At 58.4% G+C, this 57,055-nt stretch carries 51 protein-coding genes, 2 pseudogenes and 1 riboswitch (1 of these 54 only partly in view); of the genes and pseudogenes, 35 read left to right on the forward strand and 18 right to left on the reverse strand.

Annotated elements, in window-relative coordinates; translation table 11 throughout:
- Positions 1-12: 12 nt before the first annotated feature.
- Positions 13-498: a siphovirus Gp157 family protein gene (locus LG371_RS08520; protein WP_225748259.1), complete on the reverse strand. Its 486-nt coding sequence runs from the start codon at positions 496-498 to the stop codon at positions 13-15.
- 71 nt (positions 499-569) lie between these two features.
- Complete coding sequence (locus tag LG371_RS08525; protein WP_225748260.1) at positions 570-1,133, reverse strand: hypothetical protein; 564 nt, start codon at positions 1,131-1,133, stop codon at positions 570-572.
- Between the two features lie 81 nt (positions 1,134-1,214).
- Here LG371_RS08525 and LG371_RS08530 point away from each other — a divergent pair, with 81 nt between their 5' ends.
- From LG371_RS08530 to LG371_RS08540, 3 genes are all read left to right on the forward strand, one after another.
- Entirely contained in the window at positions 1,215-2,624 is a 1,410-nt protein-coding gene (locus LG371_RS08530) for a hypothetical protein (protein ID WP_225748261.1), read from the forward strand.
- A complete protein-coding gene (locus LG371_RS08535; protein ID WP_225748262.1) occupies positions 2,554-3,000 on the forward strand; it encodes a hypothetical protein in 447 nt (148 codons plus the stop codon). Before LG371_RS08530 ends, LG371_RS08535 begins: the two co-directional genes overlap by 71 nt.
- Before the next feature lie 68 nt (positions 3,001-3,068).
- Complete coding sequence (locus LG371_RS08540; RefSeq protein WP_067592877.1) at positions 3,069-3,344, forward strand: hypothetical protein; 276 nt, start codon at positions 3,069-3,071, stop codon at positions 3,342-3,344.
- A 151-nt stretch (positions 3,345-3,495) separates the two neighbouring features.
- Here the strand turns inward: LG371_RS08540 and glmS are convergent, their stop codons facing one another.
- Both glmS and LG371_RS08550 read right to left on the reverse strand, forming a co-directional pair.
- A complete protein-coding gene (glmS, locus tag LG371_RS08545; RefSeq protein WP_225748263.1) occupies positions 3,496-5,337 on the reverse strand; it encodes a glutamine--fructose-6-phosphate transaminase (isomerizing) in 1,842 nt (613 codons plus the stop codon).
- Positions 5,338-5,449: 112 nt separating this feature from the next.
- Complete coding sequence (locus tag LG371_RS08550; protein WP_067592873.1) at positions 5,450-5,917, reverse strand: NemA protein; 468 nt, start codon at positions 5,915-5,917, stop codon at positions 5,450-5,452.
- A gap of 101 nt (positions 5,918-6,018) precedes the next feature.
- On the opposite strand from LG371_RS08550, the gene ruvA reads away from it, so the two are divergent.
- Together ruvA and nadD are read left to right on the forward strand one after the other, a co-directional pair.
- Positions 6,019-6,600, forward strand: a complete 582-nt coding sequence (gene ruvA / locus LG371_RS08555; RefSeq protein ID WP_067592870.1) for a Holliday junction branch migration protein RuvA — start codon at positions 6,019-6,021, stop codon at positions 6,598-6,600.
- A gap of 225 nt (positions 6,601-6,825) precedes the next feature.
- Positions 6,826-7,441: pseudogene (gene nadD / locus LG371_RS08560) on the forward strand (nicotinate-nucleotide adenylyltransferase).
- A 141-nt stretch (positions 7,442-7,582) separates the two neighbouring features.
- On the opposite strand, the gene LG371_RS08565 reads toward nadD, so the two are convergent.
- Entirely contained in the window at positions 7,583-8,410 is an 828-nt protein-coding gene (locus tag LG371_RS08565; protein ID WP_225748264.1) for a formate/nitrite transporter family protein, read from the reverse strand.
- 302 nt (positions 8,411-8,712) lie between these two features.
- Here LG371_RS08565 and LG371_RS08570 point away from each other — a divergent pair, with 302 nt between their 5' ends.
- From LG371_RS08570 to LG371_RS08595, 6 genes are all read left to right on the forward strand, one after another.
- A complete protein-coding gene (locus tag LG371_RS08570; protein WP_225748265.1) occupies positions 8,713-9,906 on the forward strand; it encodes an amino acid aminotransferase in 1,194 nt (397 codons plus the stop codon).
- Between the two features lie 96 nt (positions 9,907-10,002).
- Complete coding sequence (locus tag LG371_RS08575; RefSeq protein ID WP_225748266.1) at positions 10,003-10,431, forward strand: hypothetical protein; 429 nt, start codon at positions 10,003-10,005, stop codon at positions 10,429-10,431.
- 102 nt (positions 10,432-10,533) lie between these two features.
- The gene (locus tag LG371_RS08580; RefSeq protein WP_067592859.1) at positions 10,534-10,923 is read left to right on the forward strand and encodes a DUF488 domain-containing protein; all 390 of its coding nucleotides are present in this window, start codon (positions 10,534-10,536) and stop codon (positions 10,921-10,923) included.
- A 270-nt stretch (positions 10,924-11,193) separates the two neighbouring features.
- The gene (rfbC, locus tag LG371_RS08585) at positions 11,194-11,736 is read left to right on the forward strand and encodes a dTDP-4-dehydrorhamnose 3,5-epimerase (RefSeq protein WP_225748267.1); all 543 of its coding nucleotides are present in this window, start codon (positions 11,194-11,196) and stop codon (positions 11,734-11,736) included.
- A 48-nt stretch (positions 11,737-11,784) separates the two neighbouring features.
- A complete protein-coding gene (gene gmhB / locus LG371_RS08590; protein WP_067592853.1) occupies positions 11,785-12,342 on the forward strand; it encodes a D-glycero-beta-D-manno-heptose 1,7-bisphosphate 7-phosphatase in 558 nt (185 codons plus the stop codon).
- Positions 12,342-13,109: a 1-acyl-sn-glycerol-3-phosphate acyltransferase gene (locus LG371_RS08595; protein WP_225748268.1), complete on the forward strand. Its 768-nt coding sequence runs from the start codon at positions 12,342-12,344 to the stop codon at positions 13,107-13,109. Before gmhB ends, LG371_RS08595 begins: the two co-directional genes overlap by 1 nt.
- Positions 13,110-13,144: 35 nt before the next feature.
- Here the strand turns inward: LG371_RS08595 and LG371_RS08600 are convergent, their stop codons facing one another.
- Entirely contained in the window at positions 13,145-13,324 is a 180-nt protein-coding gene (locus LG371_RS08600; protein WP_156503530.1) for a hypothetical protein, read from the reverse strand.
- A gap of 288 nt (positions 13,325-13,612) precedes the next feature.
- Here LG371_RS08600 and ilvB point away from each other — a divergent pair, with 288 nt between their 5' ends.
- The 4 genes from ilvB to LG371_RS08620 all read left to right on the forward strand — a co-directional run bounded on the left by ilvB (position 13,613) and on the right by LG371_RS08620 (position 18,345).
- Positions 13,613-15,391, forward strand: coding sequence for a biosynthetic-type acetolactate synthase large subunit (ilvB, locus tag LG371_RS08605; protein WP_225748269.1), 1,779 nt, complete (start codon positions 13,613-13,615; stop codon positions 15,389-15,391).
- Positions 15,391-15,882 carry an acetolactate synthase small subunit gene (gene ilvN / locus LG371_RS08610; protein ID WP_067592839.1) on the forward strand — a complete coding sequence of 164 codons (492 nt, stop codon included), beginning with the start codon at positions 15,391-15,393 and terminating at the stop codon, positions 15,880-15,882. Before ilvB ends, ilvN begins: the two co-directional genes overlap by 1 nt.
- A 444-nt stretch (positions 15,883-16,326) precedes the next feature.
- Positions 16,327-17,433 carry a 3-phosphoserine/phosphohydroxythreonine transaminase gene (gene serC / locus LG371_RS08615; protein WP_067592836.1) on the forward strand — a complete coding sequence of 369 codons (1,107 nt, stop codon included), beginning with the start codon at positions 16,327-16,329 and terminating at the stop codon, positions 17,431-17,433.
- 93 nt (positions 17,434-17,526) lie between these two features.
- Positions 17,527-18,345 carry a class I SAM-dependent methyltransferase gene (locus LG371_RS08620; protein ID WP_225748270.1) on the forward strand — a complete coding sequence of 273 codons (819 nt, stop codon included), beginning with the start codon at positions 17,527-17,529 and terminating at the stop codon, positions 18,343-18,345.
- Between the two features lie 92 nt (positions 18,346-18,437).
- Here LG371_RS08620 and dapC read toward each other — a convergent pair whose 3' ends face one another.
- Together dapC and LG371_RS08630 are read right to left on the reverse strand one after the other, a co-directional pair.
- Positions 18,438-19,631, reverse strand: a complete 1,194-nt coding sequence (dapC, locus tag LG371_RS08625; protein ID WP_225748271.1) for a succinyldiaminopimelate transaminase — start codon at positions 19,629-19,631, stop codon at positions 18,438-18,440.
- A 320-nt stretch (positions 19,632-19,951) separates the two neighbouring features.
- Positions 19,952-22,318, reverse strand: coding sequence for a penicillin-binding protein 1A (locus tag LG371_RS08630; RefSeq protein WP_225748272.1), 2,367 nt, complete (start codon positions 22,316-22,318; stop codon positions 19,952-19,954).
- Between the two features lie 131 nt (positions 22,319-22,449).
- Here LG371_RS08630 and pilM point away from each other — a divergent pair, with 131 nt between their 5' ends.
- The 13 genes and pseudogenes from pilM to LG371_RS08695 all read left to right on the forward strand — a co-directional run bounded on the left by pilM (position 22,450) and on the right by LG371_RS08695 (position 36,077).
- Positions 22,450-23,550, forward strand: a complete 1,101-nt coding sequence (gene pilM / locus LG371_RS08635; RefSeq protein ID WP_225748273.1) for a type IV pilus assembly protein PilM — start codon at positions 22,450-22,452, stop codon at positions 23,548-23,550.
- Position 23,551: 1 nt separating this feature from the next.
- Complete coding sequence (locus LG371_RS08640) at positions 23,552-24,235, forward strand: PilN domain-containing protein (protein ID WP_067592825.1); 684 nt, start codon at positions 23,552-23,554, stop codon at positions 24,233-24,235.
- Between the two features lie 15 nt (positions 24,236-24,250).
- The gene (locus LG371_RS08645; RefSeq protein WP_067592821.1) at positions 24,251-24,865 is read left to right on the forward strand and encodes a type 4a pilus biogenesis protein PilO; all 615 of its coding nucleotides are present in this window, start codon (positions 24,251-24,253) and stop codon (positions 24,863-24,865) included.
- A gap of 36 nt (positions 24,866-24,901) precedes the next feature.
- The gene (locus LG371_RS08650; protein ID WP_179945906.1) at positions 24,902-25,432 is read left to right on the forward strand and encodes a pilus assembly protein PilP; all 531 of its coding nucleotides are present in this window, start codon (positions 24,902-24,904) and stop codon (positions 25,430-25,432) included.
- 21 nt (positions 25,433-25,453) lie between these two features.
- Positions 25,454-27,574 carry a type IV pilus secretin PilQ gene (gene pilQ / locus LG371_RS08655; RefSeq protein WP_225748274.1) on the forward strand — a complete coding sequence of 707 codons (2,121 nt, stop codon included), beginning with the start codon at positions 25,454-25,456 and terminating at the stop codon, positions 27,572-27,574.
- Between the two features lie 29 nt (positions 27,575-27,603).
- Positions 27,604-28,152: a shikimate kinase gene (locus tag LG371_RS08660; RefSeq protein WP_067592815.1), complete on the forward strand. Its 549-nt coding sequence runs from the start codon at positions 27,604-27,606 to the stop codon at positions 28,150-28,152.
- Positions 28,152-29,228, forward strand: coding sequence for a 3-dehydroquinate synthase (gene aroB, locus LG371_RS08665; protein ID WP_225748275.1), 1,077 nt, complete (start codon positions 28,152-28,154; stop codon positions 29,226-29,228). The genes LG371_RS08660 and aroB overlap by 1 nt, the downstream gene beginning before the upstream one ends.
- A 384-nt stretch (positions 29,229-29,612) precedes the next feature.
- The gene (locus LG371_RS08670; RefSeq protein WP_225748276.1) at positions 29,613-30,107 is read left to right on the forward strand and encodes a hypothetical protein; all 495 of its coding nucleotides are present in this window, start codon (positions 29,613-29,615) and stop codon (positions 30,105-30,107) included.
- 167 nt (positions 30,108-30,274) lie between these two features.
- Positions 30,275-32,312 (forward strand): annotated as a pseudogene (recG, locus tag LG371_RS08675) (ATP-dependent DNA helicase RecG).
- The gene (locus tag LG371_RS08680) at positions 32,309-32,455 is read left to right on the forward strand and encodes a hypothetical protein (protein ID WP_225748277.1); all 147 of its coding nucleotides are present in this window, start codon (positions 32,309-32,311) and stop codon (positions 32,453-32,455) included. The pseudogene recG and the gene LG371_RS08680 overlap by 4 nt, the downstream one beginning before the upstream one ends.
- 159 nt (positions 32,456-32,614) lie before the next feature.
- A complete protein-coding gene (locus LG371_RS08685; RefSeq protein ID WP_225748278.1) occupies positions 32,615-33,469 on the forward strand; it encodes a BPSS1780 family membrane protein in 855 nt (284 codons plus the stop codon).
- Between the two features lie 63 nt (positions 33,470-33,532).
- Positions 33,533-34,414: an ABC transporter six-transmembrane domain-containing protein gene (locus LG371_RS08690; protein ID WP_225748316.1), complete on the forward strand. Its 882-nt coding sequence runs from the start codon at positions 33,533-33,535 to the stop codon at positions 34,412-34,414.
- A 439-nt stretch (positions 34,415-34,853) separates the two neighbouring features.
- A complete protein-coding gene (locus LG371_RS08695) occupies positions 34,854-36,077 on the forward strand; it encodes an aromatic amino acid transporter (RefSeq protein ID WP_179945907.1) in 1,224 nt (407 codons plus the stop codon).
- Between the two features lie 165 nt (positions 36,078-36,242).
- Here LG371_RS08695 and cytX read toward each other — a convergent pair whose 3' ends face one another.
- Positions 36,243-37,469, reverse strand: a complete 1,227-nt coding sequence (gene cytX / locus LG371_RS08700; RefSeq protein WP_225748279.1) for a putative hydroxymethylpyrimidine transporter CytX — start codon at positions 37,467-37,469, stop codon at positions 36,243-36,245.
- 188 nt (positions 37,470-37,657) lie between these two features.
- Positions 37,658-37,752, reverse strand: a riboswitch (TPP riboswitch).
- A gap of 185 nt (positions 37,753-37,937) precedes the next feature.
- Here cytX and LG371_RS08705 point away from each other — a divergent pair.
- Positions 37,938-38,492, forward strand: coding sequence for a DUF1440 domain-containing protein (locus tag LG371_RS08705; RefSeq protein WP_067592799.1), 555 nt, complete (start codon positions 37,938-37,940; stop codon positions 38,490-38,492).
- A 121-nt stretch (positions 38,493-38,613) separates the two neighbouring features.
- On the opposite strand, the gene dnaE is transcribed toward LG371_RS08705, so the two are convergent.
- The 5 genes from dnaE to LG371_RS08730 all read right to left on the reverse strand — a co-directional run bounded on the left by dnaE (position 38,614) and on the right by LG371_RS08730 (position 46,479).
- Entirely contained in the window at positions 38,614-42,045 is a 3,432-nt protein-coding gene (gene dnaE, locus LG371_RS08710) for a DNA polymerase III subunit alpha (RefSeq protein WP_067592796.1), read from the reverse strand.
- Between the two features lie 248 nt (positions 42,046-42,293).
- Positions 42,294-43,079 (reverse strand): hypothetical protein, encoded by a 786-nt coding sequence (locus LG371_RS08715; protein ID WP_067592793.1) that lies wholly within the window; start codon positions 43,077-43,079, stop codon positions 42,294-42,296.
- 105 nt (positions 43,080-43,184) lie between these two features.
- The gene (locus LG371_RS08720) at positions 43,185-45,407 is read right to left on the reverse strand and encodes a DNA internalization-related competence protein ComEC/Rec2 (RefSeq protein ID WP_225748280.1); all 2,223 of its coding nucleotides are present in this window, start codon (positions 45,405-45,407) and stop codon (positions 43,185-43,187) included.
- A 290-nt stretch (positions 45,408-45,697) separates the two neighbouring features.
- On the reverse strand, positions 45,698-45,979 hold the full coding sequence (locus LG371_RS08725; protein WP_082890754.1) for a hypothetical protein: 282 nt from the start codon (positions 45,977-45,979) through the stop codon (positions 45,698-45,700).
- Positions 45,980-46,065: 86 nt separating this feature from the next.
- The gene (locus tag LG371_RS08730; protein ID WP_225748281.1) at positions 46,066-46,479 is read right to left on the reverse strand and encodes a hypothetical protein; all 414 of its coding nucleotides are present in this window, start codon (positions 46,477-46,479) and stop codon (positions 46,066-46,068) included.
- A 183-nt stretch (positions 46,480-46,662) separates the two neighbouring features.
- Between LG371_RS08730 and tsaD the strand changes: the two genes are divergently transcribed.
- The 4 genes from tsaD to LG371_RS08750 all read left to right on the forward strand — a co-directional run bounded on the left by tsaD (position 46,663) and on the right by LG371_RS08750 (position 51,955).
- Positions 46,663-47,718 carry a tRNA (adenosine(37)-N6)-threonylcarbamoyltransferase complex transferase subunit TsaD gene (gene tsaD / locus LG371_RS08735; protein ID WP_225748282.1) on the forward strand — a complete coding sequence of 352 codons (1,056 nt, stop codon included), beginning with the start codon at positions 46,663-46,665 and terminating at the stop codon, positions 47,716-47,718.
- 401 nt (positions 47,719-48,119) lie between these two features.
- Positions 48,120-49,451, forward strand: a complete 1,332-nt coding sequence (gene glmM, locus LG371_RS08740; RefSeq protein WP_225748283.1) for a phosphoglucosamine mutase — start codon at positions 48,120-48,122, stop codon at positions 49,449-49,451.
- A 27-nt stretch (positions 49,452-49,478) separates the two neighbouring features.
- Positions 49,479-50,171, forward strand: coding sequence for a DedA family protein (locus LG371_RS08745; RefSeq protein ID WP_067592775.1), 693 nt, complete (start codon positions 49,479-49,481; stop codon positions 50,169-50,171).
- Between the two features lie 155 nt (positions 50,172-50,326).
- The gene (locus LG371_RS08750) at positions 50,327-51,955 is read left to right on the forward strand and encodes an FAD-dependent oxidoreductase (protein WP_225748284.1); all 1,629 of its coding nucleotides are present in this window, start codon (positions 50,327-50,329) and stop codon (positions 51,953-51,955) included.
- Between the two features lie 83 nt (positions 51,956-52,038).
- Here LG371_RS08750 and LG371_RS08755 read toward each other — a convergent pair whose 3' ends face one another.
- The 4 genes from LG371_RS08755 to LG371_RS08775 all read right to left on the reverse strand — a co-directional run bounded on the left by LG371_RS08755 (position 52,039) and on the right by LG371_RS08775 (position 56,275).
- On the reverse strand, positions 52,039-52,653 hold the full coding sequence (locus LG371_RS08755; RefSeq protein ID WP_067592770.1) for a phosphoribosylanthranilate isomerase: 615 nt from the start codon (positions 52,651-52,653) through the stop codon (positions 52,039-52,041).
- Between the two features lie 147 nt (positions 52,654-52,800).
- Positions 52,801-53,046, reverse strand: a complete 246-nt coding sequence (locus tag LG371_RS08765) for a glutaredoxin family protein (protein ID WP_067592767.1) — start codon at positions 53,044-53,046, stop codon at positions 52,801-52,803.
- Between the two features lie 30 nt (positions 53,047-53,076).
- Complete coding sequence (gene truA / locus LG371_RS08770) at positions 53,077-53,886, reverse strand: tRNA pseudouridine(38-40) synthase TruA (protein WP_225748317.1); 810 nt, start codon at positions 53,884-53,886, stop codon at positions 53,077-53,079.
- 313 nt (positions 53,887-54,199) lie between these two features.
- Positions 54,200-56,275, reverse strand: a complete 2,076-nt coding sequence (locus LG371_RS08775) for a FimV/HubP family polar landmark protein (RefSeq protein ID WP_225748285.1) — start codon at positions 56,273-56,275, stop codon at positions 54,200-54,202.
- 414 nt (positions 56,276-56,689) lie between these two features.
- On the opposite strand from LG371_RS08775, the gene LG371_RS08780 reads away from it, so the two are divergent.
- Positions 56,690-56,980: a YciI family protein gene (locus LG371_RS08780; RefSeq protein WP_067592761.1), complete on the forward strand. Its 291-nt coding sequence runs from the start codon at positions 56,690-56,692 to the stop codon at positions 56,978-56,980.
- A protein-coding gene (locus LG371_RS08785; protein WP_067592758.1) for a BolA family transcriptional regulator crosses the window boundary here: on the forward strand, positions 56,977-57,055 show its 5' end (the start). The gene runs 188 nt beyond the window's last position; only the first 79 of its 267 coding nucleotides appear in the window; it begins with the start codon at positions 56,977-56,979; its stop codon lies off the right edge, out of view. Before LG371_RS08780 ends, LG371_RS08785 begins: the two co-directional genes overlap by 4 nt.

Below are 57,055 nucleotides of genomic sequence, written 5' to 3' on the forward strand. Positions count from 1 at the left end.
TTTACTCCTTGGTTATTTAATGCGCAGGCTTTCGCTGCTCTCGAGTTTGACGCCGGGGATTTCTTTGCCGCTTTTGATGGCTTCTTTGAGGACGCTCTTACTGATTTCCTTCTTCGCCACCCAATATTCTTCCGGTATCTGCTTTTCATCATAGACGGTAACGGCGGGCGGGTTCTTTTGGAACTTGGAGGTAAAGGTGCCGTCGTCGGCTTTGATTTCGCGGATGCCGCTGCGCTTCATGTTGGCGGCGAGGTAGCTTTTGAGCCGGCCCTGGCGGTTTTGCAGGACTTTCTTTTTCTCCTGCATGGATTTGATGTGCTGGTCGAGCAGGCTGATTTGGGCTTCTTGGTTGAGCCAGTAGGCGGTAACGGCTTGGGCTTTGACTTCGAATTGTCCGATAACGGCTTCTAGGGTGTCGGCGGCTTCGGTTTCGTTGTCGAAGTGGGTATCGAGGACGGCGCGGATGTCGTCGGCGCATTGGTATAGGGTTACTTGCATGGGGTTCTCCAAGTAAAAAGCCCCGTTGGATACGGGGCGGTTTCAGGTAGCCTAGAAAGGCAAGTCGTCGTCTATATCATCCTGCGGCTGGGTGGGGTAGGCTTGACCGAAGGGCTGGGGTTTTGGCTGCGCCGGTTACTGGCAACAAATTCCCTCAACTCGCCCTGGGTCATATAGCGCTTATGGTTGCTATAAAAATCCCGGTTAGCCTGCATGATGTTGTCCATCAGCCAGCCGCGTTTTTGCAAATCTTCTGCTGAAGCATTGATGCCAGTCTTGATATTAAGTTGCCGAGATACCCAGTTCAGCACCTCCGCTTCCACCTTCGGCGCAGATCCGTCGCCATCCCGCTCTTGCCGGCGTTTGCGTTCCAGTAAGTTGTTAGCCTTATCCAAACCGATTACCGGCGACAGGTTCATGATTTGATCTTCACTCATATCCATCAGCTTTTCAGGGTGATAAAGGAAGTCGTAGTAAATCGGGCGCGAGCGGTATTCCATGCGGGATTGTTCGCCCTGTTCCAAGCGGAACTGATACTCGCGCATCGCCTGCATTCCAGACGGGCCGATGGCCTGTTGTATCGCTGCCGGCAGTCGGTCGGGCGAGCCGCCGGAAGCGATAAAGTCTTGCCCCATACGGATGCTGTTTTCCCGCGCTTCCTGCTCGCCTTTCTCATCCCACCCCTTGCGTTCGTTAACTGGAATCTACGCAGCCTGGTGTATAGCGCCACCCGCGTGGAAAGCTGGGCTGAAGCAATGGGCCAAGGCTTTTTGAACTACATCTACCGCCCGATTAAGCAGGGCGCGGAAGCCTACCGCAAGCAGACCAACGAATTTAAACAAGGATTTAAGGAGCTGCTGGAACCCATCCAGCAGGACTTCGACCGCCCGAAAATCCACAGCCACGAGCTCAATTACACCTTTACTTTCAACGAAGTGCTACACGCGATGCTGCACAGCGGCAACGAAAGCAACCTGCGCAAGCTGCTGATTGGGCGCGGCTGGGGCGAAGATACGCCGGACGAGCTGAATACCGCGCGCTGGGAGGCGTTTATCAACCGGATGCAGGAGGAAGGCATTATTCAAGAGCGACATTGGCAGTTTGCGCAAGGAGTGTGGGATTTGCTGGAGCAGAGCAAAGCCAAGGCACAGCAGGCGCACTTCGAGGTGTTCGGCTACTACTTTGACGAGATTGCCGCCAACCCGATTCAAACGCCGTGGGGCGAGTTTCGCGGCGGCTATGTGCCGGCACAGATTGATGCCGATTTGGTGGTGGACGGGCAAATGCGCGAACTGGCCAAGCAAGAAAACGAGAATATGGATTACGCCTTCCCGACCACGGCGAAAGGCTTTACCAAGGCCCGTGTGGAATACAACCGACCGCTGGTGTTGGATTTGGCGCGGCTGATGAGCCACGCCGAACAGGTGGCCTTGTTCTCGAATATGGAAGTGCCGGTGCGCGATGTGCGCCGCCTGCTTTCCGATATTACGCCGGAGCTGAACCGCCACCAGCACAAGGCTTTGGAATCCATGCTGATGCCGTGGCTGAACCGGGCGGCCAAGCAGCGCACCGTAACCAAGATTCAGGAGGACGGCGGTTTCAGCCGCTTTTGGTCGGCGATGCGGCAGCGGGCGGGAATGGCGCTGATGTTCGGCAATATCGTGAACTCCGTGCAGCAGATTACCGGCTTCCTCTTGGCCGGGGTAAAAGTGAAAACCCGCTACATGACGGCGGCTGCGTTGGACTTTGTGGCCAACCGCAAAGCGATGCAGCAGTCGGTGGCCGAGCGTTCGGAATTTATGCGCAGCCGCATGGACAATGAAATCGCGGCGATGGACGACTTTATCCAAGAAACGCTGATTAACCCGAACTGGTATCAGAAGGCGCAGAACTGGACCAACCGCAACGCCTACTTCCTACAACAGGCGATGGCCAACAGCATGGAGCCGGTCATTTGGACGGCGGCATTCCGCCAGTCTTTGGAGCAGGGAATGAGCGAAGCGGATGCGGCAGGGCGGCATCCGGCAAAACAAGCTGGCGGCGGCGCACCTGTTTATGATGGGCTACTTCTTGCCGGCGGCGGGGGCGGAGCTGATTGCCGCCATCGGCTACGGCATGAAGGATGAAGACGGCGACGGCTACGCCGACGAAATCCTGAAAACCGCGCTGGTGGACGGCCAAGTAAAAAACGGCCTGGCAATGATTCCGGGCGTGGGACAGGTAGGCACCTTCCTCTACAACCGCTTCAACGGCAAAGCTTACGGCAGCCGCTTGGGCGGGGCGCCGGCACTGAGTATGGCTGAGGCCGCCCTGCTCTCGCCATGGTCTGTGGTCAAAGCAGTGGAACCGGATGCCAACTACCGGCAGAAACGCAAGGGGGTGTACGACACGGCCACCCTTATCAGCATGACCACCGGCCTGCCGGTGCGCGGCACGCTGCGGGCTGGCGAACAGCTCGACGACTGGAGCGGGCTGGATATGTTCAGCGACGAGCAGAACTAGCCAGGTACACTCGAAAAGCACCCTTCGGCAGTTACCATAAGCACGGTAACTCCGGAGGGTCTTTTTTTATGACGATTGAACGCGAAAGCAGGCGCAGCGACGTGTATCTGGGCGACGGCAGCAGCACCGCCCTACCGTTCGGCTTTAAGGTGTTTCTACCGACCGAGATTGCGGTGGTGCTGAATGAGAACGGCACGGAGCGCGTGTTATCCCACGGGCAGGGCTGCACGGTATCGCTGAATGCGGAACAGGATGTGCAGCCGGGCGGCACGGTACAACTGGATGCGCCTTTGCCTGTTGGCAGCAAAACCAAAAGGCTACCTGAAAACCAAAAGGCTACCTGAAAACCAAAAGGCTACCTGAAAACCAAAAGGCTACCTGAAAACCAAAAGGCTACCTGAAAACCAAAAGGCTACCTGAAAACCAAAACGGCAGTCTGAGAACTTTCCGTTCCCAGACTGCCGTTTGCATTTGGCCAATCCTTGTTTAGCCAGCCTATTCCACCGTTACCGATTTTGCCAGATTGCGCGGCTTGTCCACATCCGTGCCGCGCACCAGCGCCGCGTGGTAGGCCAAAAGCTGCACCGGAATCGTGTGCACAATCGGCGAGAGTACGCCCATGTGGCGCGGGGTGCGGATCACGTGCACACCCGGGCTGGGCTGGAAATTGCTGTCCAAATCAGTAAACACAAACAGCTCGCCGCCGCGCGCGCCCACTTCCTGCATATTAGCCTTCACCTTGTCCAGCAGGCTGTCATTCGGCGCAATCACCACCACCGGCATATCCGCGTCCACCAGCGCCAAGGGGCCGTGTTTGAGCTCGCCGGCCGGGTAGGCTTCGGCGTGGATGTAGGTGATTTCCTTCAGTTTTAGTGCGCCTTCCAAGGCCACCGGATAGTGGATGCCGCGCCCGAGGAACAGCGCGCTGTTTTTCTCGGCAAACTTGGATGCCCAAGCCGTAATCTGCGGTTCAAGATTCAGCGCGTGTTGGATGCTGCCGGGCAGCTGGCGCAGCTCTTCCATATAGGCCTGCGCCTGCCCGTCCGACACCTGGCCGCGCATTTTGCCCAGCGTTACCGCCAAGCCGAACAGCACCACCAGCTGCGTGGTAAACGCCTTGGTGGAGGCCACGCCCACTTCCACGCCGGCACGGGTATACAACACCAGCTCGCTCTCACGCGGCAGCGCCGATTCCATCACGTTGCACACCGACAGGCTGTGCCGCTGCCCCAGCGATTGCGCGTATTTCAGCGCTTCCATGGTGTCAAGCGTTTCGCCCGATTGCGACACGGTAATCACCAGTTGCTCGGGGTCGGCAATCACTTCGCGGTAGCGGTATTCGCTGGCGATTTCCACATCGGTGGGCACCCTGCCGATGGCTTCGAGCCAGTATTTGGCGGTGAGCGCGGCGTAATAGGAAGTGCCGCAGGCCAAAATTTTGATGCTGCGGATTTTTTCAAACACACCGCGCGCTGCAGCACCGAAGTTTTCCGGCTCAAACCCACCGCCAATAAACACTTCCGCCGTATCGGCAATTGCCTTAGGCTGCTCGTGGATTTCCTTCTGCATAAAGTGGCTGTATGGCCCCAGCTCCAGCGAAGCCAGCGACAGCTCCGACACGCGCACTTCGCGCACGGCTGGCTGCCCGCTGCGGTCGATCAGGCGGCGGATGCCTTCGCAGCCCAGCTCGGCGATGTCGCCGTCTTGCAGATAAACGATGCGGCGGGTGAAAGCCACCACGGCGGAAACATCGGAAGCGGCAAAGGTTTCGCCCTCGCCCAACGCCACCAGCAGCGGGCAGCCCATACGCGCCACCACCAGCTCGTCCGGCTTGTCTTGCGCCATCACGGCAATGGCATAGGCGCCGTGGAAGCGCGCGCAGGCGGCCTGCACGGCGGCAAACAGGTGATGCCCGTTGCCGGTGTATTCGTGGTGCACGCTGTGGGCAATTACTTCGGTATCGGTTTGTGATTCAAATACATAGCCCAAAGCCTGCAAGCGAGCGCGCTCTTCTTCGAAGTTTTCGATGATGCCGTTGTGCACCACCGCAATCAGGCTACCTGAAATATGCGGGTGCGCGTTTGGCTCGGTTACGCCGCCGTGGGTGGCCCAGCGGGTGTGGCCGATGCCGATGTGCCCGCAGATGCCGGCCTGCCTGGCCGCGTCTTCCATCAGCTGCACGCGACCCACGCGACGCACGCGCTCAATCCGGCCGTTGGCCGCACACACCGCGATGCCGGAAGAATCGTAGCCGCGATACTCCAGCCGCTTGAGGCCGTCGGTTAGAAAATCCACCACATTCTGCTTGGCGCGCACCGCGCCCACAATACCGCACATTGCTTAGTCCTTACTGTTGTTCATTCGCAGCCGCCGCAGCGGCCAAATCGGGCGGATTATAGCAAACTAGGCTGCCGGTTAGGCAGCCTGTTGCGCTGATTTCAGCCCACGCTCAATACGATGCCGACACCATCTTCCCGTCTCTAAAATTCTGCTGATACAGGATATTGCCGTTGATGGCATAGGTGGTGAGCACGCCGTTTTGCGGGTGGGCGCGGAAATTGTAAAGGGCATCGCGGGCCAGAAGCATGGCATCGCTGCGCTTCTGGCCGGTTTCGTAGAAATCCTGCACCAGATAACCGCCGCCCTGCCGGCTTAAGAGCTGGCGGTAGTAGCCGCCTTTCACCGCCGCGTTGGAAGGCCGACCTTCCGCGTCGAAATAAGTCAGCACCTGCTCTTCGATGATGCGCAGATCGCGCAAATCCTGCACATTTCTGCGGCTGCCCACCGGAATGCTCAAGCCCGTTCCCATGCCGAAATGACGGCCGCCGAAGCCCAAACCCAGCATCACATCGCTGCCGGTGCAGCCCGCAAGCAGCCAAGCCGCGCAAACGCAGGCGGCCAAATGACGTTTTTCCATGATATTTTCCTCCCAAACCGGTTAAAAATTCACGCTGCCGCCATTATAACTTATAGAGAAACCGATATAATGCCGCTTTCCCATTTTTCAGGTAGCCCCACATGATCGGCAGACTTTCCGGCACACTCATCGAAGCCCTCCCCCCGCAAATCCTGATTGACGTAAACGGTGTGGGCTACGAAGTGGACGTATCCATGCAAACCTTCTGCGCCCTGCCCCCCGTGGGCCAGCCCGTATCGCTGCACACCCAGCTCATCGTGCGCGAAGACGCCCACCTCCTCTTCGGCTTCGGCAGCCACAGCGAGCGCAACACCTTCCGCCAGCTCATCAAAGTGAGCGGCATCGGCGCCAAAACCGCGCTCGGCATCCTCTCCGCCATGAGCGCCGACGAGCTCGCCGCCGCCATCGCCGCCGAAGACATCAAACGCCTCTCCTCCGCCCCCGGCATCGGCAAGAAAACCGCCGAACGCATGGTGCTCGAACTGCGCGGCAAGCTCGCCCCCTCCGGTGGCGCCCAAGCCCAGCCCGCCGCCCAAGCCGGCGATACCAGCGAAGACATCGTCAGCACCCTGCTCGCCCTCGGCTACAACGAAAAAGAAGCCCGCAGCGCCACCAAAGGCATCCCCCCCGGCACCGAAGTGGGCGAAGGCGTGCGCCTTGCCCTGAAAAACCTGCTGAAATAAACAGATAAAGGCTACCTGAAAAACCAAGCCTCCGCGAAAACGAAACCAGCGAAGCAAATTTCTGCCCAACCGGCACACCCGCTTCAAGCAAAACCCATCCAAGCAGATCATTTTCAGGTAGCCTCCTTATCCCGCCAAAAGCTACCTGAAAACACCCCAACATTTTTCAGGTAGCCCCAACATCCCAAACCACCCGAACCAAACCCACCCCCACAGGAACCCACCATGCCCAGCATCGGCCTCTTCGGCGGCACCTTCGACCCCATCCACAGCGGCCACCTGCACATCGCCCGCAGCTTTGCCAACGAGCTCCGCCTCAGCAGCGTCATCTTCCTGCCCGCCGGCGACCCCTACCACAAAACCGCCCCGCACCCCCGCCGCCCACCGCCTCGCCATGGTCGAAATCGCTGCCCGCCGACCCCCGCTTCGCCGTGAGCGACTGCGACATCGTCCGCCAAGGCGCCACCTACACCCACGACACCGTGCAAATCTTCCACCAGCACTTTCCCGCTGCTGAAATCTGGCTGCTCATCGGCATGGACAGCCTGCTGCAACTGCACACCTGGCACCGCTGGCAAAACCTCGTGCGCCAATGCCGCATCGCCGCCGCCCCCGCCCCGGCACCAGCCTCGCCCAAGCCCCCGCCCCCTGCAGAGCCTGGCTGGCCGAAGCCCTGCCGCAAGGCCGGCTGCATATCCTGCAAGCCGCCCCCCTGCCCGCTAGCTCCACCCAAATCCGCCAACAGCTCGCCGCCAGCGGCACCAGCCCCGACCTTCCCCCCACCGTGCTCGCCTACATCCGCCAACACCATCTCTACCACATCCCGCCACGCGCCCGATAAATATTTTCAGGTAGCCCCTCCGGCACGAAAGGCTACCTGAAAAAACTTCCCCAACCCGCACCCAACAAAAAAGCAGCCCGCAGGCCGCTTTTTTTCATCACATCCTTTTTAACAGTAGCGGAAGTGCATTTATCCACCACATCAATCCACATACCGCTCCTCATCCTTATTCAAGAAGGCATAAGGCAGGCCGATCAGCAGGCCGCCGCCCACCCAGTTGGCAAAGAAAGCGATGCTGCAATGGCGCAGAATATTCAGCATTTCAAAATGCCCCACCTCGCCGGCAATCGGGTTGAACGCCACCAGCGAGAAAGAAGCGAAGTTTGCCGCCACGTGTTCGTTGGCCAAAAACACAAACATATACACCGCCGCAAACACGCCCACGATTTTCGCCATCTGGTCTTTCAGCAGCAGATAGGCCATCACCGCCACGTTCACATACAGATTGGCCATGATCCCTTCAAACAACACCAGCCGGCTGCCCCGCTCCAGTTTGTGTTCCACCAGGCTGGGCAGGTAATTGTGCACATTCAGCCCGGCAAACGCGCTGGTTTGGTCAAACAGCCAGGCGGCCAGCATCGAGCCGAGCAGGTTGAAAAGCGTGCAATACATCAAAATTGCCAACGCTTTGTGCCATTTGATTTTTTTCAGAAACGTGCCGGCGGTGAGATACATCATATTGGAAGTGGTGAGTTCCGCGTTGAGCGAAAGGATATACACCAGCCCCCAGGCAAACATAAACGGAAAAGCAAAGCGCCCCAGCGCAGGGTGCACCATATTGAGCGTATCCGCCGCCACCACGCCCGCCGCCGTGCCCAGCGTGAGGATCACCCCCGCATACATCGAGCGCACGGCATATTTGGCCTTATTGCCGTCGAACAGCGCCGATTTCTTGCGGCAGTTGTATTCAATGGCGGAAACAAACGTCGAACCCTGCATAAACCCTCCCTTAAATTGCTGCAAATCCATTGTGAATATGTGTTTGATATCGCGCTTCGGCCGCATGGTTTCGGCCGGCACGCAAGGCTACCTGAAAACCATGCAGCTGTGCAAACCGTTTTGCGGATTTATTTGCGCTTTGTTTGATTTAGCATCGTTTCACTCGAAATAATCCGGCACGGCGCGGCAGAATTTTCCTGTCCGATGCGAGAATCTCTGTTGTGCACCGCCGCCGTTTCAGGTAGCCTCTTGATTGCAAACCGGCGTAAAATCGCGCCGTTTCATTCCGCCCGTTTTTCCCCTTTCCCCAACGAATTTCAAGGAAGACCACCATGTTCCAGCACGTTGAGTTCTACCCCGGCGACCCCATCCTCGGCCTGATGGAGAAATACAACCAAGACCCGCGCAGCGAGAAAGTCAATCTCGGCGTAGGCGTTTACTACGACGGCGAAGGCCGCCTGCCCGTGCTCGAGTGCGTGAAAACCGTCGAGCGCGCCCTGGCCGAACCCCCGCGTCCGCGCGGCTACCTGCCGATGGAAGGCACGCCCGCCTACCGCGCCGCCTGCCAAAAACTGCTGTTCGGCGCCGACACCCCCGCCGTGAAAGAAGGCCGCATCGCCACCATCCAATCGCTCGGCGGCTCCGGTGCGCTGCGCGTGGGCGCCGATTTCATCCGCGAATGGTTTCCGCAGGCCAAGTGCTACGTGAGCAACCCCACCTGGGGCAACCACGTGAGCATCTTTGAAGGCGCCGGCTTCGAAGTGGGCAAATACCCCTACTACGACCCGGCCACCATCGGCGTGAAGTTCCAAGAAATGAAAGATTTCTTCCGCACGCTGAACGAAAACGACGTGCTCATCCTGCACCCCTGCTGCCACAACCCCACCGGCGTAGACCTCACCCGCGAGCAGTGGGACGAGCTGCTGGGCATCATCAAAGAGAAAAAACTCATCCCCTTCATGGACATCGCCTACCAAGGCTTCGCCGACGACATGGAAAGCGACGTATATGCCGTGCGCCGCGCCGTGGAGCTCGGCCTGCCCGTGTTTGTGAGCAGCTCCTTCTCCAAAAACCTCTCGCTCTACGGCGAGCGCGTGGGCGGCCTTTCCGTGGCCTGCCCCAGCGCCGAAGAAGCCAAGCTCGTGCTCGGCCAGCTCAAATTCACCGTGCGCCGCATCTATTCCAGCCCGCCCTCGCACGGCAATGCCGTGGTGGACGGCGTGATGAACAACGAAGACCTGTTTAAGCAATGGGAAGGCGAAGTGTATGAAATGCGCGACCGCATCCGCGCCATGCGAAGCCGCCTGCAAGAAGTGCTCAGCGCCAAAGTGCCCGGCCGCGATTTCGGCTACTTCACCAAACAGCGCGGCATGTTCAGCTTCACCGGCCTTTCGCCCGAGCAGGTGGAACGGCTGCAAAAAGAGTTTGCCATTTATATGGTGAGCAACGGCCGCATGTGCGTGGCCGGCCTGAACGAGAAGAATATCGACTACGTGGCCAACGCCTTTGCCGAAGTGTTGAAATAGCCGCAGGCAGGCTGGAATAAGAAGGCCACCTGAAAACGGTGCGAACTGGTTTTCAGGTAGCCTTTTCCCCAAGCGCCCAATCTCACCGAGAAAACCATGAAGAAACCCGCCAGAAGCCATATCAAACTCTTGATCAAGAGTTTGCTGATAACCCTCATCTTGCTGATATTAGCAGGCTATTTCCTGATCACTCTCACCCAAAGCAAGTATTATTCCATCAACCTGCTGCACAACAACCAATCCGGCACCCCATATCTGGAAAAACTCGAAATCAACAATAAACCCTATATCATCAACCAAGACATCCCGCCCAACAGCGACACATATAATTTCAATATGAGCTGCTCATTCCTTGAATTTGAAGAAAAAAGCAAGCTGAATATCACCTTCACCATCCGAAACAAAGAAAACAATCAAACCATCACGCCATCTTGTAGCGTAACCTTTGAAGAAGAATCTTCGGATAACTGTTTCCTCCTGGTACGTTTGGAAAACGATCGAGTGTCCTGCATTTGCGATTTCTAGAGCCAGCTTCACGCCGCCAGTGCCAACTATTTTTCAGGTAGCCCCAAGCCGCGCAAAGGCTACCTGAAAACATCCCGCCGCCCCTCAGCAGAAAGCCCCGCCATGCCCGCCATCCGCCGCATCTACGGCTACATGCCCTCTTCCTCCCCCGCCATCTTCTGCGACCGCCTCTACCCGCGCGGCATCCGCAAAGAAACCTTCGCCGCCGTGCAGTGGCTCAAAGACATCGCCCCCTCCCCCGAACTGCGCCGCTGGTATCACGCCGCGCCGCAAGAGCGTTTCCCCGAATTCGCCGCCCGCTACACCGAAGAGCTGCAACACGGCAGCGCCCATGCCGCCCTGCTCGCGCTCAAGCAGCAGCTCGCCGCCGCGCCGGATACCGTGCTGCTCACCGCCGTGCGCCATCCGCAGCAGAGCCACCTCTCCGTACTGGCGCAAGTGCTCGGCTGGGAAACAGTCGATTGGGGCGGCGATGCGGCAGCACCAGATTGAAGCGTTGCCATTTTTAGCTTGGCAGGCATTCTGCTTTGTGCCGGATATTTTTCAGGTAGCCTTTTGCTGTGAATAGAGGCTACCTGAAAACATCCGCTTCAACACAATTAACAAGAGCCACTCAAATTCCTGCAAAGCTAAAATATCCGCCGTTTTCAGCTTGGCGCAAACCACGCCCCACTTTGGCGAAACCCCATTTTTCAGGTAGCCTCAACCCCCGCATTCTCGGTAAAATAGCGCCTTCACACTAATTCCCCCGCACACACCCGCATGAATATCTTCGACACCGCCCTGCCCGACGTTAAAATCCTCGAGCCGCAAATCCACGGCGACGAACGCGGCTTCTTTATGGAAACCTTCCGCGACAACTGGTTCCGCCAACACATCGGCCACCACACCTTCGTGCAGGAAAACCATTCCCGATCCGAGCACGGCGTATTGCGCGGCCTGCATTATCAAACCGTTCATCCGCAAGGCAAACTCGTGCGCGTCGTGTCTGGAGGCGTGTTCGACGTGGCCGTGGATTTACGCCGCTCCTCGCCCACCTTCGGGCATTGGGTGGGCGCCGTGCTCTCCGCCGAAAACCGCTACCAAATGTGGATACCGCCCGGCTTCGCCCACGGCTTCTACGTAACCGACAGCCACGCCGAAATCGTGTACAAATGCACCGACTACTACCAGCCCGCACACGAACACACCCTGTTTTGGCACGACCCCGCCGTGGGCATCGACTGGCCGCTGGCCGGCCCGCCGCAGCTCTCCGCCAAAGACGCCGCCGGCCGCGCCCTCGCCCAAGCCGCCCTGTTCGGCTAAAGGCTACCTGAAAACCCCGCCCAACCCAGCCCCAACCAATATCCCGCCATGAAACTGATCATCCTCGACCGCGACGGCGTGCTCAACCAAGACCGCGACGACTTTGTGAAATCCGAAGAAGAATGGGTGCCCCTGCCCGGCAGTATGGACGCCGTCGCCTTCTTCAAGCAGGCCGGCTACACCGTGGCCATCGCCACCAACCAATCCGGCATCGGCCGCCGCTACTTCTCCATGCAAGACCTCAACGAAATGCACGAAAAAATGCACCGCCTCGCCCATGAAGCCGGCGGCAGCATCGACGGCATCTGGTTTTGCCCCCACACCGACGCCGACCACTGCCACTGCCGCAAGCCCAAGCCCGGCATGGTGGAAGACATCCTCAACCGCTTCAACACCGACGCCCAAGGCGTCTACCTCGTGGGCGACAGCCTACGTGATTTGCAGGCCATTGACGCCGTGGGCGGCCAGCCCGTGCTCGTGCTCACCGGCAAAGGCAAGAAAACCCTCTCCGCCGGCGGACTACCTGAAAACACCCAAGTGTTCGACGACCTGCTCGCCTTCGCCCAACACCTCGTCAACCAAACCGCCGCCGAACAGGAGGCCTGATGTTTTCACTCTGGATACGCAACCTCGCCTACTGGCTGCTGATGGCGCTCATCACCCCGCCCCTGTTCGTCGTGCTGGTGCTGGCCGCCCCCTTCCCGCGCGGCATCCACACCCTCGCCACCCGCTGGGCGCTGATGCTCATGTGGCTCTTGGAAAACATCGTCGGCCTCAAATACCGCGTGGAAGGCGCCGAAAATATCCCCGCCGGCCCCGCCATCATCTGCTGCAAACACCAATCCGGCTGGGAAACGCTCGCCATGCAAAAAATCTTCCCGCCGCAAGTGTTTGTGGCCAAACGCGAGCTCTTCCTCATCCCCTTCTTCGGCTGGGGGCTCAAGCTCGCCGGCACCATCGGCATCGACCGGCGCAACCCCGGCCAGGCCGCCGCCCAAATCATCGAGCAGGGCAGCAAACGCAAAGCCCAAGGCTTCTGGATCACCATCTTCCCCGAAGGCACGCGCGTGAAGCCCGGCAGCAAAGGCCATTATAAAAGCGGCGCCGCCCGCACCGCCACGCTTTTGGAGATGGACATCGTGCCCGTGGCGCTCAACAGCGGCGAATTCTGGCCGAAAAACTCCTTCCTCAAGCATCCCGGCGAAATCAGCGTCGTCATCTGCCCGCCGATCAAGCACGATTCCGGCAGCATCAACGAGCTCACCGCCGCCTGCGAGGCCGCCATCGAAAGCCAAATGCCGCGCATCACCGGCCGCGGCCCCTGCTATGCCGGCCAAGCCAAAGGCAGCCCGCAGCAAAACAACGCAGCATAAGGGCAAACGGCGATTCCATCGGCGCTAATGCCGTATCAGAAGTTAATTCTCCATAATCGGCTAAACCGCATTGCCGCCACAGAAAGCAAAAGGCTACCTGAAAACTGAGCCCCGGCATTTTTCAGGTAGCCTTTTTCGTTTTCCCTTTCCTTTTTTAGGTAGCCCCAAGCCGTTTTTGCAGTATCTGCTCTAGCTAATTTCTTGTCATCATTCATCTTTCGCCGCACCGGGCATTTTCCCTGCGCCCGGCCGGCCATCGCGCCCGTTTCTGCCGCTGAAACGGCTTTTTATTCCAAAGCCTTGTTTTTTGCGCCGCCCTGCGGTATCTTGCTTTTCCCTTTTTTACACAACCCCTGCATCTCTTCCGACGGATGCGGCGGTTGGCTGTTACCGGTTGTTGCCGTTTCGCGTACCCTAAACCGCCCGGCTCCGGCCAGCGCACTACCGTGCCGTGGTAAAGCCGCCGCCGAACGATCGGCTGATGTGCATAAAGGAGAGGTTTGATGCAATTATCAGGCGCACAAATATTGGTGCAAAGTCTCAAGGCCGAGGGCGTGGAATACGTGTTCGGCTATCCCGGCGGCGCGGTGCTGGAAATCTACGACGCCATCTATCAACTCCACAAATTCGAGCATATCCTGGTGCGCCACGAGCAGGCCGCGGTACACGCCGCCGATGCCTATGCGCGCGTGAGCGGCAGGGTGGGCGTGGCGCTGGTTACCTCCGGCCCGGGCGCCACCAACGCCATCACCGGCATCGCCACCGCCTACAGCGATTCCATCCCGCTGGTGGTGATTTCCGGCCAGGTGGCCTCGCCGGCGGTGGGCACGGATGCCTTCCAGGAAATCGACATGGTGGGCGTGTCGCGCCCCTGCGTGAAGCACAATTTTCTGGTCACTTCGGTGGACGATTTGGCGCCCACCATCAAAAAGGCCTTCCAAATCGCGCAAAGCGGCCGCCCCGGCCCGGTGGTGGTGGACATCACCAAAGATGCCACGCAAACGCTGTCGAAATTCAGCTATCCGCAGGAAGACATCTTTATCCGCTCTTATCAGCCGGTTACGCACGGGCACATCGGCCAGATTAAGAAAGCCGTGCAGATGCTGGCGGCAGCCAAACGCCCGCTGGTGTATTTCGGCGGCGGCGTGATTTTGGGCAACGCTTCCGAACAGCTCATCGACTTGGTGCGCCTGCTCGACGCCCCCTGCACCGGCACGCTGATGGGCTTGGGCGGCTACCCGGCCTCCGACCGCCGCTTCCTCGGCATGCCCGGCATGCACGGCACCTATGAAGCCAACCTGGCCATGCAGAATGCCGACGTGATTTTGGCGGTGGGCGCGCGTTTCGACGACCGCGTGATTTCCGTGCCCGGCAAATTCTTGGAAGCCCCGAAGAAAATCATCCACATCGACATCGACCCATCCAGCATCGCCAAGCGCGTGAAGGTGGACGTGCCGATTGTGGGCGACGTGAAAAACGTATTAACGGAAATGCTCGGCCTGTGGCGCAAACAGGAGCTCGCGCTCAACCCGGCCGCCTTGGAAAAATGGTGGCAGCAAATCGAAGCCTGGCGCAGCCGCGACTGCCTGTATATCGAGCCGCGCTCGGATGTGATCCTGCCGCAGCAGGTGATCCGCACGCTGGCCGAGGTAACCAACGGCCGGGCGATCATCACTTCCGACGTGGGTCAGCATCAAATGTTCGCTGCGCAGTATTACCCCTTCGATGAGCCGCGCCAGTGGCTCAACTCCGGCGGCTTGGGCACCATGGGCGTGGGCCTGCCCTATGCCATGGGCGCTTATTTGGCCGCGCCCGAGCGCGACATCTGCTGCATCACCGGCGAAGGCTCGGTGCAGATGAATATTCAGGAGCTGGCCACCTGCAAACAATACAATCTGCCGGTGAAAATCATCTGCCTGAACAACGGCTACCTAGGCATGGTGCGCCAATGGCAGGAGCTGTATTACAGCAACCGCGAGGCGGAAACCTATTTCGACACCCTACCCGACTTCGTGAAGCTGGCCGAAGCATACGGCCACGTGGGCATGCGCATCAGCAACCCGGCCGACGTGGAAGGCGCGCTGCGCGAGGCGCTGGCCTTGAAAGACCGCCTGGTGTTTATGGATTTCGTGGTGGACCGCAAACAAAACGTCTTCCCCATGGTCGGCAACGGCAAGGGGCTGGACGAAATGGTGTTGCCGCCGCATATGCGCGAGCGCAAAGCCGATTCTGATGTAAACGAAGTCACCGACCGCCACTACGACAAAAGGAGCGTGCCATAATGCGACACATTTTATCCGTTTTGATGGAAAACGAATCCGGCGCCATGAGCCGAGTGGTCGGGCTGTTTTCGGCACGCGGCTACAACATCGACTCCCTCTCCGTCGCCCCCACGGAAGACGCCACCCTCTCCCGCATGACCATCGTTACCCACGGCAACGACCAAATTGTGGAGCAGATCACCAAGCAGCTGAATAAATTGGTGGAAGTGGTGAAAGTGATCGATTTCAACCACTGCCGCCATGTGGAACGCGAGCTGATGCTGGTGAAAGTGCGCGCCGTGGGCAAAGACCGCGACGAGCTGCTGCGCCTCACCGACATCTACCGCGGCCAAGTGGTGGACGTAACCGACAAGAGCTATGTGATCGAAATCACCGGCACCAGCGACAAGCTCAGCAGCTTCCTGGAAACCGTGCCCAAAGGCCTGATTCTGGAAACCGTGCGCACCGGCGCCGCCGGCATCGGTCGCGGCGAGCGGATTTTGAAAATTTGATGTTTGAGCGGCCTATTGAGATAGGTTGGAAATTTTTCAGGTAGCCTGTATGCAGCAATACAAGCTACCTGAAAATATTTGTGGCACAGCTTCCCCCTCCACAGTGCTTAAGGCTACCTGAAAACCGAGCTTCCGCAAGAAGCAGAGTTTCTGCAAAGCTAAAACCAACCCACGCCCAAAGACCAAAACCGCCACAGAGCGCTCTTCACTTGCCCTAACTCGGCCGGCAGCAATAAACACCAAATCTCCAATCAAAGCAGTGAAAATCACTTTTCAATGCCTGAAATAATAGTTAATAACCGGTTTTCCACTATTCCCCCATTTTGCAGAAAACCGCCGAAAACCTTGCCGCCACCCTAAGCGCGGCATAGAATCCCCAACCATCTTCCCGCCAATTTGCTTAAACCGCAGCGGCAAACGCCGCCTTTTTCATCCCCAGAGCCCATCGTGAACACCCCCATCTATAATTTCTCTGCCGGCCCCGCCGTCTTGCCCGAATCCGTGTTGCGCACCGCACAAAGCGAAATGTTCGACTACAACGGCACCGGCTTTTCCGTGATGACCATGAGCCACCGCTCCGACGTATTCATGAGCATCCTCTACCACGCCGAGCAAGACCTGCGCCAGCTGCTCGGCATCCCCGACAACTACAAAGTCCTGTTCCTGCAAGGCGGCGCCAGCGCCCAATTCAACATGACCGTGATGAACCTGAGCAACGGCTTCAAGCGCGTCGATTCCGTGGTAACCGGCAACTGGAGCCGTATCGCCCATCAGGAAATGGGCAAGCTTTCCGATGTAAACATCCACCTGGCCGCACACGGCGGCGAGCAGTTCAACTACACCGACCTGCCGCCCGTTTCCTCCTGGGACATCGACCCGGGCTCCGCCTTCGTGCATTTCGTCATCAACGAAACCGTGCACGGCCTGCAATACCGCGAAGCGCCCAAACTCGGCGCTGGCATGCCGCCCCTCGTGTGCGACATGTCGAGCGAGATTTTGTCGCGCCGCATCAACGTGGCCGACTATGGCGTGATTTATGCCGGCGCGCAGAAAAACATCGGCCCCTCCGGCACCACCATCGTCATCATCCGCGAAGACCTGCTCGAACGCTGCTCCAGTCGCGTGCCCGACGTGTGGAACTACCGCTCCCACATCCAGCGCCAAGGCATGTACAACACCCCCGCCACCTACCCCATCTACATCGCCGGCCTCGTGTTCCGCTGGCTGCAATCGCAAGGCGGCGTGGCGCAGATGGAAACCATCAACACCCTCAAAGCCAAAACCCTGTATGCCGCCATCGACAACAGCGGCGGCTTCTACCGCAACCCCGTCGCCCCCGCCGCCCGCTCCAAAATGAACGTCATCTTCAGCACCGGCAACCCCGATTTAGACGAACTCTTCGCCCAAGAATCCACCACCCGCGGCCTGCGCCTCTTGCGCGGCTACCAGAGCATGGGCGGCATGCGCGCCAGCATCTACAACGCCATGCCCCTGCAAGGCGTGGAAGCCCTGATCGAATTTATGCGCGAATTCCAAAAACGCTACGGCTAATCCCCTGCCCCAGGCGTATAATCAGGCTACCTGAAAACTATTTTTCAGGTAGCCTTCCCCTTTTCAGGTAGCCCTTTATCGATGGAGCCCGCCATGATTAAAATCGAAAACGCCGTCAGCGAAACCCTGCTCATCCCCCTCTACATGAAATACCGCGCCGCCCAGCAGCCCAACCCCATCCTGCGCGACGAAGCCGCCTGCCGACTCGTGCCACAAATCGACTACGACTTCACCGGCCTCGCCCACGCCAAACACACCATCGTCGGCACCGCCATCCGCTCCCGCCATTTCGACCAACTCACCACCGACTTCATCCGCCGCCACACCCACCCCGTCATCGTCATCCTCGGCTGCGGGCTCGACAGCCGCCGCGAACGCCTCGGCAGCCAAGCCGGCAACGCCCCCTTCTACCAGCTCGACCTGCCCGAAGTCATCGAACTGCGCCGCCGGCTCCTCCCCCCGCAAGCCAACGAAACCCTGCTCCCCTCCTCCGCCTTCAGCACCGAATGGATGGAAGATCTGCAAACCCGCCATCCCGAAGCCGCATTCCTCTTCGTGATAGAAGGCGTGCTGATGTATTTCCCCATCGACACCGTGCGCAGCCTGTTCCAAAACCTCGCCGCCCGCTTCAGCGGCAGCGAAATCGCCTTCGACATGTGCAACAGCTGGACCGCCAAACACTCCGCCCGCCACGAAGCCATGAAAAACGCCCGCGCCCGCTTCGAATCCTACTGCGACAACGAACGCGAAGCCGAACAATGGGCCGGCAACCTGCACCTCGTCTCCAGCCGGCTCCTCATCGGCGATTTTCCCGCCGAATGGAAGCGCACCGGCTGGCTCTCCTACCACATCATGCGCCTCGTGCCTTCCATACGAGAAAGCACCCGCCTGCTACACTACCGCATTGATTAGCCGCAAACTTCAAGCATATCCAACACAAAGGCTACCTGAAAATTTTTTCAGGTAGCCTTTTTCTTTATTCCGCCTGTATTTCAGCGAACCGCCTACGGATAACACCGCCGCCGAATCTCCACAATCTTCTCCGCCGCCGCCACGCAATCGGCCACGGGCGCCACCAGCGCGATGCGCACATAGCCCGCGCCCGGGTTGCCCTGCGCCGTGTCGCGCGCCATAAAGCGGCCGGGCAGCACTTGGATGGCGGCTTCGCGCCACAGCGTGCGCGTAAAGGCCAAATCGTCGCCGTCGGGCGCTTTCAGCCACACGTAAAACGATGCGTCCGGCCGTTCCACTTCAAAGGCTTGCGCCAAAATCGGCAGCACTTTGGCAAATTTTTCCTGATACAGGCGGCGGTTGGCAAGCACGTGTTCTTCGTCGTTCCAAGCGGCGATGCTGGCCATTTGCACGGGCAGGCTCATGGCGCTGCCGTGGTAGGTGCGGTAGAGCAGGAAATCTTTGAGCAGCTTGGCGTCGCCGGCCACGAAGCCGGAGCGCAGGCCGGGCACGTTGGAGCGTTTGGAAAGGCTGGTGAACATCACCAGTTTGTCGAAACTGCGCCCCAGTGCGGCGGCAGCTTGCAGGCAGCCGATGGGCGCTTCGCCTTCAAAATAGATTTCGGAATAGCATTCATCGGCGGCGATGATGAAGCCGTAGCGGTCTTGCAGGGCGAAGAGCTCGGCCCAGTCGGCCTGCTGCATCACGCTGCCGCAGGGGTTGTGCGGCGAGCACACGAATACCAGGCGGGTGCGCTGCCACACGGCTTCGGGCACGCTGCCCCAGTCGGGCTGGAAGCGCGGGGCGTGGCAGTTGGCGAAGGCGGTTTCCGCACCGGCCAAGAGCGCGGCGCCTTCGTATATCTGGTAAAACGGGTTGGGGCACACCACCACGGGCTTGGGCTGCGCGCTGCCGTCGAGCACGACTTGGGCGAAGGAAAACAGCGCCTCGCGGCTGCCGAGCACGGGCAGGATTTCGCTGTCTGGGTTGAGCGTGAGGCCGTAGCGGCGTTGTAGGAAGCCGGCGCAGGCTTGGCGCAATTCGGGCAGGCCGAGGGTTTGCGGGTAGGTGTCGAGGCGTGGCAGGGCGGCGGTGAGCGCATCGGTAATCACGGCGGGCGCGGGGTGTTTGGGCTCGCCGATTTGCAGCGGCACGGGGGCGAGGCCGGCGGGGGCGTCCACGCCTTGCATGGCCTCGCGCAGGCGGGCGAAGGGATAGGGCTGGAGTTGGGCTAAATGCGGGTTCATGATGTGCGCTCGGGAAATGGGGAGAGGCGGCTATTGTAATCGCCAAGGGGCAATCAGGCTACCTGAAAAACGGAGTCTTTAAACCGCAAAGGCTTTGCTTTTACGAAAATTAAAGTTTGGAGCGGGATGATGGCTGCGGCAGGATTTTCAGGTAGCCTTCAAGCTGAAGATTATGAATGGGAAGATTCTTATCTGTGGCAATTGAGATTTTTTCAGGTAGCCTCCGGGTCAAGCCGATACTATGGATAAAGGCTACCTGAAAACCGAACACAGCGTGTTGATGGTTTTCAGGTAGCCTTCTGCTTCAGGCGCAGTGCCGGTTAGAACAGCGCGTCAATCTCCTGCGAGGGCGCGGCACCGCCACCGCCTTGCGGCTGTACCGGCTCGATTGCCGTGCCTTCGTCGGGAATCACGGGATCGCCGCCGGCGGCTTGGATATCGACCGCATCAGGCGCGGCACCGCGGTTGTCGATGGCCAGGCGGGCGCTGGTACTCTGCTGTTCTTGCAGGAAGTATTCGCCGCCGTTGCGCACAATTTTCGCCGGCATCGGCATTTCTTTCTGCGGCACGCCTTTGAGCGCGTAGCGCATGTATTCTACCCACACCGGCAGGGCAATCGTGCCGCCGAAGCCAGCGCGGCCCATGCTGCGCGGTTTATCGAAGCCGATATACACCACGCCCACCAAATCGGGGTTGAAACCGGCAAACCAGGCGTCTTTGTTTTCGTTGGTGGTACCGGTTTTGCCGGCAATATCGCGCCGGCCGAGGGCATTGGCGCGCGCACCGGTGCCGCGGCGCACCACGTCTTGCATGATGGTGTACATGATGTAGGCGTTGCGCGGGTCAATCACCTGCGGCGCGCTCTCGCCGGCCACCAAAGGCTTCATCTGCGCACGCAGGCGGCCTTGGCTGTCTTCGATGCGGTCTATCACATAGGGCGAAACTTTGTAGCCGCCGTTGGCAAACACGGCATAAGCCTGCGCCATCTGCAAGGGGGTGGCCACGCCGCTGCCCAAGGCCATAGATAAGGAATCGGGAATCTGCCTAGGGTTGAAGCCGAAACGCTGAACATATTGGTGCACTTCGTGCGGGCCGAGCGCCATCACGATGCGGATGGACACCATGTTTTTGGAAGCGGTCAGCGCCTGGCGCAGGGTGATGAAGCCGGAATAGCGGCCGTCGGAGTTTTTCGGGCGCCACGGGCGGCCGCCGGAACCCATGCCGGGTAACTCGAGCGGCGCGTCGTTGATGGTGGTGGCCGCCGTCATGCCTTTGGCCAAGGCAGCGGAATAAACAAATGGTTTGAAGGTGGAGCCGGGCTGGCGTTCGGCCTGGGTGGCGCGGTTAAAGCTCTTGCTGTGGAAGTCGAACCCGCCCACCAGTGCGCGGATGGCGCCGGTTTTGCTGTCTAAGGCCACAAATGCGCCCTGCAACTCCGGCATCTGGCTGATCTGCCAGCCGCGATCCAGTTTGCGCACGCGGATTACCGCGCCGGGGCGGATGGCGTTGTCTTTGCCGTTGTTGATGGTGCGTGCCACATAGTTGAGCGAGCTGCCGCTGATTTTGATGCGGTCCCCGCCCTGGATATAAGCTTCAATGCCCGACCGGCTGGCCTGCAACACCACAGCGGGCTGCAAACCGTCTACGGTGTAGACCGCATCCAGATATTGGTCTAGGTTTTCGTCCAGCACATCCGGCTCGATGGTTTTCAGGTCGATAAAGGCTTCCGCACCGCGATACGCGCCTATGCCGAACCCTTTAAGTGCACGGCGCAGGGCGTGTGTGGCCACCTTTTGGCTTTCCAAGCTGACTGTGGTGTACACGCGGAAGCCTTGGGTGTAGGCCTCTTCGCCGTAGCGGTCATACATTTCCTGCCGCACCATTTCGGCCACATACAGGGAGTTTTGGTCAATCTCCACCTGCTGGCGCTGGTAATGCAGCTCTTCGGCCAAAGCCTGATCGCGCTGTTGCGGCGTGATCATCTTCTCTTCCACCATATTGTTCAGAATATATTGCTGGCGCAGTTTGGCTCGAGCCGGATTCACAATCGGGTTGAAAGAAGACGGCGCCTTGGGCAGGCCGGCCAAAATCGTGGCTTCGGCCAAAGTCAGATCTTTAACCGGCTTATTGAAATAAATCTGCGAAGCGGCAGCAAAACCGTAAGCGCGTTGGCCCAAATAAATCTGGTTAAAATACAGCTCGAGAATCTGCTGTTTGCTCAACGACTGCTCAATCTTATAAGCCAGCAGCGCTTCGTTGAATTTGCGGCGGTAGCTGCGTTCGTTGGTTAAATAGAAGTTGCGAGCCACCTGCTGGGTAATGGTACTGGCGCCGGATTGCACGCCGCCGGCACGGAAGTTGCCGATCAGCGCGCGCGCCACACCGGTCACGTCCACGCCCCAGTGCTGGTAGAAGCGTTTATCCTCTGCCGCAATCACCGCATTGATCAACACCGGCGGAAATTCGTCAATTTTGGTAAACGCACGGCGCTCCTCGCCATACATGCCGATCAACTTACCGTCTGAAGAATAAATCGTCAGCGGCATCCTCGGCTGATAATTTGTTACCGTCTCCAAAGTGGGCAGCTTCGGATAGGTAACCAAAACCGCAATCGCCAACAGACCGACCCCGAATAAGGCCAGCCCCAAAAGCAATCCAAACACTGTTTTAAAAATTTTTCTGAACATAACTAAAGATTTTTCTATCAATATGTACTTTGACTAAAGTAAACTATACCTTAATTTATGCAAGAAAACGCTAAACCTGATATAAATTTACCTGTGACCGATTCGCCGGTCTTTCAAAGGGAGGCTTAAAGATGCGAATATCAAAAAAACCAAAAAAATCAAAACAAAAGACTAAAATGTCTTTTGGCAGCAAAGGCTGCTTGGGCGTGGATATTACGCCAAATGCCATTAACATGGTACATCTTGCCGGCAGCGTTCCGGGTAATTTAAGGCTGGAAAACTACACCATCCAACCCCTTCCCAAGGGCGTTATTATAAACGGCAACATCGAAGACCATGACCAACTCGTGTCATATTTACAACAAGCTTACCAACAGCTCGGTAGCAGTTGTAAGAATGTGACAGCCGCCCTGCCACAGTCATTAACTACTATCCAAAATGTCTCCTATGACGCACGTAGCTCCGACCTGCCTTTGGAAGAGTTCGTTGAGTTAGAAGCCAGCCAAACCATTGGATCCGACAATCTGAGTTATGACTACCAAATTACCGATGAATTGCAAAACGGTAATGTTACTGAAGTAGTGATGGCCGCAGCCAAACGCGATGACGTAGATTTGCGATCAGATCTATTCGCAGATGCCGACATTCCGCTATCTCAAATGGACGTGGACACTTTTGCAGTTGTGAATGCCTTCTCCGTTTGGATTGATCAATTCGCCCCGGATCTGGAGCATCAAAAACTGGCTATTTTCCATGTGGATGAAGAGCAAACCAAAGCCTTGATTCTGCAAAACGGCAATATCGTCTATAAACAGGAAACCAACTTCGGCAACAAACAGCTGACCCACAACATCCAGCGTCAGTATAAGCTGAGCGAAGACGATGCTTGGAGCATGCGTTTTAAAGGTAACAAACCGGCTGACTTCCAAGGTGCGGTAGCCGACCATTTCAACAGTCAGCTTACCCAAGAAATTCAGAGGGTTTTACAGTTCTACTACACGACTGTAAGTAGCGACTACCAAGACAGCGTGAAGCATATCCTAATTTCTGGGTGTCCGTTCATGCAGCCTTTCGGCCTCGCTAAAACCGTTTATGCGCAAACCAATATCTCTACCCAACAAGTAGAACCTATTGCTAGCACCCAAACCGGCAAGCAGACCGAAACTTCTAAATTCAACCTAGAATCCGGCCAACTAACCGTTGCCTTCGGATTGGCTGTAAGAGGACTGTAAAATGATTCCATTAATTAGACTCAATATGCTGCCCTACCGCGAGGAACAGGACAAGCAAAGAAAAACGCAATTTACCCGACTGATGGTGTTTTCTGCATTAGTAGGTGTGGGTCTGCTTGTGCTTACCTATGTATCTCTCAGCGGCATGATTCTCAACCAAGAGTCTCGTAACCAAGAATTGGCCGATGGTATATCCAAACTGGATATTGAAATTAAAGAAGTGCAATCTTTAGAAGCTGAAAAACGTGATTTCTTGGCTCGTAAAGCAAAAGTTGAAGAGCTGGAAAACAAACGCTTTGAAGCTGCTAGGATGATTGACTCCTTGAATACCGTCGCACCCGAAGGTGTTTACCTAACCGGCATCAAAGCTAAAGATGTCAGCACTTATACCCTGATAGGCAAGGCAACCAGCGACAGTAAAATTGCTGACTTCATGCGCGTGATCCCGACTACCAATGTTTTCGGGCAACCTTCCTTGGATAGCATCAATAAAGTAGATTCTGTACAAGAATTTGAGCTTTCCGTAGCGGTTTCTGCTTCTGCTCCAATGAATCCTGATTCTGCAAACTTTGCTCCTGTAGTTATGCCTACAGAATCAGCCACGGATTCAGCTGCTTCCGTAGTAGCACCCAACACAGCAGCATCTGCTACCTCTTCCGTACCTACTTCTTCCCCTGCAAACTAACGGAAGGATCCAATCATGGCACAAAAAATTGATTTAAATAATCTATATAAACAAAACAAACTGGTTCAGCTTGGCGCTGGTATTGTTATCGTTGTTCTTCTTTTAGCTGCTGGCTACTTTGCCCTTTTTCAAAGCCAATGGGAAGAGCTAGGCACCCTAGAGCAAAAAGAAGAGGAATTAAAAACAGAATATCAGGATAAAGCCAACCAGGCAGCAAATCTTCCCGTATTAAAAGATGAGCTGGAAAAAATCCGTACCGCTTTTAACGTATTGTTGAAACAATTGCCAACCGATGCTGAAATTCCTAACCTGATTCAAGAATTGCATCAGGCTGGTGCGAAAAACAGCATGCGGATGAACAGTGTCAAACCTTTACCACCCGTTGATCTGGATAACGTGCAACAACTTCCATATGAAATCTCTATCACTGGGAGCTATGAGCAAATTGCACAATTTGTTCGTGATGTCGGTCGTTTATCCCGTATCGTTACATTGGATAAGATAAACCTTGTTCCTTCGGATGCCAAAGATAGCAACGGCTTGCTTACCTTAACTGCTAATGCCAACACTTATAAAGCAATAGCACCCAGCGAAGCTGCTGCTGCATCTGCCGCATCTCAGGCTGAATAACCAATACATCAAAGTCTTTATGTAAGGATATTTACGATGAAGAAAAATATATTATGGTTCTCAGCACTTTGCATGCTGACAGCCTGCTCTCTAACCAAAGGTGACTTGCAACAATGGATGGACAATGCTCGAACCCAAGCGAAAAATAATGTTCGCCAACCAGAGATTCCTACAATTTCAAAATCTCCAGAGTATATTGATCCGGTTATTAATGGCTTGAATATTTTTGATTCCAAGCGCCTCCGCCCCACCCAGCAAAATGGCGTTAACGCCCCCAATCCAAATAGGCCAAAAGAAATTTTGGAAAACTTCAGTTTGGAAAGCTTGCGCTATGTGGGTTCCATCAAACAAGGGAATCAGCTTTCCGCCTTTGTGGAAGCAGATGGTCATACTTATACCGTACGCGTTGGTAATTATCTTGGTCAAAACTATGGCCAGATTACTGCCATTACTCCAGACAAGCTGATTTTGTCTGAAGTAACAGAAGACAGTTACGGTGCATGGCAACGTCGAACAGCAGAATTGGAATTGAACACCCAAGATGCTAACCAATCAAAACCTAATTAAACTTACCAAGGGATTTACGCTATGAAGATCAAAAAACTGTACTATCTAACCGCTTTAGGTATGAGCTTGGCCATGCAAGGCGTATTGGCTGGTAACATCACGGATATCAATGTATCAGCTCTGCCAAACAACCAAAAAGTCGTCAAAATCCGTTTTGACCGCGATATGCTGAAACCGAGTGGTTTCATTACCACCACTCCGTCTCGTATTGCCTTAGACTTTCCGAATACTGGTGCCAATCTTAGCCAGCCAGTACTCCAATATAATGACAGCCTTCTGAGCCAGATTGCTGTTGCCCAAGACAGCAGCAAAACCCGCGTATTGCTCAACTTGAACCGCCCTGGCCAATACAATGCAGAAATCAAAGGCAATGAAGTTTGGATTTATATCAACGAAGCTGGGCAGTCTCCTGCTAGAACGTCGGTAGCAGCGGCTGCTCCTGCTAACCAAATCCAACAGGAAACTCTGACTGTAACCGATAGCAGGCCAGCTGCTGCCCAAAGTACTCTTGGGAGCAATACCGCCAATGTAGGCGTTGACTTCCACAAAGGCAGCAATAACTCCGGTGTAATCGAAATCAATACTGCTGGCTATCGTGGCACTCCGGAAGTTAAACAACGTGGCAATAACTTGGTTATTTTGATGAGAAATAACCAACTTCCGATCGCTGCACAACGTAATCTTGATGTAACCGATTTCAGTACTCCGGTTCGCACCATTAATCTGCGCCGTTTGGGCAATGATACCGAAATCACCATTAAGACTCAGGGTGGTTGGGAATACAAAACTAACCAAGCTGCCAGCCGCTACTCTATTACCGTTTCCCCCAAGACTGTAGTAGCTGAAGACGGCATCAACCGGAATCGTAACCGTCACTTCACAGGTAAGCGCGTTTCTTTGGACTTCCAAGACGTAGATGTGCGCACTATTCTGCAAATTTTGGCCAAAGAGTCCAATATGAATATCGTGGCCAGCGACAGCGTTTCGGGCAAGATGACCTTATCTCTGAAGGATGTACCTTGGGATCAGGCTTTGGACTTGGTGATGCAGGCACGTGGATTGGAAGCCCGCCGTAATGGTAACATCATCAACGTTGCCCCTAGCAAAGAATGGCAAGATAAGGACATTAACGACTTAGAAGCCGCCAAGCGTGTTGAAGAGCTCGGCCCGCTGATATCTCGTACTTTCCAACTGAAATACAAAGACGTCAACGAATTCCGTAAAATTTTGAACATCGATGAGAATGGTGGCTCTCGATCTAGCGGTAACGATCGTAACACCCTGCTGAGCAGCCGTGGTTCTGCTGTAATCGACCCCGCAACCAATACTTTGATTATCAAAGATAACCGTAATGTAATCAAAGAATTTGAAAATCTAATTGCACAATTAGACGTTCCTGCCCGCCAAGTGATGATTGAAGCCCGTATTGTTGAGGCCAAAGACGGCTTCTCCCGTAACTTAGGTGTGCGTTTTGGTTACAACCGCACCATCGGCTCAACCCGATTTGGTAGTGGCTTAGGTGGCTCTACTAATGACATATTCAACTTTGCCCCGAACGTAAACCTGCCGGCCGCAGCCGCCACGTCTTCACTAACCATCGTGCGCGCCCTGTCTTCCGGTGCACTCGGCTTGGAATTGAGCGCTATGCAAGAGCAGAACCGCGGTAAGATTATCTCCAGCCCGCGCGTGCTGACTCAAGACCGCAAAGAAGCCACCATCAAATCTGGTCGGGAAATCCCCTATCAGGAAGCCTCTTCCAGCGGCGCCACCAGCACCAGCTTCAAAGAAGCCGTGTTGGGCTTGACGGTGACCCCGCAGATCACGCCCGATGGCAATGTGATTATGGACATTAAACTGAACAAAGACTCAGTAGATGAAACCTGTAGCGTATTGGGTACGCCTTGCTTGCAAACCAAAGAGCTGAACACCCGTGCCATGGTGGAAGACGGCGGCACCATTATCTTGGGCGGTATCTATGAAGAAGATAACTCCAATGCCCAATACAAAGTGCCGTTGCTGGGTGATATACCAGTCATTGCCCCCTTGTTCCGTGGTACCAAGCGCAATACTGAGAAAAACGAACTGCTAATCTTCATCACCCCGCGCATTATGGGCAGCGAAGGCAACGTTCTGCGCTACTAAGTAGCCATCTTCCGATTGATTCGGTTAAAATGCCTGCCATGGACAACATGGCAGGCAATATTTTTCTCATCGGCTTGATGGGCGCAGGCAAAACCACACACGGCAAGCAATTGGCAGCGCTATTGCACCGTGATTTTGTCGATAGCGACCAACTCATCTGCCAACGCACCGGCGTCTCCATCCCCACTATTTTCGAGCTGGAAGGCGAAGCCGGCTTCCGCAAACGCGAAGCCGCCGTTATCGACGAACTCACCCGGCGCCACTCCCTCATCCTCGCCACCGGCGGCGGCGCCATTCTCGCCCCCGAAAACCGCCAATGCCTGCAAAACCGCGGTACCGTTATCTATCTGCACGCCACCCCCGAAATTCTCTACCAACGCATCCGATACGACAAAAGCCGCCCCCTGCTTCAGGTAGCCGACCCGCTTGATAAACTGAAGCAGCTCTACCAACAGCGCGACCCCCTCTACCGCGCCACCGCCCACCTCGTTTTCAACATTTCCCCGCAACACTCCTGCCCGCAAATCACCAAGCAGCTGTTGCACCTCATCCAACAATCCAGCCCAGAAGCCCCATAATGCAAACCCTGCAAGTCCACACCCCCGGCCACAGCTATCCCATCCATATCGGCCACCGCCTGCTCGACAATCTCGCCGAGCTCATCCGCCCCCACATCCGCGACAAAGCCGCCATCATCAGCAACGAAACCGTCGCCCCCCTCTACCTCGCCCCCGTAGAAGCCGCCTGCCGCCAGCTCGGCATCCCCTTCTGCGCCATCATCCTGCCCGACGGCGAACAATACAAAAGCAACGAATCCCTCCAGCAAATCTACACCGGCCTGCTGCAACACCACACCGACCGCCGCACCACCCTCCTCGCCCTCGGCGGCGGCGTTATCGGCGACCTAGCCGGCTTTGCCGCCGCCACCTACCAACGCGGCATCCCCTTCATCCAAATCCCCACCACCCTGCTCAGCCAAGTCGATTCCTCCGTGGGCGGCAAAACCGGCATCAACCACCCCCTCGGCAAAAACATGATTGGCGCCTTCTACCAGCCCCAAGCCGTCATCGCCGACACCGCCACCCTGCGCACCCTCCCCCCGCGCGAATTTTCCGCCGGCCTCGCCGAAGTCATCAAATACGCCCTGCTCGGCGACATCAACTTCCTCGCCCAACTCGAGCACACCATGCCCGCCCTCATGCAGCAAGACCAAGCCGCCCTCGCCGGCACCATCCGCCACTGCTGCCAAATGAAAGCCGATATCGTCGAACAAGACGAAAAAGAGCACGGCATCCGCGCCCACCTCAACCTCGGCCACACCTTCGGCCACGCCATCGAAACCCAAATGGGCTACGGCAACTGGCTGCACGGCGAAGCCGTGGCCGCCGGCATGGTGCTCGCCGCCCGCCTTTCCGAGCGCAAAGGCTACCTGAAAACCGCCGACACCGAGCGCATCATCCGCCTGCTGCAAGCCGCCCGCCTGCCCGTATCCCCGCCCGATTTCAGCGCCGACACCTGGCTCGCCCACATGCAGCACGACAAAAAAAACCAAGCCGGCCAAATCCGCCTCGTCCTCCTCAAGCAGCTCGGCCAAGCCGCCGTAGAAGCCGGCTTCAGCCGAGAAGACATGGCCTCCCTACTGCAAAGCGTTTAAACAGCCAGCCAAATTTTCAGGTAGCCTCTCCCCGCAGCAGGCTACCTGAAAATATAAAATTCAACAAAATTTAAAACTGTTCACTACCAAACGATTAATTACGATTAAAACTGATTTAGATAGTTGTACACCAAATGCGGCACACCAAATGCGGCATAGAAAAATAGAAACAGATCTGAACTGGGTACGGCAATTTCTTGAAATATTAAAACAGTATATAGAAACTAACCATTTAATACCTATTTCGCAGTATTATGCTGGCATCGGTTGCCGAGAACATAAAATTGCAGCAGGAATGATGGAAAATGTTCGGGCAACCGCAGAGCAAATTGCTCGATTTTTGCAATCACGCGATATGATTTTGCGTTCCGGCGGCGCAAGTGGTTGGATAGCTATTTCGAACAGGCTTTGTTGCTTACCCATTCAAAAGACGAAAAATCTGCCAAAGACATTTATTACGCTATCGACACAGATAAAATTACAGACGAAACCGCCCACAAAATGCTGTTTGGCATCACAGCTTATTTCCACCCCACGCAAGCCAAATTATTACAACAGGAAATACAGTACATTACACCATTGGCAAGAAATCTCTTCCAAATCATAGGAATCGAACCTTTTCAGGATACTGGCTGCATCACATTGATGCAACAATTAAAAGCAAATGGGTCAGTCGATATAAACAAATTGGAGCTTGACATTCGCCCAGTCCGTTTTGTTTTGTGTTATACCGAAGACGACTGTGAAAACCATCAAGGTAGGACACGGCAAACCGGCGGGACCGGACAGACCATTAGTTATGCCGATTATTTCGGTATTCCCATTATCAATCTGAAAAACCTAGATATAATGAACCGGATTAACCAGCAATTGATTTGATTGTCCAGAAATTATTACTTTTTTATTATTATCGAACTACCACTATACATCACTAGGCTTAAGGCTACCTGAAACCCACCCACTCCAGTACAATCCCGCCACCCGTTTTCGCTTCGCCCAACCCAGCCTTGGCCGCAGCCAAACCATTTTCAGGTAGCCCATTCCCCATGAGCCCCAGCTTCAAACAACAACTCAAGCTTACCGACACCACCGCCGGCAAACTCGCCAAGCTGCACATCCGCAGCCTGTGGGACGCCGTGCTGCACCTCCCCCTGCGCTACGAAGACGAAACCCACCTCACCCCCATCAAAGACGTCCCCGTCGGCCTCTCCTGCCAAGTAGAAGGCGAAGTCACCCACCAAGAAGTGCAATTCCGCCCCCGCCGCCAGCTCATCGTACAAATCCGCGACCACTCCGGCAGCGTGCTCCACCTGCGCTTCATCCACTTCTATCCCAGCCAGCAAAAACAGCTTGCCGTAGGCAAACGCATCCGCGCCATCGGCGAAATCCGCCACGGCTTTTTCGGCGACGAAATGGTGCACCCCAAAATCCGCGACGCCGCCGGCCAAAGCCTCGCCGAAAGCCTCACCCCCGTTTACCCCACCGTATCCGGCCTCAGCCAGCCTACCCTGCGCCGCATCATCCGCCAAGCCCTCGAGCACACCGACCTCGCCGACACGCTACCTGAAAACCTGCTCGCCCGCCTCAAACTCCCCCGCTCGCCCCAGCCTGCACCTCCTGCACGCCCCGCCGCCCGAATATAGCGTCAGCCAGCTTTCCGACGGCAGCCTGCCCGCCTGGCAGCGCCTCAAGTTCGACGAACTGCTCGCCCAGCAGCTCTCCATGCGCCTCGCCCGCGCCCAGCGCCTCAGCGGCCAAGCCATGCCGCTGGAAGGAGACGGCAGCCTCACCGAGCACCTGGTGCAGAGCCTGCCTTTCGCCCTCACCGCCGCCCAACAGCGCGTGCTGGCCGAAATCCGCCAAGACCTCGCCCAGCCCCACCCCATGCACCGCCTGCTGCAAGGCGACGTGGGCAGCGGCAAAACCATCGTAGCCGCGCTCGCCGCGCTCGCCGCCATCGAAGCCGGCGCCCAAGTGGCCGTGATGGCGCCCACCGAAATCCTCGCCGAACAACACCACATCAAATTCCGCCAATGGCTCGAACCGCTCGGCATCAGTGTGGCCTGGCTTTCAGGTAGCCTCAAAAAGAAAGAAAAAGAGCAGGCCAAAGCCGCGCTCGCCGACGGCCGCATCCGCCTCGCCGTGGGCACCCACGCCCTGTTTCAAGACGACGTATCCTTCCACAACCTCGGCCTGGTGATTGTGGACGAGCAACACCGCTTCGGCGTCGCCCAGCGCCTCGCCCTGAAAAACAAGGGCCGCGACGTGCACCAGCTCATGATGTCGGCCACCCCCATCCCGCGCACTCTAGCCATGAGCTTCTTCGCCGACCTCGATGTATCCATTATCGACGAGCTGCCGCCCGGCCGCACCCCCATCAAAACCCGCCTGGTAAACAACCTGCGCCGCCGCGAAGTGGAAGGCTTCGTGCTGGCCACCTGCAAAAAAGGGCAGCAGGCCTATTGGGTGTGCCCGCTGATTGAAGAGAGCGAAGTGCTGCAACTGCAAACCGCCACCGACACGCTCGCCGAGCTGCAAGCCGCCCTGCCCGAGCTCACCGTCGACCTGGTGCACGGCCGCATGAAAGCCGCCAACAAAGCCGCCGTGATGGCCGAATTTGCCGCCGGCCGCATTCATGTGCTGGTGGCCACCACCGTGATCGAAGTGGGCGTGGACGTGCCCAACGCCGCGCTGATGGTGATCGAACACGCCGAGCGCATGGGGCTTTCGCAACTGCACCAACTGCGCGGGCGCGTGGGGCGCGGCGCGGCCGTATCCAGCTGCGTGCTGCTGTTTGCCGAGCCCCTGGGCGACACCGCCAAAGTCCGCCTCAAAGTGATCTACGAACACACCGACGGCTTCGAAATCGCCCGCCAAGACCTCAACATCCGCGGCCCCGGCGAATTCCTCGGCGCCCGCCAAAGCGGCCTGCCCATGCTGCGCTTCGCCGATTTGGAACAAGACCTGCCCCTGCTCGAAGCCGCCCGCCAGCTCGCCCCCGAGCTCATCGCCCATCACCCCGACATCGTAGAGCGCCACCTCGACCGCTGGCTCGCCAGCCGCGAAGCCTATCTCGGCGTGTGAACGCACACAACAAAGGCTACCTGAAAACAATCATGCCCTGCGATTTGGGTAAAACAGGTTTTCAGGTAGCCCTTGTTTTTCAGGTAGCCTATCGCGCCTCCTTCGGGCTACCTGAAAACAAACCGCCTTGCTTGTCAATGTAATGCAACTGCGTTTTCAGGTAGCCCTTCCCCCTCCGAGACACCCAGCCTTTGCCGCCGTGCATTTTCCCCACAACCCGCCGCCCACCAAGCCGCCGCCCCCTGCGTCCACAGTCTTCTTCAGTTAAAATATAGCCCTATCCTCACCACAGCCAAGCCATCATGAACACCCCCGAATTCGACCGCTACGCTCCGCCCTCCACCCCCGCCGAAGAACAGCCCAGCCGCGATGCCGACGGCTATCTCGGCGAACCGCAATCCGTCGGCCCCGGCCACGCGCTCGTTTGGCTGCGCAACGTCTGGCGACTGTTCAAGCAGCAGCCAATCAAATGGCTGGGCGCGTCGCTGCTGATCCTGCTTGCCAACTTCGTCATCATTCTGCTGCCTTTTATTGGCATGTTGCTGCAACCGCTGTTCATGATGGTTATCCTAGCCGGCATCGCCTATGCCGCGCAGAGCCTCGAACAGCGTGGCAACTTCGGCATCGGCGATATCTTCCTCACCGGCTTCTGGAAAAACGGCAAATCCCTGCTCGGCGCAGGCCTGTTCAGCCTGGCGCTCTCCTTCCTGTACGGCATAGCCATATTCATTCTACTTGGTAATGATGGTTTAGACGGCTTAGAAGCTTTCGCCTACAGCAGGCAAAACGATATGCCGGCCGGCATGAACGCCTTGAATATCGGTTTCTTCGTCGTTTACCTGGCGCTCACCTTCCTCGTGCCCACGCTGATTATCTTGCAAAACGAAAAACTGTTCCGCGCCGTCGGCCTGAGCTGCAAAGGCTTCCTCCGCAATATCGTCGGCGCGATATTGTGTGCCCTTTATGTCGGCCTTGCCTTCTGCGGCACGATATTCAGCACCGTGTTTCTAATCGGGCTGCTGAGCTCGCTATCAGCATCATCCGGTATGGGCTGGCTGGTCGTGCTGCTGGTTATCCTCATCATGCTGGCCTTCCTGCCCATATTGTTTCTCCTGCCCTATGCGGTGTACCGCGATTTGTTTTTCAAAGAGGAATAACGTTCGCGCCCGCCGCCCAAATTTTCAGGTAGCCTCCACCGGCATACAGGCTACCTGAAAACCATTCATCCAAACACTCACACACACCGCCCATGCCGCCCCACCGCCTTCCAAACCCTCAAAACCATCGCCAGCCAAAACCGACGCCGCCTCATCGGCACTTTCTCGCTGGTGGCAGCGGAAAACCTGCTCATCAACACCTACCCCCTGTTTGCCGGCTTCGCCATCAACCAAGTGGTGTCCGGCAGCCTGTGGGGCGCAGCGGGCTATGCGCTGCTGATGATTGTGATCTACAGCGTGTCGGCCGCGCGCCGCAGCGTGGACACCCGCGCCTTCGCCAAAATTTACGCCGAAACCGCCGTGCCGGTGATACTGCGCCAGCGCGAAAGCGGCAGCGGCCATTCCGAAACCGCCGCCCGCGTGGCGCTCTCGCGCGAATTTGTGGATTTTTTCGAGCTGCACCTGCCCTTGTTCACCACCTCGATATTTTCCGCCGCAGGCTCGGTGGTGATGCTGCTGGCGATTGAATTTTGGGTGGGCGCGGCGGCGCTGCTGGTGGCGGCGGTGTTCGCCCTATTGGTGCCGCGTTTCGCCGCCGTAAACGACCGGCTCTACCACCGCCTGAACAACCGCCTGGAAAAGGAAGTGGACTTGGTGGGCACGGCCAACGAGCGCGCGCTGTCGAAGCATTATTCCTTCTCCGCCCGCCTGCGGATTTTGATTTCCAACCGCGAAGCCGCCAGCTTCCTGGCCATCGGCCTGGCCATGAGCTTCCTCTTCGGCACCGCGCTGCTGCTACTCACCCTCCAAGGCTACGGCAGCGCCGGGCATGTTTATTCCGTAACCACTTATCTGTGGAACTTCGCCATGAGCCTAGACGACAGCCCGCAGCTCTTGGAGCAATACGCCAAGCTCAAAGACATCGGCAAACGGGTGGAGGTGTAGCGCCAAGCGCTTGTGCGCATACTGCGCCAGCGTAAAAGGCTACCTGAAAAACCAAAGCCTATTCACGCCGCTCAAGCCTACGCCGCCCCGCATCGATGCCCGGCAACGCTTCGGCAGCATTTTAGCTGCGCTGAAGCTGGCGCTTTAGCTTCGCAGAAACTCAGCCTTGACTGTGTCAAGACATCGTTTTAGCTGCGCCGAAGCTGGCGCTTTCAGGTAGCCTCTTCCCCGCAACTTTATAGTCAAACCAAGCCGCAATCCGTATAATCCTGCCGCAGCCGCCGCTTTTTCGGGGCGGCGGTTTTATTTCCCGCCTTTTCCCCGTTGCCCGCCAACAGCGCAAAAGGCTACCTGAAAACGTGCGAAGCGAGTTCCTGCAAAGCTAAAACATAGCCAAGCAATACTTCTGCTAAGCCAACGCTCCCCCACACCCCATCACATCATGAACCAAAATCCCTCCGTTTTCGGCGGCGCCATGATTATTGCCGGCACGGTAGTCGGCGCCGGCATGCTCGCCAACCCCACCGCCACCGCCGGCATCTGGTTTGCCGGCTCGCTCGCCGTGCTGCTCTACACCTGGTTTTCCATGCTCTCCAGCGGCCTGATGATTCTCGAAGCCACCACCCACTACCCCCAAGGCGCCAATTTCGACACCATCGTGAGCGATCTGCTCGGCCGCGGCTGGAGCATTATCACCGGCCTCTCCGTGGCCTTCGTACTCTACCTGCTCACCTACGCCTACATCTTCACCGGCGGCAACCTCACCGCCCAAGCCCTCGGCGCGCCGCTGCCGGTGGGGCAGATTGTGTTCACCCTAGTGTTTGCCGGCTGCGTGTGGTGGTCCACCTTCTGGGTAGACCGCGCCACCAGCATCCTCATCGGCGGCATGGTCATCACCTTCCTGTGGGCCAACGGCGGCCTGCTCGGCTCCGCGCAAAGCGCCATCCTGTTCGACACCCTGGCCGGCAGCCACGGCGGCAACTACTGGATCTACCTGGGCACCGCCCTGCCCGTGTGCCTCGCCTCCTTCGGCTTCCACGGCAACGTGTCCGGCCTGTTCGACTACTTCCGCGGCGACGCCAAAAAAGTGGCCCGCTCGCTGTGGCTGGGCACGCTGATTGCGCTGGTCATCTACGTGCTGTGGCAGTTTGCCGTGCAGGGCAACCTGCCGCGCAGCCAGTTTGCCCCCGTGATTGCCGCGCAAGACAACGTGGCCGCCCTACTCGCCGCGCTCTCGCAAGTGGCCGGCAGCGGGCTGGTGAAAGTGCTCTCCTTCTTCTCCTACATGGCCATCGCCTCCTCCTTCCTCGGCGTGACCCTCGGCCTGCTCGACTACCTCACCGACCTGTTCAGCTTCGGCCGCAACCGCGCCGGGCGCAGCAAAGCCGCCGCGCTGGCCTTCCTGCCGCCGCTCGTTGCCTGCCTGCTGTTTCCCACCGGCTTCGTGATCGCCATCAGCTACGTCGGCTTCGCCGCCACGGTGTGGACGGCCTTCGTGCCCGCCCTGCTGCTGCACGCCTGCCGCAAAAAGTTCGGCGCGGGCAAGGGCTACAGCGTGTATGGCGGACGCTGGCTGATGGTGTGGGTATTCCTGTTCGGCCTGGCCAACGTGGCTGCGCAAGTCCTCAGTCGTGCGAATATTTTGCCTGTGTTTACTGGCTGATTGGTTTGCAAAAATTTTTCAGGTAGCCTACCAAGGGCTACCTGAAAACATTTGAGGCTACCTGAAAAATGTAGATCGCGCATTCATACCTAACCTACGGCCGCTTAGAGGCTACCTGAAAAAAGAGGACGCTGCCCGCGCCCTCTTTTATCATGCCTTGCCCGCTCAATTCCCATGCGGGCCCGCCGCAGCTGCACCGCCGGATTTTGCCGCCGCCAGCAGCTTGCGCACCAACACCGTCAGCGCAAAAGTGGCCGCGATCACCGGCAGCGTGGTGCCCAAAGGCGGCTGCCATTCCAGCATTTTGCGGTAGAACACAAAGCCCGCCAGCCACAGCGCCAGGCTCACCCAATCCGCCGCCCCCGCCGCCGGCGCACGTTTCAGCACAAAATAATCCGCTATCTGCACTGCAATCATCGGCGCAAACACCGAGCCGATAAAATACAGAAACGCCTCAAAACGCCCCACATCAAACAGCAGCGCCAGCAGCACGCCCAGCAGCGTTACCCCCGCCGCCACCGCCATTTCGCCCAAGCGCCCACTGATGGCATGGGCGCTCACCCCCGCCGAATACGCATCCAAAAACGTGGTGCTCACCGTAGACAACACCACCACCACAATCCCCGCCGCGCCCAGCCCCGCATATTGCAGCATCGGCGCAATCTCGCTCTGGCCGGCAAACAGCGCCGCCGCCAAACCGATGGCATATATCCACGAGCTAGTGCAGAAATAAGCCAGCGTGGCCGCCAGCGTGGCCGGGCGCGCCTTAGCCGCACGCCGCGTGTAGTCCGACACCAGCGGCAGCCACGACAGCGGCATCACCGCCGCCAGCTCCACCGCCAGCCCGAAGCTCATCGCTTCCGATTGCTGCACAGCCGCCGCCGGCTCGCCCGAGGCTACCTGAAAACTCAGCCACAGCGTGAGCAAAAACAGCGTACTCATCGACACCACATTGATTTTGCTGAAATTGCGCATCCCAATACGCAGCCACAGCAAAATCAGCATGCCGATGATAATGCACCACCCGGCCTGCGCCCCGCTCCAGCCCGCCGTGAGCGCCGCCGCAGCCTGCGCCCCGGTGAAAATCATAATCGCCGTCCAGCCCACCAGCTGCACCACGTTCGCCGCCGCAAACAGCAGCGAGCCGCGCCGCCCGAAGGAAAGCTGCACCGTTTCCATCGCGCTGCGCCCCGTTTGCGCCCCAATCAGCCCGGCCAGGTAAAACAACACCCCGCCAATCACATGGCCGACGGCCACCGCCAACAGCCCCATGCGCCAGCCCAGCGGCGCAAACAGCATGCCGGTGAGGATTTCCGCCACCGACACCGCCGCCCCAAACCAAATCAGCGCCGAAGCGCCCGCCGAAAGTTTACCGCCTTGATCTTGTTCCATTTGATGCCTGCTCCCAGTTGTTCGTTTGCAAAACCAGCCGGGCCTCCGCGCCGCACATGGCCACAAAAAACCCGGCAACTTAGGCCGGGGCACACAACACGCACTGAGAAAAAGGCAGCTTCGCCTTCGGATGCCGGCAGATTCGATTCCAAGCGCAACCCGGCAAGCCAACGCCGCGATGGTTCCATCATCCGCCATAGTTAGTTCCCTACGCCGGTGCTAACCGGATCAGGTACAACGGGTATCCTCTCAGCCGCTTTGCGCAGCACCCCGACTAATTGCCCGCTGATTATACCCCGCCGCCCCGCTTTGTCCAACCAGTTGCCAAACGGGCAGCAGGCTACCTGAAAATATATTCACCCCTCAAGCCCGCACATCTTTGTGCTGTCTATGTATAATACCGCTCACCAACAAGAGAAAACCTTTGCTAGTGTATTGAAAATTTTACTTTTTAAAAAAGGGAATGCTATGAATTTTTCGGACAAACAAAACCGCCAAGTTATCGTGTGGACTACTTTAATCGGCGGCTTTATCAGCTCTTTGGTCAAGTGGGGCTCGGAAGTGAATACCCCGCCGCGCATGCCGGGCGAAATTTCCCCGCCGGGGGCGCATATCGACGCCTGGTTGGGCTGGCTGGGCATCAACCAGCATTCTTTAGACTATACCTATCAGGGCGTGCACGTTTTGGGTGCGGTTACTTTATACCACTGGCTGTTTAGCTTTGCCTTCGCTTTGGTTTATGTAGTCGGATCGATGTATTGGTCGAAGATGCGTTTGTGGTGGGGTGCGTTGTACGGCATCATCATCACGCTGGTGATGCACGGCCTGCTGATTCCCGCCTTCGGCTTCCGCAATCCGAAATATGCCGACGGCGCAACAGGTTGGCTGTGGAACTTGAATTTTGCCGAGCATTTCAGCGAAATCATGGGGCACATTTATTGGTCTGTTTCCATCGAAATCTGCATGATTGCGGTGCTGGCGCATTTCGGCCGCCCCTTGTACGGAAAATGGTGGAATGATTAATGATTGATGGCCGCGGCAAATGGAGCTTGGATTAGCCGCAGGCGTAATCCAACATAAAGAAGCAGATATTGGATTACAGCTTGCCAACTAACCCAACCTGCACCGGTTTTTCAGGTAGCCTCTACCAGCTCACACTCACTTGCCGCTCGCCGAGCAGCGACACCAGCGCTTCGAGCAGCTCGGTGTTCAGGCAGGGCTGCCAGCGGCCGTCGGGGATGAGCTCGCCGGCGGCTTTGCCGTTGGCATAATGCAGGCGCAGGGGGACGCGTTTGCCTTCGCCGCCCTGTTGCAGCAGCTCGGCCAGGCGGCGGATGTCGTGCTGCGGGGAAAGGTGTAGGGTGAGCGCGCGGGCGTAGTGGCTGCGGGCTTCTTGCAGGGTGTAGAGGCGGTTGGCGATGATGCGCAGGCCGTCTTCGCCGCCGTAGTCGTCTTTGCTGATGCGGCATTCGGCAATCAGCACTTGGTCGGCGCGCAGGGTGTCGCGGCCGAGCTGTTCGAGCGTTTCGCCGCTAATCATCACTTCGGCTTTGCCGCCGGTGTCTTCCAGCGTAACAAAGGCGATTTTGCCGCGCTTGCCCACCATGCTGCGCACAGCGGTGGCGAAGCCGGCCACGCGCACGTTGTCGTTGGGCTTGAGCTGCGACAGTTTCGCGGGGGCAAACTGGCGCACTTCTTTTTCGGCAGGGCCGAAGGGGTGGCCGGAAAAATAGAAGCCGATGGCTTGTTTTTCTTCGGCCAGGAGCTCGGCTTCTCCCCAGGCTGGCACGTCTGTCATTTCCAGTGGCGCAATCGCGTCTTCCACCATATCGAAGAGGCCGCCTTGGTTGGCGTTTTCTTCCTGCTGTTCGGCGTTGCTCATGGCCAGGTCGATGTTGGCGAGCAGGCGGGCGCGGTTGGGCTCGATGCTGTCGAAGGCGCCGCCGCGCACCAGGGCTTCGATGGTGCGGCGGTTGATGTGCTGGCGGCTCACGCGTTCGCAGAAATCAAACAGGCTGGTAAACGCGCCGCCGGCTTCCCGCGCCGCCACGATGGCTTCCACCGCAGCTTCGCCGGTGCCTTTGATGGCGCCGAGCGCGTAGCGGATTTGGCGTTGGGCGTTGGGCTGGAAGTGGTAGCCGGAATGGTTGACATCGGGCGGCAGGAAGCGGATGCCGTTATCGCGGGCGTCGTCGTAGAAGAGCTTGAGCTGGTCGGTGTTGTCCAATTCGCTCGACATGGTGGCGGCCATGAATTCGGCGGGATAGTGCGCTTTGAGCCAAGCGGTTTGGTAGGCCACCAGCGCATAGGCGGCGGCGTGGGATTTATTGAAACCGTAGCCGGCGAATTTTTCCATGTAGTCGAAGATTTCGTCGGCCTTCTCCTGGCTGATGCCCCGCTTGGCCGCGCCTTCAGCGAAAATCGCGCGGTGTTTCACCATTTCTTCCAGCTTTTTCTTGCCCATGGCGCGGCGCAATAAATCCGCGCCGCCGAGCGAATAGCCGCCGATTACCTGCGCCGCCTGCATCACCTGCTCTTGGTACACCATGATGCCGTAGGTGGGCTGCAACACGGGCTCGAGCAGCGGGTGCATGTATTTGAAGTGCGCGCCCTTCATGCGGGCGATAAAGTCGGGAATCAGGTCCATCGGGCCGGGGCGGTAGAGCGACACAAAGGCGATGATTTCTTCCAGCTTAGTGGTGTTGGCCTGCGCCAGCATCTTTTTCATGCCGGTGGATTCAAACTGGAACACGGCCGTGGTGTTGGCCTTGCGGAACACTTCGTAGGCCTGCTGATCGTCTAAATCGATGTGGTTGATGTCGATATGCTCGCCAGTGGTTTGGGCGATGAACGCCTGCGCCATTTCGATGATGGTGAGGTTGCGCAGGCCGAGGAAGTCGAACTTCACCAGCCCGATGTCTTCCACGTCGCCCTTGTCATACATCGACACGGGCGAGGCGGATTCGTCGGCCTGATACACCGGGCAGAAATCGGAAATCTTGCCCGGCGCAATCAACACACCGCCGGCGTGCATGCCCAGGCCGCGCGTGAGGTCTTCCAGCTTTTTGGCCAGCTCCATCAGCTCTTCGGCCTCTTCCTCTTCCAACACCTTGGCGATTTCCGGCTCGGCCTCCATCGCCTTTCCTAGGCTCAGCGGCTTGTTGGCTTCCAGCGGGATCAGCTTGGAAAGCTTGTCGCACACGCCGAAGGGCAGCTCCAGCACGCGCCCCACGTCGCGGATCACGGCTTTGGAAGACAGCGTGCCGAAGGTAACAATCTGGCTCACTGCCTCGAAACCGTATTTTTGGCGCACATATTCAATCACGCGGCCGCGGTTGTTTTGGCAGAAGTCGATATCGAAGTCGGGCATCGACACGCGCTCGGGGTTGAGGAAGCGCTCAAACAGCAGCGCATAGCGCAACGGGTCTAAATCCGTAATTTTTAAGGAATAGGCCACCAGCGAGCCGGCGCCCGAGCCGCGCCCCGGGCCCACCGGGCAGCCGTTGTTTTTCGCCCAGTTGATGAAGTCGGCCACAATCAGGAAGTAGCCCGGAAAGCCCATCTGCACGATGGTGCCCAACTCAAAATCCAGCCGCGCCTGGTATTCGGGCAGCTTTTGTGCGCGCTCGGCCTCGTCGGGATAGAGCGCGGCCAGCCGCTCGCGCAGGCCTTGGTTGGCAAGGTGGGCGAGGTAGTCGTCCAGGCTCATGCCTTCGGGCGTGGGAAACTGCGGCAGGAAGTTTTTGCCCAGCGTGAGCGTGAGGTTGCAGCGTTTGGCGATTTCCACCGTGTTTTGCAACGCTTCGGGCAGGTCGGCAAAGCGGGCGGTGATTTCTTCGGGCGAGGCAAAATACTGGCCGGACACAAATTCGCGCGGGCGGCGCTTATCCGCCAGCACCCAGCCGCCGGCAATGCACACGCGCGCGTCGTGCGCCTTGAAATCATCAGGGTTGAGAAATTGTGCCGGATGGGTGGCCACCACGGGCAAATCCAGCTCGGCCGCCAGTTTGAGGCTACCTGAAACCGAAGTTTCCCATTCCGGTTTTTCAGGTAGCCTTTGCAGCTCCAGATAGAAAGCATTGGGAAACCATTGCGTGTATTTCTGCGCAGCGGCGCGGGCGGCATCGGCGTGGCCGTTCATTAGCTGGCGGCCCACTTCGCCCAGGTGCGCGCCGGAGAGGCAAATCAGGCCTTCGTTGCCGCCTTCGGCCAGCCATTGCGGCTCCAGCTCGGCGTGGGCAACGTTGCGGTCGCTGCCCACATAGGCGCGGGTGAGCAGCTCGCACAGGCGGCGGTAGCCCGCTTCGTTGCGCACCAATAGCATGGCGCGGAAGGGCTGCTCGGAGTTTTCCGGGTTGGCCACCCACACATCCGCCCCCACCACGGGCTTGATGCCGGCGACGCGGCAGGCTTTGTAGAATTTCACCAGGCCGAAGGTGTTCATCAAATCGCTGATGCCCAGCGCGGGCAGGCCGAAGGCGGCGGCCTTCTTCACCAGCTCTTTGATGCGCAAGGTGCCGTCGGTGATGGAAAATTCGGTGTGTTGGCGCAGGGGGATGTAAACGGGGGCGGTCATATTTCGGGCTTGGGGACGGGATGGATGGAGCTACGCGGCTTTAGCTTCGCAGAAACTCAGCCTTGACTGCGCCAAGACATCGTTTTAACCGTTGAAGCTGACGCTTTCAGGTAGCCTGATTGAACAGAATGAGGGCGCACATTGTACCGCAAACGGGCGGCGGGCGCGGCGGGGCGTGTTGGGATGGCGGCAAACAAGATTTCAGGTAGCCTCTGGAGGCTACCTGAAAATTTAGCATGATGCCGGGATTACTGCGGCAGATGGCGCTCGGCTTCCCATTGATCGAAAAATGCCGTAGAACCATACCGAGTAGAGAAAATAATCATGTTTGGGTCAATATATTGAAACAATATGTTCAAATCTCTGAAGCTGTAATCCACATGGATAGGCTCTCTGCCCAAACCGATAATCGAGCCCCGGGTATGGTTGTGAGCCCAATAAAGCCCATCACTAGCAAGATAAACCGTATGCCCATCTTTATATTTAATACTGATAGCCATCCGGTAGTCATACCCTCTATCAGTGTCCCGCGGATAAACCTTAACCTGCATATTCTCAATAATATCCAAAACCCGATCAAATTCCTGCGGTTCAATCGAATAATAGGCGTAATCAGTTGCTCGGTCATAATATTCCTCAGAAATCATGGCACTGGCTTTGCCTGGCCTTATTCCAGCGCTAACTTCCTCAGGCCTCGACACAGCAATCTCATAACGATGCAATCCGTTAATCACTTTCAACTCTATTGATTGGACATCCTCCCTCGGAATCCCCACAATCCTTCTCAATGGCACAGCCTGCCGCGAAAAATTCCTATCTCTAACGCGCCTACCCGCAGGTATCTCCCGATACTCCTCCGCCGTCAGCCTATCCCACACCTGCATATTCCGGCTCTTCGAAATCCGTTCCATCGCCTGCTGCGCGGTTTCCTGCGCCACCACTTCCCGCTGCTGCAAACGTACACCCTGCGCCACCGCCTGCCACGGCAGCACAACAGCCAAGCCAACCGCCAGCCAACAAGCCCAAGCTCGCATATTCTTCCCTTTCTAAAAATAAAATTAGCTTCAATACGGCAATCTTACACCTTCCCTGTTTTTCAGGTAGCCTCCAACCACTCCCAACAGGCTACCTGAAAACACTCACTCCTCAAACGGCTTGCGATGCCAAAACCGCCTGCCCAGCCGCCGCGGCCGCATTTCCCCGTTTTTCCCCAACACAAAATCCAGCTGCCCGCCGCGCGCCGTGGTGTAGAGCCGGATGCCGTGCGCCGAAAGCCGGTGGCGCACGATTTCAGCCGGATGGCCGTAGGAATTGGCAAAGCCGTTGGCCGCCACCGCCGCTTCCGGCGCCACCGTGTTCAAATAAGCCGACGAAGAAGACGAACGGCTGCCATGATGCCCCAACACCAGCAGCTGGCTGTGCAGCGAATCGCCATATTGCCCCACCAGCCAGCGCTCGCCCGCCACGCCCAAATCCCCGCCAATCAGCAGCGCCTGCCCGCCCGCCACCACGCGCAGCACGCAGCTTTGCTCATTATCGTCCGCCTCCGGGCTGCGCGGCGGCGTGAGAAACTCAAAATGCACTCCGTCCCACTCCCAAGCCGTATCGCCCGCGCACCACTCTGCGCCTTGCGCATACGCCTCCGGCTGCCCGGCATACAGCTTGCGCGGCGGCAAGGCTACCTGAAAAGCCGGAAAGCCGCCGTCGTGGTCCGCATCATGATGCGAGAGCACCAGCACATCCGGCGCACCCAGCCCCTGTGCCCACACATTCGGCAACAGCTGCATCTGCGCCGCCCCCGCCGTGCCCGTATCGAACAGCAGCCAATGGTTTTGCGTGCGCACCTGCACCGCCAGCCCCTGCCCCACATCCGTTATCCGCACCGCCGCCACCTCCGCTTCCGGCGCCGGCGAGCGATACAGGCAAGACGCCGCCAACACCAGCCCCGCCCACGGCCGCAAGCCCAAGCCGCGCGGCAGCATCCACACCGCCAGCGCCGCCAACACCGCCAGCCAAAACAGCGGCGGCAAATGCGCCAGCGCCCCCGTCGGCGCCCAAGCCCCCAGCCACAGCACCGAGCGCATCGTATATTCGCCAACCGCTGCCGCCATTTTCAGGTAGCCTGCCAAGGGCAGCAGCACCGCCAGCAATGCCAGCGGCACCAACACCCAGGGAAACCACGGAATCAGCAGCGCATTAGCCAGCGGCGCCAGCAGCGGCACCACGCCGAAAGTCTGCCCCGCCGACCAAAACCCCAGCAGCGTGGCCGCATACTGCCCGCGCAGCGCCGTGCGCGACTTGCCCGCATGCAGCCGCCCCTGCGCCGCCCAAATCAGCGCCGCCACTGTGCCGAAGGAAAACCAAAAGCCCACGCTCAAAGCCGAAAGCGGGTCGAACAGCAACACCGCCGCCAGCGCCCAGCCCCACGCCCGCCAAGGCTGCGGGCTGCCGCGCCGATACCACTGCCAGGCAAACACCGCCAGCATCAGCAGGCTGCGCTGAATCGGCACGCCGAAGCCCGCCAGCGCCGAATAAAACAACGCCGCCGCCAAGCCCGCCACCAAATACCAACGGCGCGGCTCCGCCAACGGCAGCTGCAGCAGCACCAGCCGCGCCAACCAAGCCGCCGCCAGCGCCACCATGCCGATGTGCAGCCCAGACACGCTGATCAAATGATTGATGCCCAAGTTGCGGAACGACTGCCAATGCTCGTCCGCCAGCCCGCCGTATCCGCCGCCGCCCAAAGCCTGCATCAGCGCCGCGCCGTTGGGATATTCCTGCGCCGCCTGCTGCCAATCCTGCTGCCGGTTGTAACGCCAGTTTTGCCAACGCGCCTGCCAGCCCGTGTCCGGCGCCAGTTCTGCCCGTTCACGCGCCGCCGAAGCGATGCCGTCGATGCGCCGGCTGAGCGCCCATGCCTCGCGGTCGAAGCCGTTTGCATTGCGCTCGCCCACCGTCGGCCGCACCCGTACCGTCATCCGCCAGCGGCTGCCCGGCCGCCATTCGCGCAGCTGCCGGTCGGACACCAGCAGCCGGTAGCGCCACCCCTCCTCCGTTTCCGCCCAAGCCTCAAAGCGCACCGCCTGCGCCGACACCTCCGCCACCGAGGCTACCTGAAAATCCAGCCGCACCCGCTGAAACTCCGGCTCGGCCGGCCACTGCTGCGCCAGCGCCAGCTGCACCCGCCACACGCCGTAGAGCAAACCCAAGAGCAAACACCACGCCCCGCGTGCCCGCTGCCAGCAGCCGAGCAAAGCCAGCAGCACCACCGAAGCAGAGGCAACAGCAGCAAAATGTGCTGCCGGCAAACCAAATGCCAGCAGCACACCCGCTATCCACCACCACAATCCGCCCCGAATCATTTGCCGTTCCCGCCGTTTTCCTGTTTGATCAAGCGGCCGATTTTATCGCAAATCCGGCCAATGTTTGGCAAAGCGGACACTTATAGTGGATTAACAAAAATCGGGACAAGGCGGCGAGCCGCAGACAGTACAAGCAGTACGGCAAGGCGAGCCAACGCCGTACTGGTTTTTGTTAATCCACTACAAAAACACTGCCGCCGCCATGCTGAACCCAAATCAGCAGGCAGGCGGCAGGCAAAAATAAAGCCTTGCACATCGGCAAGGCTTTAAGTTTTCAAGTAACCGCTGGATTACTTAACAGAGCTGGCAGCACCTTCAACAGCAGCAGTAGCTTCAGAAGCAGCACCTTCAACAGCAGCAGTAGCCTGAGAAGCAGCGCCTTCAACAGCAGAAGTAGCTTCAGAAGCAGCCTGTTCTACGGCAGAAGCGGCACCGGCAACTTCAGAAGCCATTACAGCTTCAGAAGCGGCGGAAGCAGCAGAAGCGTCAGAAGCAGCGGGAGCCGGAGCTTCGCCACCACAAGCAGCCAAGAACAGAGACATCAGGGCAGCGGCAAACAAAGATTTTTTCATGTTGAATTACCTCTAAACAAATTCAAGTTATAACTTTAAAAATTCCCTATCTGCGGACCTCTAGCCGTCGCACAGATAAATTCCAATTAAGAATTGCTGCGCATTATCCGCCGTTTGCCCGCCGCTGGCAACGCAATTATCCTAATCCGGCTTCCTGCCGCTGCGCCCGGCCGCCGGCAAAAAGCTGCGCCCGGCCGAGCATTAATTAACATATTCCGCCCCAATAACGGGGTGTTTCTATCGTTATAGCCAAAAAATATATATTTTTCATGCCAATATACTGCACTGCTTTCCTTTGCATATTTTTGCATTACGCCGGAGCGCGCGATAGTAAAACCCGTTTCCGCAAGCCGATTTAGCGTGTGCAAAAAAACAACAATCCCCGTTTCCGCACTTATCGGGTGGCATATTTTTGCCGCCGCTGTTCGTTTCTTCAAATAAGCCAACATCTGCTGCCAAAAATTTTCGCCTCGCAGAAACTTCAGCCTCGGTTTCGCCAAAACATCGGTCCACCTCGTTGAAGCTGACGCTTTAGCTTCGCAGAAACTCAGCCTTGGCTATGCCAAGACATCGCTTTCAGGTAGCCTCATTATGTCGCACATAGCCCCCGCCCGGCATTGCCGCTAAAATAATGCCTTTCCCACTTCGGCATTGCCGCCGATATTTTTCAGGTAGCCTTATATATGCTCGTTCTCGGCATCGAATCTTCCTGCGACGAAACCGGCGTGGCGCTCTACAGCACCGAACACGGCCTCGTTGGCAACCAACTGCACACCCAAATGGCCATGCACGCCGAATACGGCGGCGTGGTACCCGAGCTGGCCAGCCGCGACCACATCCGCCGCCTCGTGCCGCTCACCCAAGCCTGCCTGCGCGAAGCCGGTAAAAACTATGCCGATATCGATGCCGTCGCCTACACCCAGGGCCCCGGCCTCGGCGGCGCGCTTTTGGCCGGCAGCGCCTTTGCCAACGCCCTCGCCTTCTCGCTGGGCAAGCCCGTTATCCCCGTGCATCATCTCGAAGGCCACCTGCTCTCCCCGCTTTTGGCCGACGACAAGCCCGCCTTCCCCTTCGTCGCCCTGCTCGTGTCCGGCGGGCACACCCAATTCATGGCCGTGCGCGGCATCGGCGATTACGAGCTGCTGGGCGAAAGCGTGGACGACGCTGCCGGCGAAGCCTTCGACAAAACCGCCAAGCTGCTCGGCCTGCCCTACCCAGGCGGCGCCAAGCTCTCCGAACTCGCCCGCCTCGCCCGCCTCGGCCGCCCCGACGCCTTCAGCTTCCCGCGCCCTATGCTGCATTCGCACGATTTGCAAATGAGCTTTTCCGGCCTCAAAACCGCCGTGCTCACCGCCGTGCAAACCGTGCGCACCGATCACGGCGGCAGCCTGCCCGATGCCGTGCGCAACGACATCTGCCGCGCCTTCCAAGACGCCGTGGTGGATGTGTTGCTCGCCAAATCGCGCCAAGCCCTACTGCACACCGGCTACCGCACGCTGGTGGTGGCTGGCGGCGTGGGCGCCAACTGGAAGCTGCGCACCGAGCTTTCCGCGCTGCAAGTGCGCTCCGGCCCCAAGAGCCCGCCCGAAGCCGTGCGCACCTATTTCCCGCCGCTGCCGCTGTGCACCGACAACGGCGCCATGATCGCCTTCGCCGGCGCCATGCACCTGCAAGCCGCCCAAGCCGCCGCCGGCTTCAGCGTTCGCCCACGCTGGCCGCTGGCGGAAATCGTACGCTAAAAAGTGTGCCGCAAAATTTTCAGGTAGCCTTTATTTGGTGTTGAGTCCACCTGAAAATGATGTCTTGGCCTAGTCAAGGCTGAGTTTCTGCGAAGCAAAAAATCATCCGCGCCATCTAAAGCAGCCTTCCCCCACTTCGCTTGCAAACGGGATTTCCCTTTTTCAGGTAGCCATCCGCCACGTGGTGTGAGGCTACCTGAAAACCCGTTTGCCTGTTGCCGGGCGCATTCAAACCGCCGCCTAGATTTTTCAGGTAGCCTTCGCCCCGCCAAACCGCCAAAAACCCTTTCCCCAAAGCAGGTTTGCCCGATTTAACCGCCACAACGCTGGCGCAAGCCCGAACGCTGCTTTACAATTCGCCCATTCCACCCGCAAAGCGGCAACTGCAAAGGATTTTCGCGATGGCAAAAAAATATTTCGGCACCGACGGCGTGCGCGGCGAAGTGGGCAAATTTCCGATTACGCCCGATTTCGTTTTGAAGCTGGCCTACGCCGCCGGCCAGGTGCTCACCAAGCGCGACGACGAACACAAACCCACCGTGCTCATCGGCAAAGACACCCGCATTTCCGGCTATATGCTGGAAACCGCGCTGGTGGCCGGCTTCACCGCCGCCGGCGTGAATGTGATCCAAACCGGCCCGCTGCCCACCCCCGGCGTGGCCTATCTCACCCGCGCCCTGCGCCTTTCCGCCGGCGTGATGATTTCCGCCTCACACAACCACTACGCCGACAACGGCATCAAATTCTTCACCGAAGACGGCATCAAGCTCTCCGACGAAATCGAGCAGGAAATCGAACAGCAGCTGGAGCAGGAAATGCACACCGTTTCCTCCGACCTGCTCGGCCGCGCCAAACGCGTGAGCGGCGCCGACGACCGCTACATCGAATTCTGCAAATCCACCTTTCCCGCCAACATGAACCTGCGCGGCCTCAAACTGGTGGTGGACACCGCCAACGGCGCCGGCTACCACGTGGCGCCCAAAGTATTCCACGAGCTCGGCGCCGACGTGATCGAAATAGGCAATCAGCCCAACGGCTTCAACATCAACCACAAATGCGGCGCCACCTACACCAAAACCCTGCAAGCCGCCGTGCTGCAAAACGAAGCCGACTACGGCATCGCGCTGGATGGCGACGGCGACCGCCTGATGATGGTGGACAAACAAGGCAAAGTGTACGACGGCGATTCGCTGATTTACGTGATCGCCCGCGCCCGCAGCAAAACCGGCACGCTCACCGGCGGCGTGGCCGGCACGGTGATGACCAATATGGCGATGGAGCTGGCCTTATCGCAACAAGGAATCGAATTTGCCCGCGCCAAAGTGGGCGACCGCTATGTGCTGGAGCAGTTGCAACAGCGCGGCTGGCAGCTCGGCGGCGAAGCCAGCGGCCACATCCTCTGCCTCGACAAACACAACACCGGCGACGGCACCATCGCCGCGCTGCAAGTGTTGGCCGCGCTGCAAACGCTGGATCAGGACTTGGCCGCCGCCGTGGATTGGCTGCCCTTCCCGCAAACTATGATTAATGTGCGCATCAGCAAAGGGCAGGATTGGCAATCTGCCTCCGCCGCCGCCCTGCAATCGGTGGAAACCGAGCTGGCCGGGCACGGCCGCGTGGTGCTGCGCGCATCCGGCACCGAGCCGGTGGTGCGCGTGATGGTGGAAGCCCGCGACACCAAGCTGGCGCAGCGCTGCGCCGAACGCATTGCCGAGAGCATCCGTCAAAAATAACGCCGTTTCACAGGAACACCCCTCACCATGCTTGATATCCTAGAAGCCTTGTTCACCCAATACGGCTATGCGGCCGTATTCGTGGTGTTGGTTGCCTGCGGCTTCGGCATCCCAATTCCCGAAGACATCACCTTGATTGCCGGCGGCGTGATTTCCGGCCTCGGCCACAGCAATGCGCATATTATGGTGGTGGTGGGCATGCTCGGCGTGCTCACCGGCGACGGCATGATGTTCATGCTCGGCCACACGTATGGCGACCGCATCCTCAAAGCCCGCTTCATCAAACGCCTGATGCCGCCGCACCGCTACCTGCAAGTGCAGGAAAAGTTCGACAAACACGGCAGCTGGGTGTTGTTTGTGGCGCGTTTCTTGCCCGGCCTGCGCACGCCCATCTTCATCACCGCCGGCATGAGCGGCAAGGTTTCCTTTTGGCGCTGGCTGCTGATGGACGGCCTCGCCTCGCTCATTTCCGTGCCCGCCTGGGTGTATCTCGGCCACTACGGCGCCGCCAACAAAGACTGGCTGCTGATGAAGGCGCACCAGTTCCAGCACATCCTGTTCGTGCTCATCGGCATCGGCGCCCTGGTGTTGCTCTACTTCTGGCAGCGCAAACGCCGCCGCAGCCAATTCTTCCACGCCAAGCTGCAAGAGCTGCGCCAAAAACGTCAGGCCGGGCAGGGCAAACGGCACAGCGGCAACGAACAAGAACCGTCAGAATAAGACTGTTTGCACCGCATCTATTGTTGCCAAACTTTTTCAGGTAGCCTCTGCATAAAAGGCTACCTGAAAAATAAAAACCGTAGGTCGGGCGTTCATGCCCGACATTTTGTTATCTCCTCCCTCGCCCCGCCTCCCGCCGAGGCTACCTGAAAAAAATGAAACTCACCCGCCGCCAACTGCTCGGCAGCGCCGCCGCCCTTTCCGCCGCCGCAGCTGCCTCCCGCTTAGGCTACCAACACCTCCAGCGCCGCCCGAGCGTGCACATCAACCGCATCGGCCTGCCCTTCGGCCACCAGTTGCGCAACGGCCAAGTTCCCCTCGAGCCCCAATCCGAACACCGCTGCCACACCCTCATCCTCGGCAGCGGCGCCGCCGCCCTTTCCGCCGCCTGGTATCTCGCCAAGCATGGCCAAAACAACTTCCTCCTCGCCGAAGGCATCGAGCGCAACGGCAACAACGCCGCCTATGTTTCAGGTAGCCTTTCCGCCCCCTCCGCCGCCCACTATCTCGCCCTGCCCTCGCTGGAAAGCATCTATGTGCGCCAGCTGCTCGCCGACCTCGGCATCCTGCTCAGCGGCATCGGCGAGCCCGAGCCCGTTTATCGCGAAACCGACCTCGTCTACGCCCCCACCGAACGCCTGCTCTACCAAAAACGCTGGCAATACTCCCTGCTGCCGCAAGAAGACGCCGACAGCCGCCGCTTCCACGCCCTGGTCGAACGCCTGCGCACCGCCCGCGGCCGCGACGGCCTCAAAATCTTCGCCATCCCCGTTGCCCTCTCCTCCGCCGACGAAGAATGGCGCCGCCTCGACCAACTCACCTTCGCCGCCTGGCTCAAGCAGGAAAACTACCGCTCCCCCGGCCTGCTCTGGTATCTCGACTACTGCTGCCGCGACGACTACGGCCAAGGCATCGAGCAAGTATCCGCCTTCGCCGGCCTGCACTACTTCACCGCCCGCGGCCACACCAACGAAGCCGTGCTCACCTGGCCCGACGGCCTCGCCCACCTCTCCGAAGCCATCCGCCATCACATCCGCCTACAAACCATCGAAAGGCTACCTGAAAACCCCGAGCTCGCCTTCCCCCAGCCCACCGCTCTAGATGCCACCGCCCTGCAAATCAGCGAAACCGGTGAAGACGTAGCCGTGATCCTGCGCCACAACCAAAGCGGCCACACCGCCCTCATCCGCGCCCAACACATCATCTGCGCCATGCCCCTGATGGTGGCCGCCCGCATCATCGCCCAGCCCCAGCGCTACGGCTTCTCGCTCAACCTGCCCGCCTACGCCCCCTGGCTGGTGAGCAATTTCGTGCTGCACAGCTTCCCCAAAGAAGCCCAACACAGCGAGCTCGCTTGGGACAACGTCGTATATGGCAGCCGCGGCCTCGGCTACGTCGTTTCCACCAACCAGCTCATCCGCACCGCCAAACCCGAACGCAGCATCTTCACCGCCTACACCGCCCTCAACCACGACAGCCCCTCCGAAATCCGCCGCTGGCTGCTCAAAGCCGGCGAAGAAGAGCTGCTCGAACACGCCGCGCAAGACCTCATCCAAGCCTACGGCCCCGGCTTCTGGCAGCACGTGTCCGCCGTAGATATCGGCGTGCGCGGCCACGGCATGAGCGTGCCTACGCCCGGCTACCTCACCCAAGAAACCCTACTCCAACTGCGCCAACACCGCTCCCGCCTCCTCTTCGCCCACAGCGACCTGAGCAGCTATTCCGTAATGGAAGAAGCCGTGTATTGGGGCGTGGAAGCCGCCAAAAAAATCCTGCCGCGCTAAGCCGGCAGCGCCCAACCGCCACACACGATAAAGGCTACCTGAAATTTTCAGGTAGCCTCTCTATTTCCCGCACCATTTGCCAATCACTCCTCGCGCGCCTGCCGCACAAATCGCGCCATCAAATCCCGGCTCTTGATGCCCGGCGCCCGCTCCACCCCGCTGGACACATCCAGCCACGCCGCGCCGGTTTGCCGCACGGCTTCCGCCACATTGTCCGCGTTCAGCCCGCCCGACAGAATCCACGGCAGCGGCATGCTCTCCGGCAGCAGGCGCCAATCGAACGATTGCCCCGTGCCGCCGTATTGGCCTTCGATGTGCGCATCCAGCAGCAGCGCGGCAGCATCGGCATAGCGGGCGGCGGCATCGGCAATATCCCGCGCCTGCCGCACGCGCACCGCCTTCCAATAAAGCTTGCCGAACTGGCAGCAAAACTCCGGCGGCTCGTCGCCGTGAAACTGCAATATATCAATCGGCAGCTGTGCCAGCACCGCACGGACGCTTTCCGCCGATGCGTTCACAAACAGCGCCACCTTAGCCACCTGCGGCGGCAGCGCCGCCACCACTTCCCGCGCCTGCGGCACGCTCACATAACGCTTGCTCTGCGGGTAAAACACCAGGCCGACGGCATCGGCGCCCAGCTCGGCGGCGGCTTGCGCGTCTTGCGGGCGGGTGAGGCCGCAGATTTTGATTTTCGGCATCGGGATTCCTTTCAGGTAGCCTTCCGGACGGGCGGCAGATATAGTGAATTAACAAAAACCAGGACTGCGTTGCCTCGCCTTGCCGTACTAGCTGTACTGTCTGCGGCTTCGTCGCCTTGTCCTGATTTTTGTTAATCCACTATGTTTTCAGGTAGCCTTTGCGTTTTGCAGCACGGCCAGCAGCTTGGCTTCGTCTAAATGCCAGTGGCAGATTTCCTCGCCGCCGTGCAGCAGCACCGGCACCAGCTCGTTATAGCGCGCTTCCAGCCCGGGATCGTCGTCCACATCCAACACTTGCAGTTCAAAACCGTATTCGGCCTGATAGGGCTGCAAGGCGGCGCGCATCTGGTGGCACAGGCTGCAATATTCGCGGAACATCAAGGTTAAAGTCATGCGTTTATCTCGTTGCAAACACGGCAAACGTTATAAATCAGGAAACAGCCAGGCGGGCAGCGGCGGCGTGGGCACGCCCCATTGCGGCGGGTAGTCCACGCCGGTGAGGTAGAGCCCGTCGGGCATAAAGGTAGGCGGCGCCAGGCGGCGGCTGCGGGCAGCCAGCAAATCGGCGAACTCGGGCACGGCCAGCTTGCCGCAGCCCACATACACCAGCGCGCCCATGATGTTGCGCACCATGTGGTGCAAAAAAGCGTTGCCGTGGAAATCCACCGCCAGCAGCTCGGGCGTGCCGTGCAGCGACACGCTGTATAGGGTTTTCACCGGTGATTTGGCCTGGCACTCGGCGGCGCGGAAGCTGGAAAAATCGTGTTCGCCCACCAGCAGCGCGGCAGCTCGGCGCATGGCTTCGATATCCAGCGCGTAATGCGTCCAGCCTGCGCGGGCGGCCAGCAGCGGCGAGCGCACCGGCGCCGATTGCAGCAGATAGCGGTAGCGCCGGCCGCAGGCGTCGAAGCGGGCATGAAACTGCGGCGCCACTTCGCGCACCTGCCACACCGCCACGCCTTCGGGCAGGTGCGCATTCACGCCGCGCACCCAAGCCTGCTCCGGCCGGCGGGCGGCGGAATCGAAGTGCACCACCTGCGCCGTGGCGTGCACGCCGGTATCGGTACGGCCGGCGGTGATAACGCTTATCGGCTCTTGGGCAATCGCGCTCAGGGCGTTTTCCAAGGCGTTCTGCACGGTGGTGATACCGTCGGCCTGTTTCTGCCAGCCGAAAAATCGGCTGCCGTCGTAGCTGACAAACAAGGCGCGGCGTTGCGGGGCGGGAGAAGGCATAAAAAGTGGCGCAGTAAGGGGGAGGCGTTTGCTGGTTTGGTTGGCGTGGAAATTTTTCAGGTAGCCTGATAGCGGGTTAATGCTCTGCGGCATAAGGCGGCGAAGCGCAAACCCGTATCGTGAAATAAACTTACACCGATACGGCGAGGCAAGCTAGCGCCGTATAAAAACTTCAGTTCATTCGCTATTTTGTCTTATTTCTGCCTAACCGCTGCACACCAAGCCTGCATAAATGCCTGGTTGCAAAAACCCGGGCAATGCTGCCCGGGTTGGGATAGGCTACCTGAAAGCATCAGCTTCAGCGGAGCTAAAATCAGTGGCCGATGTCGTTCAACAGTGCCTGTGCCTGTGCCTGAATGCTGCTGCCTTCCGATTCGTTAATCAGTTCCAGCAGGGTCTGGCGGGCGGTGTTGGCGTCGTCGATTTCCAGATACATCTTAGCCAGTTCCAATTTGGCTTCCAGCGCCTCTTTCGGCAGCGGGCCGGCCACAGCTGGCTCGTCCGCCACGGCGGCAGGCTGGGCTGCCGGAGCAGTCTCAACAACAGGCTCGGCTGCCGGAGCAGACGGCGTGTCGAAATCCAAATTGAAATCCATCGTGTTGGAAGCGGCAGGCGCTTCTTCGTGCTGCGGGCTGGCTGAATCCAGTTCCGGCATCTCGAAAGACAGCGCGGTATCTTCCACTGCCGGGGCTTCCGGCTGGGCTGGCACGTCGAAATCAACGGTCGGCGCGGGCTCGGTTTGGAAAGACTGCGGCACGGCAGCCGGGGTTTCGTCCAACACCCAATCCAAACCCTCGGCCGTTTCTGCCGGAGCGGCAGCCGACGCAGCTTCCACCGGAGCGCCCACATCGGCCGGCTCTTCGCTGCCGAAGTTCAGCCATTCGTCTTCTGCGGCCGGAGTTTCCGCCACAGGCGCGGCCGGGGCGGCTGCTTGGGCGGGCGCGGCCGGTTCTTCTTCGGCCTGGGCCAGCCAGCTCCAGTCATCAGCTTCTGCCTGCTGGGCGGCTTCAGTAGTGCTGGGCGTGCTGCCCAGCTGCTGCTGTTCGTCCAAATGGCTCAAATCCAAGCCCAAGTCTTCTTCACTCACCGTTGGCTGCGGGGCAACGGGAGCGGCCGGCGCAGGCTGGGGAGCCGGTGCGGCAGGCGCGATGGGCGCGGCGGCAATACTGTCGGAATGGTCGGTAACGCTTTCGAAATACAGATCGTCGTCGTCATCATCTTCCTCATCAACCGCTGTCCGGCCGCGCTTAGGTGCTGCACCTTTGCGGCGGCGGTTTAGCAGCAGATAAGCCAAACCGCCCAATACCAAGAGGCCGCCACCGCCATACATGGCCATCTGCATAATGTCCATGCCTTCTTCTTCCATCGGCGGCTCTTCTACTACAGGCGGAGCCACCACAGGCGGAGCAGGCTCGACTACCGGCTCGGAAACCATCATGTCGGAAGCCTGTTCGGGCATGCTGGCCACCACTTCGGCCTGATCTGCCGGCAATACGTTTGAAGCAGGCACTTCGGCCACAGGTTCACTCACTGCCGGCGGCACAGCAGGCTGCGGCGGCTGGGCGGGTTCCACAGGGGGAGCGGGCGGCGGGGTAACCGGCTGCTGCACTGAGGCTGCAGGTTTGGTTTCCACCGGCGGAGTCGGCGCGGTGGTTACCGGCGGTTGTTGAACAGCCGGCGCGGTATCGGCGGCGGCACGTTCGGATGAAGTGGTCACGCGGCGCGGCGGGTTATGTGCCAAACGGCGCAGAGTGGCCGCATCGGGAATAATCAAAGTGGCGCCGCGATACATCAAGTCCGGATTGCCGTTGCGGAAGGCGCGCGGATTGGCAGCCACCAGCGCATTGATGGTTTGGCGCAGGGTCATGCCGGAGGGTTTAACTTGTTCGGCAATATCCACCAGCAGTTCGCCGTCTTTAATCTGATAGCTTCTGCCTTGAATCTGCACCGGTGCTTCGCGGCGGCCGGCGCGTTCTTGATGCCGGGAGGAGCGGCGGCGGCTCGGTTCGGCTTCGGCACGGCGTTCGCGACGCGTGTGGTTGGCAGCGGCATCGGGATGCTGGTAGTCGCGGGGATCCAGCATGGCGGTATATTGATGGTTTTGGTTGCCCACGCCGAGCCAGAATGTCATCACCGGCTCTTTAATCGGCGCGCTGGAACGCAAGCGGATAACGGCCCGGTCGGCACCTTGGCGGGTAACCGTGGCGTTCAGGTTTGCGCCGTTGATGGTAGGCTTGGCCGAGCCGGCCAGTGCGCGGGCTTCGTCGCCGGTTACCACCACAGTGGCGGAAAAAGGCTCGTTCAGGCGCGAATGCACCTGCATGCCGCCCATCGCGGCATAAGCGTGAACCGAAGCAACCAAACCCAGAGAAGCGGCAATCAGCTTCATTTTATACTGCTTACAAAACATCAAATCCCCCTTACAACCTTAAAGTAATGCTCGTTAAGCTTCTGAGCTAACAGAAGAATACAGGCTGACGCAAGCAATCTCCCAGCCCGATTCGGCCTAACGCGCAACGGATTAAATTCTTTAAACCTAGGTATCATATCGTTTATTTCCTATTTATGCCAAGCCATTTCTGCCATTTGCCCCCATTTTCTATACAGGAATGAAACATTTTTTAATTATTTAACGGAACACGGCTATTTGAAATTTTCAGGTAGCCTGCCTGAGTGCACTGTTGCCAAGATAGGATGATGCGGCTTGATTCAGCGATATTTAAGTGCAGAATCGCCGTATTTGCTTTAATATTGGCACTTCCTTGATTATCCCCAAACCACACCCACATTGAAGGGATATAAAATGCTGTTTATGCTGATGGCCTCAGATGTTGCCGATTCCACCGAAGCCCGCCTGGCCGCCCGCGAGGCACATTTGGCCAGGCTGAAAGCCCTGCAAGAGGCCGGCAGGCTGGTATTGGCCGGCCCCTGCCCCCTGCCCGACGGCGAACACGGTTTTTCAGGTAGCCTGATTGTGGCCGAATTCGAATCGCTTGATGCGGCTGAAGAATGGGCCGGGCAAGACCCTTATGTGGAAGCCGGCGTGTATGCCGAAATCCTCATCCGCCCGTTTAAGAAAGTGCTGCCCGAATGAGCGCGCACACCATCCGCCAACGCCTGCAGGCCGCCTTCGAGCCCGAACTGCTCGACTTGGCCGACGAAAGCCACC

The organism is Eikenella sp. Marseille-P7795 (assembly GCF_916618725.1).
GTDB classification, from domain to species: domain Bacteria; phylum Pseudomonadota; class Gammaproteobacteria; order Burkholderiales; family Neisseriaceae; genus Eikenella; species Eikenella longinqua.

What these genes read in the sequence shown, in the direction of transcription:
- LG371_RS08620 (WP_225748270.1), top strand. Translation starts at nt 17,527, where the DNA reads ATGATTAAAATCGAAAACGCCGTCAGCGAAACCCTGCTCATCCCCCTC.
- LG371_RS08640 (WP_067592825.1), top strand. Translation starts at nt 23,552, where the DNA reads ATGATTCCATTAATTAGACTCAATATGCTGCCCTACCGCGAGGAACAG.
- dnaE (WP_067592796.1), bottom strand. Translation starts at nt 42,045, where the DNA reads ATGACCGCCCCCGTTTACATCCCCCTGCGCCAACACACCGAATTTTCC.
- LG371_RS08565 (WP_225748264.1), bottom strand. Translation starts at nt 8,410, where the DNA reads ATGGATTTGCAGCAATTTAAGGGAGGGTTTATGCAGGGTTCGACGTTT.
- LG371_RS08550 (WP_067592873.1), bottom strand. Translation starts at nt 5,917, where the DNA reads ATGGAAAAACGTCATTTGGCCGCCTGCGTTTGCGCGGCTTGGCTGCTT.
- LG371_RS08750 (WP_225748284.1), top strand. Translation starts at nt 50,327, where the DNA reads ATGAAACTCACCCGCCGCCAACTGCTCGGCAGCGCCGCCGCCCTTTCC.
- rfbC (WP_225748267.1), top strand. Translation starts at nt 11,194, where the DNA reads ATGAATATCTTCGACACCGCCCTGCCCGACGTTAAAATCCTCGAGCCG.
- LG371_RS08765 (WP_067592767.1), bottom strand. Translation starts at nt 53,046, where the DNA reads ATGACTTTAACCTTGATGTTCCGCGAATATTGCAGCCTGTGCCACCAG.
- glmS (WP_225748263.1), bottom strand. Translation starts at nt 5,337, where the DNA reads ATGTGCGGTATTGTGGGCGCGGTGCGCGCCAAGCAGAATGTGGTGGAT.
- glmM (WP_225748283.1), top strand. Translation starts at nt 48,120, where the DNA reads ATGGCAAAAAAATATTTCGGCACCGACGGCGTGCGCGGCGAAGTGGGC.
- LG371_RS08660 (WP_067592815.1), top strand. Translation starts at nt 27,604, where the DNA reads ATGCCTGCCATGGACAACATGGCAGGCAATATTTTTCTCATCGGCTTG.
- LG371_RS08580 (WP_067592859.1), top strand. Translation starts at nt 10,534, where the DNA reads ATGCCCGCCATCCGCCGCATCTACGGCTACATGCCCTCTTCCTCCCCC.
- LG371_RS08650 (WP_179945906.1), top strand. Translation starts at nt 24,902, where the DNA reads ATGAAGAAAAATATATTATGGTTCTCAGCACTTTGCATGCTGACAGCC.
- dapC (WP_225748271.1), bottom strand. Translation starts at nt 19,631, where the DNA reads ATGAACCCGCATTTAGCCCAACTCCAGCCCTATCCCTTCGCCCGCCTG.
- LG371_RS08705 (WP_067592799.1), top strand. Translation starts at nt 37,938, where the DNA reads ATGAATTTTTCGGACAAACAAAACCGCCAAGTTATCGTGTGGACTACT.
- LG371_RS08780 (WP_067592761.1), top strand. Translation starts at nt 56,690, where the DNA reads ATGCTGTTTATGCTGATGGCCTCAGATGTTGCCGATTCCACCGAAGCC.
- aroB (WP_225748275.1), top strand. Translation starts at nt 28,152, where the DNA reads ATGCAAACCCTGCAAGTCCACACCCCCGGCCACAGCTATCCCATCCAT.
- LG371_RS08570 (WP_225748265.1), top strand. Translation starts at nt 8,713, where the DNA reads ATGTTCCAGCACGTTGAGTTCTACCCCGGCGACCCCATCCTCGGCCTG.
- LG371_RS08775 (WP_225748285.1), bottom strand. Translation starts at nt 56,275, where the DNA reads ATGAAGCTGATTGCCGCTTCTCTGGGTTTGGTTGCTTCGGTTCACGCT.
- ruvA (WP_067592870.1), top strand. Translation starts at nt 6,019, where the DNA reads ATGATCGGCAGACTTTCCGGCACACTCATCGAAGCCCTCCCCCCGCAA.
- LG371_RS08595 (WP_225748268.1), top strand. Translation starts at nt 12,342, where the DNA reads ATGTTTTCACTCTGGATACGCAACCTCGCCTACTGGCTGCTGATGGCG.
- LG371_RS08520 (WP_225748259.1), bottom strand. Translation starts at nt 498, where the DNA reads ATGCAAGTAACCCTATACCAATGCGCCGACGACATCCGCGCCGTCCTC.
- LG371_RS08720 (WP_225748280.1), bottom strand. Translation starts at nt 45,407, where the DNA reads ATGATTCGGGGCGGATTGTGGTGGTGGATAGCGGGTGTGCTGCTGGCA.
- truA (WP_225748317.1), bottom strand. Translation starts at nt 53,886, where the DNA reads ATGCCTTCTCCCGCCCCGCAACGCCGCGCCTTGTTTGTCAGCTACGAC.
- tsaD (WP_225748282.1), top strand. Translation starts at nt 46,663, where the DNA reads ATGCTCGTTCTCGGCATCGAATCTTCCTGCGACGAAACCGGCGTGGCG.
- ilvB (WP_225748269.1), top strand. Translation starts at nt 13,613, where the DNA reads ATGCAATTATCAGGCGCACAAATATTGGTGCAAAGTCTCAAGGCCGAG.
- pilM (WP_225748273.1), top strand. Translation starts at nt 22,450, where the DNA reads ATGCGAATATCAAAAAAACCAAAAAAATCAAAACAAAAGACTAAAATG.
- ilvN (WP_067592839.1), top strand. Translation starts at nt 15,391, where the DNA reads ATGCGACACATTTTATCCGTTTTGATGGAAAACGAATCCGGCGCCATG.
- gmhB (WP_067592853.1), top strand. Translation starts at nt 11,785, where the DNA reads ATGAAACTGATCATCCTCGACCGCGACGGCGTGCTCAACCAAGACCGC.
- pilQ (WP_225748274.1), top strand. Translation starts at nt 25,454, where the DNA reads ATGAAGATCAAAAAACTGTACTATCTAACCGCTTTAGGTATGAGCTTG.
- LG371_RS08745 (WP_067592775.1), top strand. Translation starts at nt 49,479, where the DNA reads ATGCTTGATATCCTAGAAGCCTTGTTCACCCAATACGGCTATGCGGCC.
- LG371_RS08575 (WP_225748266.1), top strand. Translation starts at nt 10,003, where the DNA reads ATGAAGAAACCCGCCAGAAGCCATATCAAACTCTTGATCAAGAGTTTG.
- LG371_RS08525 (WP_225748260.1), bottom strand. Translation starts at nt 1,133, where the DNA reads ATGGGGCAAGACTTTATCGCTTCCGGCGGCTCGCCCGACCGACTGCCG.
- LG371_RS08600 (WP_156503530.1), bottom strand. Translation starts at nt 13,324, where the DNA reads ATGAATGATGACAAGAAATTAGCTAGAGCAGATACTGCAAAAACGGCT.
- LG371_RS08535 (WP_225748262.1), top strand. Translation starts at nt 2,554, where the DNA reads ATGATGGGCTACTTCTTGCCGGCGGCGGGGGCGGAGCTGATTGCCGCC.
- LG371_RS08715 (WP_067592793.1), bottom strand. Translation starts at nt 43,079, where the DNA reads ATGCGAGCTTGGGCTTGTTGGCTGGCGGTTGGCTTGGCTGTTGTGCTG.
- cytX (WP_225748279.1), bottom strand. Translation starts at nt 37,469, where the DNA reads ATGGAACAAGATCAAGGCGGTAAACTTTCGGCGGGCGCTTCGGCGCTG.
- LG371_RS08755 (WP_067592770.1), bottom strand. Translation starts at nt 52,653, where the DNA reads ATGCCGAAAATCAAAATCTGCGGCCTCACCCGCCCGCAAGACGCGCAA.
- LG371_RS08725 (WP_082890754.1), bottom strand. Translation starts at nt 45,979, where the DNA reads ATGAAAAAATCTTTGTTTGCCGCTGCCCTGATGTCTCTGTTCTTGGCT.
- LG371_RS08685 (WP_225748278.1), top strand. Translation starts at nt 32,615, where the DNA reads ATGAACACCCCCGAATTCGACCGCTACGCTCCGCCCTCCACCCCCGCC.
- LG371_RS08540 (WP_067592877.1), top strand. Translation starts at nt 3,069, where the DNA reads ATGACGATTGAACGCGAAAGCAGGCGCAGCGACGTGTATCTGGGCGAC.
- LG371_RS08645 (WP_067592821.1), top strand. Translation starts at nt 24,251, where the DNA reads ATGGCACAAAAAATTGATTTAAATAATCTATATAAACAAAACAAACTG.
- LG371_RS08630 (WP_225748272.1), bottom strand. Translation starts at nt 22,318, where the DNA reads ATGTTCAGAAAAATTTTTAAAACAGTGTTTGGATTGCTTTTGGGGCTG.